The following is a 46,056-nucleotide window of genomic DNA, read 5'->3' on the forward strand; positions in this document are numbered from 1 at the left end:
TGTCACGGTTATGATACCGGTCACCCGTGTCGGCGCCCAGCAACCGAATCCGGTGGATGTGCGCCTGGTCGCCGCATCGAGCATTGATCTTGGCGAAGCGGTCAGTGCCGGCAAGTTCCACGACCGCTTGTACCACTACCTGCGTGAAGGCCAGCTGGAGCTGCCAGCGTTGCGCGAGCGGGTCGGCGATATCCTGCCGCTGGCCGAGTATTTCGTCGGTATCTACAGCCCGCGCCTGAACCTGCCGGTGCCGTTGATCAGCGAAACGGCGCAGCGGGTGCTCGAACTGCACAGTTGGCCGGGCAACACGCGCGAGCTTGAGAACGTCATCCACTTCGCCCTGCTGGTCAGCAGTGGTGACGAAATTCTCCCTCAGCACCTGAACCTGGCAACTCCGTTGAAGGCTCTGGCTGGCCAGCTGGAGCAGTTGTTGAGCCTTGGCGAACCGGGTGAGCGCAGGGCGTTGCAACAACTGCTGGAAAAGACCCTGTTGCGCCTGACGCAGCCGCCCGCCTGAGTCAATGCGCTGGGCGCATGGATTCGTCCGTTAAAAATGGCATAAGCAGCAAAATAAAAGATATTGTTCTGGTATAAAAAATCTAGGTATTGTCCGCTTCAAGCCAGCTAGCAACGTGCTGGCAACCCCCACCTTCGCCGTCGCCCGATGGCCGTGTATTCGAATAAGGACTGCGCATGAAAAAGGCTCTGTTGTTGACTGCTCTGGCGGCCGCTCTGTCGGTTGCAGGTTTGGCCCAGGCGGGCGAGAAGCTGGTCGTTGCCGCTACCCCGGTACCGCACGCGGAAATCCTCGAGCTGATCAAGCCAACCCTGGCCAAGCAAGGTGTGGACCTGGAGATCAAGGTATTCACCGACTACGTGCAGCCTAACGTGCAAGTCGACCAGAAGCGCCTGGACGCCAACTACTTCCAGACCCTGCCGTACCTGAAGAACTTCAACGAAGGCAAAGGCACTCACCTGGAAACCGTGATCGGCGTGCACGTTGAACCGTTTGGCGGCTATTCGAAGAAGGTCAAGAGCCTGAGCGAACTGAAGGAAGGCGCGACCGTTGCCATTCCTAACGAAGGCAGCAACAGCGGCCGTGCCCTGCTGCTGTTGCAGAAGGCTGGGCTGATCACCCTGAAGGACCCGAAGAACGCCCTGGCGACTCCGAAAGACATCGCCGAGAACCCGAAGAAGCTGAAATTCCGCGAGCTTGAATCGGCCATGCTGCCGCGTGTGCTGGATCAGGTCGACCTGGACATGATCAACACCAACTATGCCCTGGAAGCCGGCCTGAACCCGGCCAAGGACGCCCTGGTAATCGAAGGTGCCGACTCGCCGTACGTGAACTTCCTGGTGGCCCGTCCGGACAACAAGGACAGCGACGCCATCCAGAAGCTGGCCAAAGCCCTGACCAGCCCTGAGGTGAAGACCTTCATCGAGAAGAAGTACAGCGGCGCGGTACTGCCGGCGTTCTGATTCACCCAGCCTGTGTAGCACCCTGATAACGCCGACGCCGGCTATGCCGCGTCGGCGTTTTTGTGTGCCTCAGTTGCGGGTTTGCACCGCGCGCAACAGAGCACTGAGCAGTTTCAACAGGTCTTGGGGATCATGGTTTGCTTGGCTGTTCATTGTTGTTGTCTTCCTTGAAAGGGAGGGAAGTGACAGCGCTTGGATAGCATTTGCAGCGAAAAGGTCCCGCCACCGCCAAGGATTTCGCAGGTTAGCTGTTTGGGTGATATCAATATGCAATAAAGGTATTTAAATAAATATTTTTATACCTTTAGAGTCTACTCATTGTGCTCACCCGCACTGACAACCCCTGTGTAGAGCCGCCCGTTACCCTCGGGCCGGTCCGAGATCCTGTCCATGCCCCATCGTCATTGTCTAGCGAGGCTCACTCCATGAGCTTCGACTTCGCCTTTATCCTTAGCACATTGCCGGCCTTTCTCAAGGCGGTGGGCGTCACCTTGCAAGTGGGCCTGATCGCCATCGCTACTTCGTTGCTGGTGGCGCTGGTCAATGCCGCGATCCTGGTTTACCGCACGCCATACCTGCAGCGCCTGGTAAAGCTCTACGTGGAGCTGGCGCGCAATACACCGTTGCTGATCCAGCTGTTCTTCGTCTACTTCGCCTTGCCGGAGCTGGGCCTGAAGATTTCCGGCTTTGCTGCGGCGATCATCACCATGACTTTTCTGGGCGGTGCCTACCTGACCGAGGTGCTGCGCGCCGGTGTCGAGGCGGTGCCGGTGGCGCAACTGGAATCGGGGCGCTCGATCGGCCTGTCCGAAGGCCAGTTGCTGCGCCACGTGATCCTGCCCCAGGCCGGGATTCTCAGCCTGCCGGCGCTGTTCGCCAACTTTATCTTTCTGCTCAAGGAAACCACCGTGGTGTCGGCGGTAGCGGTGCCGGAGATCCTCTACACCACCAAGAGTTACATTGCCCTGTACTACAAGACCTATGAAATGCTGGCGGTGCTGACGCTGATCTGCGTGCTGCTGTTCCTGCCCTTGTCGCTGCTGCTCAGCCGCCTGGAACGGAGGCTGCAACATGGCCAGTTCGGGTCTTGAGTTGTTGTTGGTGTCCTTGCCGCAACTGAGCAAGGGCGCAGCGCAGACACTGGCGATTTCGGCGCTGAGTATCCTCTTCGCCACTCTGGGCGGCGTGCTCTATGGCGTGCTGGCGACCCTGCGTAAACGCAGTGTGAATGTGCTGTTGCGCATTTACCTGGAGTTGTTCCGGGCGATCCCGGTGCTGGTGTGGCTATACCTGCTGTTCTTCGGCCTGCCGATTTTCTTTGCCCTGAGTATTCCAAGCTTCTGGTGCGCGGTGCTGGTGCTGTCGTTGTGGGGCGCCAGCGAAGTGGGCGAGGTGGTGCGTGGCGCACTGCAGTCGTTGCCACGCGGGCAACGCGAAGCCGGGCTGTCGATCGGCCTGTCGAGTGCGCAGTTGTACGGCTACGTCCTGCTGCCCCAGGCGCTCAAGCGCATGACCCCGCCGACCATCAACATCTACACGCGCATCATCAAGACCAGCTCCCTGGCGGTACTGATCGGCGTGGTCGATGTGATCAAGGTCGGCCAGCAGATCATCGAGCGCACCTACGAATCGGTGCTGATCTACGGCGCACTGTTCCTGTTTTTCTTCTTCATCTGCTACCCGCTGTCAGCCGCCTCGCGCGCGCTGGAGCGCCGCTGGACACACGCATGAGCGCACTGATCGAGTTCAAGGGCTTCAACAAATTCTTCGGCGAGCAGCAGGTGCTCGACCACGTCGACCTGCAGGTAAGCAGCGGTGAAGTGGTGGTGATCCTCGGCCCCAGCGGCTGCGGCAAAAGCACCTTGCTGCGCTGCCTCAACGGCCTGGAAACCGCCCACAGCGGCAGCCTGCGCCTGGCCGGGCAGGAGCTGCTGGCCCCCGGCACCGACTGGCGCCAGGTGCGCCAGCAGGTCGGCATGGTGTTTCAGAGTTATCACCTGTTCGGCCACATGAGCGTGCTCGACAACCTGCTGCTCGGCCCGCTCAAGGTGCAAAAACGCGAGCGCCGCGAAGCCCAGGCCCAGGCCGAAGCCTTGCTGGCCCGGGTTGGCTTGCTGGACAAGCGCGACGTATTCCCGCGCCAGCTTTCCGGTGGCCAGCAGCAACGCATCGCCATCGTCCGTTCACTGTGCATGAACCCGCAAGTGATGCTGTTCGATGAAGTCACCGCAGCGCTCGACCCGGAAATGGTCAAGGAAGTGCTGCAAGTGATCCAGGGCCTGGCCGAAGGCGGCATGACCCTGCTCATCGTTACCCATGAAATGGCCTTCGCCCGCGCGGTGGCCGACCGCATCGTGTTCATGGAGGCCGGCAGGATCCTTGAACAGCGCGACCCCGAGAGCTTCTTTACGAACCCGCAGAGCGCACGCGCGCAGCAGTTTCTGGAGAAATTCAGCTTTGTCGAAAGCCTGCCTAAAACCCCCGCAAAGGAACTGTCATGAAAACTGCCAAGACTTCGAAACTGCTGTTGTCCTTCCTCGGCCTGGCCTTGCTGGCCGGCTGCAACAAGGCTGAAGAGCCGGGTAAGCCAGCTGCCGGTGGCTCTGCGCCGGCCACCAGTTACCTGGAAACCATCAAGGCTCGCGACAAGCTGATTGTCGGCGTGTTCACCGACAAGCCGCCGTTCGGCTTTGTCGACGAGGCCGGGCGCTATGTTGGTTTTGATACCGACATCGGCCGCCAGCTTGCCAAGGACCTGCTGGGTGATGAAAACAAGGTGGAGTTCGTCGCCGTGGAACCGGCCAGCCGTATCCCGTTCCTGCAGAGCGACAAGGTCGACCTGATCCTGGCCAACATGACCGTGACCCCGGAGCGCCAGGAAGCGGTGGAGTTCACCAACCCCAACCTGCGGGTTGCCGTGCAGGCCCTGGTGCCCGAAGGCAGCAGCGTGAAAAAGCTCGATGACCTGGCCGACAAGACCACCATCGTCACCACAGGTACCACCGCCGATATCTGGCTGACCAAGAACCACCCGGACTGGAAGCTGCTCAAGTTCGAGAAGAACACCGAGTCGCTGCAGGCCCTGGCCAGTGGTCGTGGTGATGCCTATGCCCAGGACAACCTGATCCTGTTCAGCTGGTCGAAGCAGAACCCGGGCTACCGCGTGCTGGAAGAAAAACTCGGCGAGGAAGCACCGATTGCACCGGCGGTGAAGAAGGGCAACATCGAGCTGCGCGATTGGGTTAACGCCGAGCTTGCGCGCCTGGGCGAGCAGAAGTACCTGCTCAAACTGTATGACCAGTATGTGCGCAAGGAACTGAGCGATGACACCAAGCCTGAGAGCGTGATTGTCGAAGGCGGTAAGTGGCAGGGTTGATAATCCGGGGCTGCTCGCGCAGCCCATCGCCGGCAAGGCCGGCTCCCACAATGGATCTGCATGCACCGTCCCCGTGGGAGCTGGCCTTGCCAGCGATGCAAGGCAAAGCCTTGCTAATCCCGAGGCACCAACTTCAAGGTGCTTTGCGCCGGAATCACCCCCATCTGCGCCTTGTGATAGCGGCCTTCGATATAGTCCTTGGCCTGATCAGCATAATGCTTGTCGAACAGCACCCCGCTTTGCCCGACCGGGTTGATGGTCAGCGCAAGGCCTGCATCGGCAAAGTCGATCAGGCGCCGGGTCGAAGGGCCGTAGGTCACCGGCCACGGCGCCGGGCCGATCTTCGCCGAGAGGTTGTTCGGCACTTCATGGGTGCCCGGTGCGGCAAAGGGGCCAACATTGAACAGCAGGTTCAGCGGCTTTTGCAGCCCCAGCGGATGGTTGTGGGTCAGGGTATGCGCCTTGCCCCATTGCCAGCCCGCCGGGTCGTTGCCGAAGGTCTCGCGCAGGTGGGCCAGGGTTTTACCCCAGGCCTGCTTCACTGCCGCCGTGCGGTCGCCTTGCTCGCTGCTGCCCTGCTTGCCCCACCAGGGAGAGTTGGCGTCGGCGGCCAGGCGTGGCAAGGCGGCGTCGATGGCGCGGGTGCTGATCAGGGTCTTGAACCAGGTATCGCCCAGCTCATCGTGCAGCGCCGCGTAGGCCAGCTCGTAGAGGAACTGGTTGAACAGCGTGGCACTGACCGAATCCACCGGATAGTCACCGTTCCACGCCGCCAGTTGCTCGACCAGTTCCTTCTGCTGATCGCCCTCGGCCACTTCGCGCAGTACCGACAGCAGTGGCGCCAGGGTGCGTGGGCCGTAGTCAGTGGTGGTGTCCAGTTGCAGGGCCTGGCTGTTCTGCTGGTCCCATTTGGTTTGCGGGTCGGCCAGGTGCTGGTTCAGGCGCTGGCCACGGTCGGCCAGGTTGTAGTAGCCCGGGATCGGCATGCTGGCTGGCGGCTGGAAGTTGGCTGAGACGATGTAGCCGCTGGCCGGGTTCTCTGCCTGCGGGTTGGCGCTGAAGGGGTAGAAACCCAGTTTGTCGGCCTGGGGCGTGCTGCCATCCAGAATGAACCCCGGGTTGACCCCTTCAGGGCGAATGGGCAACTGCGCCGCTGCCCACCAGCCGATATCGCCGCGGGCGTTGGCCCAGATCAGATTGAGCCCGGGCGCCTGAATCTTTGCCGCTGCGGCGCGCATCTTGTCCAGGGTATCGGCGCGGTTGACCTGGTAGAAGCCATCGAGCAGTGGGTTCTCGGTTTCCAGGAATGCCCACCACAGGGCAATGGGCGCAGCGCCTGCAGTTTCGCCCAGCGCTGTGTTGACGATCGGCCCGTGAGGTGAGCGGCGCAGGGTGATGGTCACCGGCGCTTCGTTCTTCACCGCAATCTGTTCCCGGGTCTGGGTCAGGGGCTGCCACTGGCCGTTGATCTTCACTTGTTCGGGGTTGTCCGGATTGAGCTGTTCGGCGATCAGGTCGACGTCGTCGTTCTGGAACATGGTCAGGCTCCAGCCGAAGTCACGGTTGTGCCCAAGGGATGCGAAGGGGTTCAGCGCCTGGTGATAGCCATAGAGGTTGAAGCCGGGCGCAGTCAGCTCGGCCTCGTACCATACCGAGGGCACGGCGAAACTGATGTGCGGATCGCCGGCCAGCAGCGGCTTGCCGCTACGGGTGCGGCTGCCGGAAATGGCCCAGGCGTTGCTGCCTTCGTACTGGGGAATGCCGGCATCGCTCAGGGCCTGCTGGCTGAGCTGCGCCAGTTGCTGCAGGCTTTGCCAGTCGCTGGCGGCCAGGGCTGGCTTGCTGGCCAGGGCGCCTTGGGGGTTCCAGTCGAGGTCGAAGATCGTCAGGTAATCGGCGCCCAACTGGTCGCGGATGTAGGTCAGCGCAGGCTCCGTGCGAAATGCAGCGGCAAAGCTGTAGGCCATGTAGCCGGCGATACTGATGGTGTCCTGCGCGGTGAAGGGCCTAGGCGTTATACCCAGCGCGTCGAATTCCATCGGCTTGGGATGGCTGTCCTGCCAGGCGTTCACGCCTTCGAGGTAAGCCTGCAGGGCAAGCCAGGCCGGCGAGGTTTTGTCCTGGCGTTCGACGTAAAGCTCGGCCTGCTCGCGAATACGCAGGCTGCGGAACAAGGTGTCGGTGGCCACCAGCTTGCTGCCGAGGATCTCGGCCAGCTCGCCGCGGGCCAGGCGGCGGATGATCTCCATCTGGAACAGGCGGTCCTGGGCATGTACATAGCCCAGGGCGCGGTACAGGTCGGCCTCGTTCTGCGCTTGGATATGCGGCACGCCGCGGGCATCGTAGCGCACGCTGACCGGCGCCTGCAGGCTGCTCAAGGTGACCTCGCCTTCGCGTTGCGGCAGCTTGCCGTGCACGTACCAGTAACCGCCGCCAGCGGCCGCGGCAATGACCACGGCGAGGAAGGTCAGGCTGCGCTTCATCGTGACTCCTTGTGCTTTTTTGCGGATCTTGTGGTCCGATCATCGAGGTAAAGTCGGACAGAGGATAGTCCCAAAGGAGGGAAGATGAATCTCAGTGAAAAGCAGAAGATGCTCGGCGGCCAGCTCTATCACGCCAGTTGCCCGCAGCTACAGGCCGAACAGATCGCCAACAAACACTGGATGGCGCGCTACAACAACAGTGCAGAGCTGCTTAACGAGCAACGCCATGGTTTGCTGGGCGAGCACTTTGGCAAGGTTGGTGACGGTGTGGTGATTCGCCCGCCGTTCTACTGCGACTACGGCTACAACATCAGTGTCGGCGCCAACGTGTTCATGAATTTCAACTGCGTGATCCTCGACGTCACCCTGGTGAGCATCGGCGCTGACTGCCAGATCGGCCCGGCGGTGCAGATCTACACCGCCGACCATCCGCTGGACCCGGAGCTACGCCGCAGCGGCCTGGAAAGCGGGCGGCCGGTGACGATCGGCAACAATGTCTGGATCGGCGGCGGGGCGATCATCTTGCCGGGGGTGACGGTGGGTGATAACGCAGTGATCGGCGCCGGCAGCGTGGTGACCCGCGATGTGCCGGCGGGGGCCACCGTGGTTGGCAACCCTGCGCAGGTGCGGTGAAAGCTGCCTGTGGGTACATGTCGGTCGTACCCACAGGCATACGGTTCAGGCAGGTTTGAAGCCAGGCTTGCCGTTGGCGGCGCGCCATTCCTTGACGCGTTTCAGGACGCCTTCGGGGCTGTCTTCTTCGCCTTCGGTGGGGTAGCAAATGACGTCGGATTTGCCGGGGTGTTCGGTGATGGTTACGAAATGGATCATTAACCTGTCAATGTACTGGCCATATTCCTTTCCGGTAAGCCCAGATCGATTCTCGAAGAACTCACGAACAAGCTCCAGGAATTCGGCGTCGGTGTAATCCTCAATGCGCTGCTTCAGTTCCATGATTATGGTCTCCTGTTATGAAGATCGATGTGCTGCCTTGGGGTCAATATGGTCAGATTGTCCAAATCGTACACCGCACCTCCATTGGCGATGTGGTGGATATGGTGCAATTGAAGCTTCATGCTGCCACCTACCTGCTCAGTTGAGGTGGCATAAGGAGCGTTACCCTCTTTCATGAATTCCAGGTTCGTGAGCGTAAAGTACTTGTTCAGTACGGGATCCGCTGCAACCGCCATCCAGAACGCCTCGCGCAGTTTACGGAAGGTTGCAAAAGTCCGCCCGCGCAGCTTTTCGGCAATTTGTGACGGAATGGGTGCACCGTCAGGTGTACTCACCGCATGGGCCCAACCCTCCCCGGGAACTTGCCCATACCCTGTCGCAACCCCTGCATACTCGCGCGCATCCTTGAGCATGATGTAGACCGGGGCGAGGCCCGAGTCGGCGGGGAAGACGATGATGTAGTCGTCGAAATGCGCATCGGCCAGCCCCGGCAGCGGCGACACGGTCGGGACAGTGGGGACATGGATCGTGCCCGGATAGTGCTTTTGCAAGTCCTCTTCTATGGGTTTTGGCGGAATGGCATTGCCGGTTTCCGGGTCGAAGGTCGGCAGGCTGCTGGGAGGTGTGATGGGGTGCCAGAGGATGGTGGTGGCGCCCACACCGTCAGACGTGAAGCTGTAGGCACCCTTGGCCGCATCCCAATGTGCGCGCCTGACCCTGACATCGCCTGGAATATCGTTGCCGTCGGTGGTGGCCATGTAGATCTGGGTGAATTCACCGACGGTATTCACCCCCAGGCGCAAGGGTAAGGCAGTGGTCTGGCCGATACGGTTGCCAGCCTCCTGCTCAAGGTCTGCACCGGGTGACAGGTGTGCTAACGGCACACTGATGCCCATGCGTTCGCCATTGCCCAGGCGTGTGGAGTAAGTCATCAGGGTGACAAATAGTCCTCGCCTGCCCAGGGCTGCTTCGAACCTGGCCTTGGCAGCGTTTTTCAAACCTGTTTCGAATGCTGACAGAACCGCTTCGAAGGTCGTCATAGCCCCCTGTGAGGCGGCGAGTACGAGTGGATGGCTGGTGCTGGCAGTCCAGGCGTTGAATACCGTTGGGGTTTGCGTCGCAGGTTGCCCGGCCAGTGCAGCCAGGCGTGTCTGCTCTTCGAATGCTGCATTGATGTTCTGGTGTGCGCTTGCCATGAGTTCGGCAACTGTGGCGGATTCGGCTGCCCAGCTTTGCTGGTGCTCATTGAGGTATTGGCCAATCTGGCTATGCAGTTGTTGAACTTGCTGGTGGAGGGGGCGGGGAGCCCTGCGCTGATCGAAATTGAGGTCGAAGGCCAGCGAGCTATGCCGTGAGGTCAAGTAGTGAAAGCGCAGGTTGGTGTTGAGTTGGCTCTTGTTCAGCGCGTTCCTTGCCTTGATTAGGTCGGAAGTCTCACGCTCCAGCTCAATGGCGTGCAGCGCAGCGGCCGCTGGATCAATATCTTCGAGATGGTGACGCTGGAAATTCTCCACGAGGGTTTGCAGAGCAGATTTTGCCTGGTCGTACTGGTGCCTGTCGGTGAGCATCCAGTTCAACCCCCGCTCGGCCGAGTGCAGGCTTCGGCTCAGGCTGTCATGCCTGCGCTGTTGCCAGAATGCTTCGTTGTGAGCGGACTTCAGGCTGTACATTCGCCTGGAGAGATGGGCAATGGCAGCATCCAGCACTTTCGCTTCAAATGCTGCCTTATAGGAAGCAAGCCACGCTTGTTTAGGATTCGGGTGGCCTGATGGGCGAGTGGCGACCGTCAAGAACTGCTGGAAGCTTTTGTGCTCAGGGTCCGATCCGAAAAAACTGTCAGCCTGTTGGCGCGCCGTGGCCAGTTCGGCCTGGCGCTGTTGAATCAACCGTTGGCTGGCATCAAGCTGGCGGCTGAGTGCTTCAACTGTGCTGAGCCCGTCCAGCGGGCCTGCTTGAGCCAGGATCTCCTGATCCAGCCGGTCAGCCAGTGTGGCTTGTTGCTGGGCGTGGTCCTGTTTGATGTTCTGCTTGTCGGCTTCGATCTCGAAGACGACATCGATGATCAGCCGCCCGGGGCGAACGGACGACACGTAGTGATAGCGCGGGATCGAGTTGTGACCCCATAACAGGGTGTTGGGGATGCGGTAGGGCGGCCGTTTGCCGGTGATGGTCGATGAGGGTAGGTGCACAGTTCCATTGCTAGACATACAGGTTCTCCTGTTCTGTATGTCGTCAGCCTAAAAAGCTCGGCCTCATTGCGTGCCATAACTAATTAGTGCGTGCAGCCTGTCTACCAGGGGCAATAGCACCCCACCGCCATGGTGTGGGTGGCGTTGACTGCCCGGCCTTGGCTCAAGGCAAGCAGGATCGGCTCGATGAAGCTGTTGCTCGAGTTGCAGGTAGCGCCTTCGCTGTAGGGGCCGAAGTAGGCCAGTTGGCCGTTGCGGTCCCAGATCGCCACGCCGGGGGTGGCCGGCAAGTGTTCGGCGCCAGGCAGCTCGCTCAGCGGTTTGAGTGCGCCCAAGGTGGCGGGCAACTGGCCGCGGGTTCCGGGCTTTTGCACCACATAGAACTCCACGCCCTGGGGGCCGAAGTGCTCGATCAGCTCGCCCAGGTGCTGCTGGTTGCCGACATTGCACGGGCAGGCCGGGTCCCAGAAGTGCACCAGGCGGATCGGGCCGGGGCCGGCAATGCTTGCCGGCAGTTGCAGGCGGTCGCCGGAGAACAGCGCGGTCTGGTTGTCGAAGGTGCGCAGGTAGCGGCTCTGGAAGCTATCGTAGGCCCACCACAGGCCGGCGCCGCAGAGGGCGGCGAGCAACAGGCCAAGCAGGGTGCGGATGGGCGAGCGGGGCATGTCGGCAATGTCCGAAAAAAGTCGCCTAGCTTGCCATGCTGGCGGCGACAGATGAATATCACAGGTCAATAACCCGCTTTTGCGTCTGGAAATCTTTTATGTCCGCGTCATTTCAGCCCGACTCCCTACGTGCCAGCCTGACTTCCCTGGCGGCGCGGCAGCCGCTGTCGACGCAGGCCCAGGCCTACCAACGCTTTTACGGGTTGGACCTGCCAGCCCGTGACCAGCCTGCCGAACGCTGGCTGGGACGTTTCGATGTCGCGGGGTTCGAGGTGGTCGGCCAGGTGTGGCTGCCACCTGCACCGGTGGCGACGCTGGTTCTGCTGCATGGCTTCTACGATCACATGGGCCTGTACCGGCATGTCATCGATTGGGCGCTGGACCAGCAGTATGCGGTGATCTCCTGCGACCTTCCCGGGCATGGGCTTTCCAGTGGCGAGCGGGCCAGCATCGATGACTTCAGTGTTTATCAACACGTGATGCAAGCGCTGTTCGAGCAGGCGCGCAGTGTGAACCTGCCGCAGCCCTGGCATCTGTTCGGGCAGAGTACCGGCGGGGCGATTATCGTCGATCATCTGTTACATGGCGGCGCCCAGAGCCCGGCCCAGGGTGAGGTGATCCTGCTTGCGCCGCTGGTGCGGCCCCGTGCGTGGCGTTGGTCGAAGTTCAGCTATTGGATGCTCCGGCCCTTCGTCAATGGCATCGAACGGCGTTTCAGCGAGAACAGCAACGACCCGACCTTCCTGCCGTTCCTGCTGGCCGACCCGTTACAGCCAAGGCGTTTGCCTACGGCCTGGGTCGGGGCGTTGCTCGATTGGGTCAAACGCATCGAGGCGGCGCCGCTCAGCCCGCGCCAGCCGCTGATCATCCAGGGCGAATGCGATATGACCGTCGACTGGCCGTACAACCTCAAGGTGCTTGGGGAGAAGTTCGCTGCGCCGCGGACCCTGATGATCCCCGAGGCGCGGCATCACCTGGCCAATGAACTGCCGGCGATTCGCGCCCGCTACTTCGACTTCATCGACCAGCGCCTGGGCTGATCACTTCAGTTGCGAGGCGTCCTGGCCAACCGCGAGGCCGGCACGAATCGCTGCCAGAGCTGCCTTGTAGTAGGTCTTGCCTTCGGCGGACTCGGCAAAGGTGGCGAACTCTTCAAGCTCGGCATCGGACAGGTCGCGATAGACGTACAACAGGGTGTTGTTCAGCTCGCTGCCGATCTGATCCATCAGGCGCTGGCGCTGGCCGTCGAGCAGGCCCTGGGCCTGGCCGCCGCCGAGCAGGCCGGGGATCATCTGGCTGAGGCTGTCGGCGGCGACCCCGGCAATCGCCAGGCTCACTTCGGCACCGGCTTCACGAGCCGGCAGCGCCTGGGCCAGGTGGCCGACGATCAGCAGGCGGTTGTCGCTGGCCTGGACCTTGGGCAGGCCTTTGGCATTCTTGGCCAACTGGTCGCGACGGGTGGCGAGCAATTCGGCGGCAACGATCTTGCGCCCCAACGGCGACTGGAAAAACGCCAAGGCCGGGGCCGGGTCGCTGAGGTTGGCGCGTAACTGGGTTTGGGCGCGTTTGTCCACGGCCTGCGCCTGGAAGCGCTGGTTGCTGTTGTTGACCAGCGCCTGGTAAACCGCAGGCGGCAAGCTGTTGCGATAGCGCTGCTGGGCGGCATCGAGGGCATCGGTAAAGTGGGCGCGCTGCTCAGGCCAGCCCGCCACCTTGTACAGTTGGTCGAGGCTGTCTGCCCAGACAGGCGTGGTGCAGATCATCATCAGCAGTAAAAACAAGCGGTGCATTCAGGGCTCCTGTCGGCAGGGCGCTATTGTCCTTGCCATGGCGGGGCTTTGTCGAGAAGCCATTGCATACTCTCGGCCAAGTGGCGCTGTCGGATTTCGCAGCAGATCGATACTATGCGCGACATGCACATATCCCCTGATGACCCCCTGCTGTCGCGCATCGTCGATGACCTGGCCACCCGTGGCTGGTCGCAGCAAGATACCTTTGTTCCAGAGTCTCTGACCCTGGCGCTGGCGGCCGAGTGCCGCAAACGCGCCGCCGAAGGCGAGCTGGAACCGGCAGCGGTAGGCCGGGGCGTCTCCCAGGAGGTCCGCGAGGGCATCCGCGGTGACCGTATCCAGTGGCTGGAGCCCGGCCAGGCCGAGCCTTGCGACCATTACCTGGCGCTCATGAACAGCCTGCGTGAAGCACTCAATCGCGGGCTGTTCCTTGGTCTTGAAGACTTCGAGTGCCACTTCGCCCTGTACCCGCCGGGTGCCTTCTACCGCAAACATGTCGACCGCTTTCGCGATGACGACCGGCGCACGGTGTCGGCGGTGATTTACCTCAACCAGGATTGGCAGCCCGCGCACGGCGGCCAGTTACGCATGACCCTCAGGGGGGATGTCGAGCACGACGTGCAACCGATCGGCGGTTGCCTGGTGGTGTTCCTTTCCGGCGAGTTCCCCCACGAGGTGCTGCCTGCTTATCGCGATCGACTGTCGCTGACCGGCTGGTTCCGCCGCCGTGGCAACGAGCCGTTCTGAAATGGACAAGGTTCTGGTCAGTGCCTGCCTGCTCGGTCAGCCGGTACGCTATGACGGACGCGCCAGTGGCCATCCGGACTTGCTCCAGCAGTGGCAGGCCGAGGGGCGGGTCGTGCCATTGTGCCCCGAAGTGGCGGGCGGCTTGCCAACGCCACGGCCGCCAGCGGAGATCCCGGGCGGGCAGGGTGCTGCGGTGCTTGAGGGGGATACCCAGGTGCTGACCGTCACGGGCGAGGATGTCAGTGCGCAATTCCTGGCCGGGGCGCAGTTGGCATTGGCGCTGGTGCGCCGCCACGGCATCCGAATTGCGGTGCTCAAGTCCGGCAGCCCGTCGTGCGGCAATGCGCTGACCTATGACGGCACCTTCAGTGGCACCAAGGTTGCCGGCGAGGGCGTGACCACCGCGTTGCTGCGCCGCGAAGGGGTAAAGGTGTTCAGTGAGCTGGAGCTTGAGGCGGCGCAGCGGGCTTTAAAGCAACTCTGAAGTTGCCAATCTGTGGGAGCTGGCCTTGCCGGCGATGGGCTGCAAAGCAGCCCCAAAAGCCCCAATTACTGCTTCGGCGGCTTGCTCGCATCCATCCCGAACCACTTCTGCGACAGCTCGCTCAGCCGGCCATCGGCCTTGATCCGCTGCAGGGCGTTGTCCACAGTATTTTTGAACGCCGGGTTGCCCTTCTGAAACGGAATGGCCAGGCTCAGGATCGGGCCCACTGTTGCACCTTTGCTGACCGGCTGCTGGCTGTCGCGAATGGCGTAGGGCACCAGCAGGCGATCGCTGATGGCGGCATCGATCTGGTCGCTGGCGACATCCTTGATTGGCTGGGTGGCATCCGGGTAGCTGCGCAGGTCCACACCCTCCACCGCTCGCGCTTGCTCGGCGAACTGGCTGCCCTGGACGACGCCCAGGCTATGGCCTTTGAGTGCTTCTAGCGTGCTTGGCGGGCGCTTTTCTTCCTTGCGCACAATCAGTTGGGCGCTGGAGTAGGCGTAGGGGTCGCTGAAGTCAAAACGCTCCTTGAGCTCCGGGGTCGTGGCGATGTGGTTGATGGCCACGTCGTACCGACCGCTTTCCACGCCTGGCAGCAAGTCTTTGGCTTCGACCACGACAAACTCGGCGCGTACATCCATTTCGCTGGCCAGCAAGCGCCCGAGCTCAACTTCGAAACCGTTCGGCTTGTCGTTTTCGTCCTTGAAATTGAACGACGGCATGTTGGCTTCGATGGCAATACGCAGTTCACCGCGTTCGTTGACGTCGTCGATCAGTTCGGCCTGTGCCCAAGGGCTGAGCAGCATGGCGAGGAGTACCCCGATGGCAAAACGCATTTAAGCCCCTTCAATGCTTGGCAGTAAAATCGTGGTCGCCGTGACTTTCTGTTGTTGTCAGGGTCGAACGCAACTTGAGACCGCGTCGGGTGGAGGATGTTTAACTGCCAGCGAAATATTTTCTCGCAGCGTGGTTAAACATGTTCTGTCGCATTTGGACTATGGTAATCCACCGTTGCCGTTCGTTCAGTGGCAAAGGGTTATTTGAAGTAAATCACAGGAGAAGTGAATGAAAAGCCTATTTTCGCGTGCAGCCGTCGCCGGCTTGCTGATGGGGGTCTCGGCGTTCGCCGCCGCTGAAGGCCTGAAAAGCCAGGAGCCGCCAAAAGACGCCAAGGTCTTCATCGTTTCCCCGGCCGATGGCGCCACGGTCGACAAGACCTTTACCGTCAAGTTCGGCATCGAGGGCATGGAGCTAAAACCTGCGGGTGATCAGACCCCGCACAGTGGTCACCACCACTTGCTGGTGGATGTCGATAAAGAGCCTGCGGCCGACCAGGTGCTGCCGACCAGCCTGCTGCCGGAAAACAAGGCGCCGCTGCCTGCCGGCCCGCAAGTGCTGCATTTTGGCAAGGCACAGACTGAAGTCGAGCTGACCCTGACCCCGGGCAAGCACACCCTGCAACTGGTGCTGGGTGACAAGTTCCACGTGCCGTTCAAGCCGAGCGTCGAGTCGAAGAAGATCACCGTTACTGTTAAGTAAGCGCTGAAAGCATCGCGGGGCAAGCCCGCTCCCACAGAGACTCTGTGGGAGCGGGCTTGCCCCGCGATGTGCCGCTAGAACTAACTTAGAACAGAACGCGGGAACGGATAGTGCCCTTGATGTGTTGCAGTTTTTCTTGGGCCAGGTCCGAGTACTCGGCATCAACGTCGATCACCACATAACCGACTTTCTCGTTGGTCTGCAGGAACTGACCGGAGATGTTGATTGCGTTTTCGGCGAACACTTTGTTGATTTCGCTGAGTACACCCGGAATGTTTTCGTGGATGTGCAGCAGGCGGTGCTTGCCCGGGTGCGCCGGCAGGGCCACTTCAGGGAAGTTGACCGACGACACGGAGGTACCGTTGTCGCTGTACTTGACCAGCTTCTCGGCCACTTCCAGACCGATGTTGGCCTGGGCTTCAGCGGTGGAACCGCCGATGTGCGGGGTCAGGATCACGTTGTCCAGGCCACGCAGCGGGCTTTCGAACTGCTCGTCGTTGGAGCGCGGCTCGACCGGGAACACGTCGATGGCGGCGCCGATCAGGTGCTTGTCCTTGATTGCCGCAGCCAGGTGATCCAGCTCGACCACGGTGCCGCGGGCGGCATTGATCAGGATCGAGCCCTTCTTCATCGCACGGATTTCTTTCTCACCGATCATCCACTGGGTGGATGGCAGCTCAGGCACGTGCAGCGAGACGATATCGGCCAGGCCCAGCAGCTCGTGCAGGCTGGTGACCTGGGTGGCGTTGCCCAATGGCAGCTTGGTCAGCGGGTCGTAGAAGAACACCTGCATGCCCAGGCCTTCGGCCAGGACCGACAGTTGGGTGCCGATCGAGCCGTAGCCGACGATACCCAGCTTCTTGCCGCGGATCTCGAAAGAGTTGGCCGCGCTCTTGATCCAGCCACCACGGTGGCAGGAAGCATTTTTCTCGGGGATGCCGCGCAGCAGCAGGATCGCTTCGGCCAGCACCAGCTCGGCCACCGAACGGGTGTTGGAGTAGGGCGCGTTGAACACGGCGATACCGCGCTCGCGAGCGGCGTTCAGGTCAACCTGGTTGGTACCGATGCAGAAACAGCCGACAGCGACCAGTTTCTTGGCGCAGTCGAAAACCTCTTCGGTCAGTTGGGTGCGCGAGCGGATGCCGATGAAGTGGGCGTCGGCGATCTTTTCTTTCAACTCAGCGTCGGGCAGAGAACCGGTGAGGTACTCGATGCTGGTATACCCGGCGGCCTTGAGGACGTCCACGGCGGATTGGTGGACGCCTTCGAGAAGAAGGAACTTGATCTTGCTCTTATCGAGAGAAGTCTTGCTCATCTGCGTAAACCTGTGTCCCGGAGAAAAATGGCAGGGAAGTGAAGCTCTCGCAGCATCGGCCTGAAGCACGATCAGCGGGGGGCGTATGCTAGCATGAGTACCCCCCGATACGCCCATCCCTGGGACGTGAAGAGTGCTCAGGGTGACTATGAATAGTTCGAGAGTTCTATCGATGACCAATCTTGCGCTGATTGATGAGCTGATGACCCTGGTAGAGCCCGGCAAGGTGCTGACCGACGCGGCTTCCCTTGACGCCTACGGCAAGGATTGGACCAAGCACTTCGCTCCCGCGCCCTCGGCCATCGTCTTCCCCAAGAGCATCGAACAGGTGCAGGCCATCGTCCGCTGGGCCAACCAGCACAAGGTCGCGCTGGTGCCGTCAGGCGGTCGCACCGGCTTGTCGGCAGCGGCGGTTGCGGCCAATGGCGAAGTGGTCGTGGCCTTCGACTACATGAACCAGATTCTCGACTTCAACGAGTTCGACCGCTCGGTGGTCTGTCAGCCGGGGGTGGTTACCCAGCAACTGCAGGATTTTGCCGAAGACAAGGGCCTGTATTATCCGGTGGACTTCGCTTCGGCAGGTTCCAGTCAGATTGGTGGCAATATCGCCACCAATGCCGGCGGGATCAAGGTGATTCGCTACGGCATGACCCGCAACTGGGTGGCCGGCCTCAAGGTTGTCACCGGCAAGGGCGACCTGCTCGAGCTGAACAAGGACCTGATCAAGAACGCCACAGGCTACGACCTGCGCCAGTTGTTCATCGGCGCCGAGGGCACCCTCGGTTTCGTGGTCGAGGCGACCATGCGCCTGGACCGGGCGCCGAACAACCTCACGGCCATGGTCCTCGGCACGCCGGACTTCGATTCGATCATGCCGGTGCTGCACGCCTTTCGCGCCAAGCTCGACCTGACAGCCTTCGAGTTCTTTTCCGACAAGGCGTTGGCTAAGATCATGGGCCGCGGCGACGTGCCTGCGCCATTCGAGACCGATTGCCCGTTCTATGTCTTGCTGGAGTTCGAAGCCAGCAACGAGGAGGTGGCCAACGATGCCCTGGCGACGTTCGAGCACTGTGTCGAGCAGGGCTGGGTGCTCGATGGCGTCATGAGCCAGAGCGAACAGCAACTGCAGAACCTGTGGAAGCTGCGTGAATACATCTCCGAAACCATCTCGCACTGGACCCCGTACAAGAACGATATTTCGGTCACCGTGTCGAAAGTACCGGCGTTTCTCAAGGACATTGACGCGATCGTCGCAGATAACTATCCAGACTTCGAAGTGGTCTGGTACGGCCATATCGGCGACGGCAACCTGCACCTGAACATCCTCAAGCCGGATAATCTGAGCAAGGACGAGTTCTTTGCCAAGTGCGCAACGGTGAACAAGTGGGTGTTCGAGACGGTCCAGAAGTACAACGGCTCGATTTCCGCCGAGCACGGTGTCGGCATGACCAAGCGCGATTACTTGACCTACAGCCGCTCGCCGGTCGAAATCCAGTACATGAAAGCAGTGAAGGCGGCGTTCGATCCCAACGGGATCATGAACCCGGGCAAGATTTTCGCTGTCGAATAAGCCACAGGCACAAGAGCATCCAATAGCGCCAGGAGTCGGTAATGAGCTATCAGCACCAGTATGTAGACGGCACGCGTATTCACTTTGCGTTGGGCAAGGTGGTGTGCATCGGGCGCAACTATGCAGAGCACGCAGCAGAGCTGGATAACCCGATCCCGACTGAACCCCTGTTGTTCATCAAGCCAGGCAGTTGCGTAGTGCCGCTCGACGGCGGCTTCAAGATCCCGACTGAACGCGGTTCGGTGCACTACGAAACGGAAATTGCCGTGTTGCTCGGCAAGTCGCTGTCCACCCGTCCGACCGAAGAAGAAGTGCTCGACGCCATCTCCGGCTTCGCTCCGGCCCTGGACCTGACCCTGCGCGACCTGCAGGCGCAATTGAAGGAAAAAGGTCTGCCGTGGGAGCGTTCCAAGTGCTTCGATGGTGCCTGCGTGTTGCCGCCGTTCGTGCCGGTCAGCGCTTTTGAAGACCTGAAAGACATCGGTATCCGCCTGACCCTCAATGGTGAAGTGCGCCAGGACGGCAACAGCGCGCTGATGCTCAACCCGATCGTGCCAATGATCCAGCACATGGCCACGCAGTTTTCGCTGCTGGCCGGTGATGTGATCCTCACCGGCACCCCGGTTGGCGTCGGCCCGCTCAATCCTGGCGATACGCTGGTGATAGAGCTGCCAGGTGCCAGCCGTTTCGAAGGCCAAGTGCTCTAACCCGGCGGCCTGGCAGCCAGGAACACTGGCTGCTAGGCTGTCCGTCGGCTTTTGCCATTTTTTTCACAATCTATCCGGATAATACTTGCGGACCTGGCTCAGCGAACGTGCCGGTAATGTGTTATCAACTGGCAAAAAGAGCACAAACCCATGGCCACTCCGCTTCCATCGAGCAACTCCCTGCCGCCTGCGCGCAAGCGTGGCCTGGCCTTGCGCTGGTCCACCTGGTTGGTCGCGGCGGCGATTATCGGCTACGGCGTGGCGATTGCCATGCATTGGGATGACCGTGGCCTGCTCTGGTTGCAGGAGCGTTTCGAAAGCAAGGTCGAGCAACAGGCCAGCATCTGGCTGCCGGACTACCAGGTCGATATCGATGCCAAGGTGCTGCCGGGCATGGAGGAGGATGAAGCTTCCGACCTGTCCTACAACCCGGTGAGCAAAACCCTGTTCGCGGTCATGGGCAAGAACCCGTTCCTGGTCGAATTGACCCTGGAAGGCGACGTGTTGCGCAAGATTCCCCTGGTAGGGTGGAGCAACCCTGAAGGCGTCGCGGTACTTGAGGGCGGGCGCCTGGCAATCGTCGATGAACGCGCGCACAAAATGACCATCGTCACTCTGGCTGCTGATACCCGTTCGCTGAACATCACCGACTTCCCGCAGTACGACCTCGGCCCTTCGCAGAACCAGAACAAGGCCTTCGAGGCGGTTGCCTGGGACCCTATGCAGCAACGCATCATCCTCGGCGAAGAGCGGCCACCGGCGTTGTTTACCTGGCGCAGCGACGGTCATAGTCCGCTGACCGGTGACAAGCAGGCACTGCCTAGCGAAGAACTGGACCTGCGCAACCTTTCCGCCCTTGGCGTTGACCCGCGCACCGGTCATCTGCTGGTGCTTTCGGCAGATTCCAACATGCTGCTGGAGCTGGACGAGAAGGGTGAGCAGGTCAGCTTCATGACCCTGCTCGGTGGTTTCAACGGGTTGCAAAAGCGTATCCCGCGGGCTGAAGGTGTGGCGATGGACGAGAAGGGCACGCTGTACATCGTCAGTGAGCCGAACCTGTTCTATCGTTTTAACAAGCCCTGATTTCAGGCTTTTCCTACGCCGTGATTAAGTTTCGCTTCAGTTGAGTGTGGGAAGATTCAGGCTGTCACTTAATGAGTCCACCTGAATGCGCCGTTACATACGTCTGCCGCTGATTTTCCTGGCGTTGAGCCTGCTTGCCTTGCTCCTGGTTGCCGTAGCAGGGCAGCAGTATCGCTTGTTCGAACGCGGCTGGTTCAATCTCAAGACCTGGTGGCAGCCTTTTGAGCAGAGCATCGGCCTGGACCAGTACCAGGTGGTGCTTGAGGCCAAGCCCATCGAGGGGCTGGATGAAGACATCTCGGCGCTGACCTTCGATCCTGATCGCAACAGCCTGTTCACCGTCACCAACAAAAGCCCCGAACTGATCGAGCTGTCGCTGGACGGGCGCATCCTGCGCCGCGTGCCGTTGACCGGTTTTGGTGATCCGGAGGCGGTGGAGTATGTCGGCGCCAATAGCTATGTCATCACCGATGAGCGCGAGCAGCGTTTGATTCGCGTGCGCCTCGACGACGATACTCCGTTTCTCGATGCCAAGGACGCCGAACAGCTGACCCTGGGCATCGGCCTCAATGGCAATAAAGGCTTTGAAGGCCTGGCCTATGACTCGGCGGGCAAGCGCCTGTTCGTGGCCAAGGAGCGTGACCCGATGCTGATCTACGAGGTCCACGGCTTCCCCCATGACAACCCCGAACAGCCGTACGCGGTGCATGTGGTGCAGGACCGCAAGCGCGATTCGCGGCTGTTCGTGCGTGACCTGTCGAGTTTGCAGTTCGATGAACGCAGCGGCCACTTGCTGGCGCTGTCGGATGAGTCGCAGCTGGTGCTGGAGCTGGATGTGCAGGGTAAACCGCTGAGTACCTTGTCGCTGCGCAAGGGCTTTCAGGGCTTGAGCAAGAGTGTGCCGCAGGCCGAAGGCATCGCCATGGATGATGCCGGGACCATCTACCTGGTCAGCGAACCGAACCTGTTTTACGTGTTCAAGAAACCGCTGTAGGAGCGGGCTTGCCCCGCGATTGCGGTTAGCCTGGCACACCGCTATCGCGGGGCAAGCCCGCTCCTACAAGTTAGGCATCAAGCCTTGAGGGTTTTCACGCCTTCTGCGGTGCCCAACAACAGCAAATCAGCCGGCCGCGCCGCGAACAGGCCATTGGTGACCACGCCAACGATGGCGTTGATCTGGCTTTCCAGTTCGACCGGGTTGGTGATCTGCAGGTTGTGCACATCCAGAATGATGTTGCCGTTGTCGGTCAGCACGCCTTCGCGGTACACCGGGTCACCACCGAGCTTGACCAGCTGGCGTGCCACATGGCTGCGGGCCATGGGGATCACTTCGACCGGCAACGGGAAGGCGCCTAGCACCGGGACCAGCTTGCTGGCATCGGCGATGCAGATGAAGGTCTTGGCCACCGCGGCAACGATTTTCTCGCGGGTCAGGGCCGCGCCACCGCCTTTGATCAGGTTCAGGTGCTCGTCGCTTTCGTCGGCGCCGTCGACGTAGAACTCCAGGTCGCTGACCGTGTTCAGCTCATACACAGGAATACCGTGACCCTTCAGGCGTGCGGCGGTCGCTTCGGAGCTGGCCACGGCGCCGTCGAAGGCGGTCTTGTGCTTGGCCAGGGCGTCGATGAAGCAGTTGGCAGTCGAGCCGGTGCCGACGCCGACGATGCTCTTGTCGTCGAGCTTGGGCAGAATGAAATCGACAGCGGCCTGGGCGACAGCCTGTTTGAGTTGGTCCTGGGTCATGCGGGCTCCGAAACGGGGAGGAGTATCTTAAAGGCGCCTAGTATAGCGGCTAATACCCCGGCCTTGCTGTGGTCGCCCGACAGGGCGCTGGGGTAGACTCGCAAACCTCGCCCAACCGCTCAGTGATGCTTTCGATGCTCGAACAGTACGTCAAGAAGATCCTCACCTCGCGCGTTTACGACGTCGCCGTCGAAACACCATTGCAGACCGCCGGCCAGCTGAGCAAGCGTCTGGGCAACAACATCCTGCTCAAGCGTGAAGACTTGCAGCCGGTGTTTTCTTTCAAGATCCGCGGTGCCTACAACAAGCTGGCCCAGCTCAGTGCCCAAGAGCTGGCCTGTGGCGTGGTCACCGCCTCGGCCGGCAACCATGCCCAGGGTGTGGCCCTGGCGGCCCGTGAGCTGGGGATCAAGGCCACCATCGTGATGCCCAAGACCACCCCCGAGATCAAGGTCGAAGGCGTGCGCTCGCGCGGTGGCAAGGTGGTGCTGCACGGTGATTCGTTCCCGGAGGCGCTGGCCTATTCGCTGAAGCTGGTGGACGAGAAGGGCTTTGTCTACATCCACCCCTATGACGATCCGCACACCATTGCCGGGCAGGGCACCGTGGCCATGGAAATCCTCCGTCAGCACCCTGGCGAGCTGGACGCGATCTTCGTGCCGGTCGGTGGCGGTGGCCTGATCGCCGGTATCGCGGCCTACGTGAAGTACCTGCGCCCGCAGATCAAGGTGATCGGCGTCGAGCCGGACGATTCCAACTGCCTGCAAGCCGCCATGGCTGCGGGTGAGCGTGTGGTGCTGCCCCAGGTCGGGCTGTTTGCTGATGGTGTGGCGGTGGCGCAGATCGGCCAGCATACCTTCGATATCTGCAAGGACCATGTCGACGAGGTGATCACCGTCAGTACTGACGAAATCTGCGCGGCCATCAAGGATATCTACGACGATACCCGCTCGATCACCGAACCTGCCGGCGCCCTGGGCGTCGCCGGGATCAAGAAGTACGTCGAACTCAATGGCGTGACCGGGCAGACCCTGGTAGCCATCGATTCCGGCGCCAATGTCAACTTCGATCGCCTGCGCCATGTGGCCGAGCGCGCCGAACTGGGCGAGGGCCGCGAAGCCATCATCGCCGTGACCATTCCCGAGCAGCCGGGCAGCTTCAAGGCCTTCTGCGAGGCGGTCGGCAAGCGCCAGATTACCGAATTCAACTACCGTTACCATGCCGACGGCGAAGCGCACATTTTCGTCGGCGTGCAGACCCACCCGGACACCGACCCGCGCAGTGCGTTGATCCAGAGCCTGACCGAGCAAGGCTTTCCGGTACTCGACCTGACCGACAACGAACTGGCCAAGCTGCACATCCGCCACATGGTCGGCGGCCACGCGGCGCGGGTCAGCGATGAGCTGGTGCTGCGCTTCGAATTCCCCGAGCGCCCGGGCGCGCTGTTCAACTTCCTCAACAAGCTGGGCGGGCGCTGGAATATCTCGATGTTCCACTACCGCAACCACGGCGCGGCCGATGGTCGCGTGGTCGCCGGCCTGCAGGTACCGGATGATGAGCGCCACTTGGTGCCGGCGGCACTGGCCAAGATTGGCTATCCGTACTGGGACGAAACCGATAATCCAGCGTACCGGCTGTTCCTGGGCTGAGCGTCTAGGCTTTTGGGTAACGCCTGAGGAAGATAAAAGAAATGGAACTGCTGACGACCCTGAAAACCGTCCATATCCTGGCCACCGTGTTGCTGCTGGGCAGCGCACTGGGGCTGGCGATCTGGACTTTTATGGCGCGCCGCAAAGGTGACGCCGGTGCCCCCGCACGGCTGATGGCCAGGCCGTTGGTGTTTGTCTGGTTGTTGATGGGCATTTGCCTTGTGAGCATGCCGTTCACCGGCTGGTGGCTGGTGCACCTGATCGGCTGGCCGCTGGGCCAGACCTGGGTGCTGGGTTCCAGCGTGATCTACACCTTCGGCGCCTTCAGCTGGTTCTGGCTGCTGGCGCGGGTCAACCGCCTGCGCACGGCGCCGACCGTGGGTAACCCGACCTTCACCCTGGCGCTGGCGGTGTTCAGTGGGGTCTGTTTCATTGCCATCGCCGGGCTGATGGGTGCCAAGCCGGTTTAAACGATAAGGATCGTCATGAAAGTTTTACTGGTGGGGGCCACAGGGTTTGTGGGTCGCCATCTTTTGCATGCGTTGCAGGCGGGCGGCCATCAGGTGGTTGCGACCAGCCGCCATCCGCAACCGGCGTTGTTGCCCGGAGTTACCTGGCAAACCCTCGACCTCGACCGGCTGGCGCTAGATCCCAAGGCTTATGCGTTGCCCGATGGTATCAACCTGCTGATCAATGCCGCTGGCGTGCTCAGCACTCGGGAGGGCGAACTGTCGCTGACCCAGGACATGGGTACCCGTGCACTGTTCGACCTGGCGGCGCAGCGCGGCGTTCGGGTTTTGCAGATTTCCGCACTAGGGGCCGGTGAACAGGCCGATGTACCGTTCCTGGCCAGCAAGGCGCGTGCAGACGACTACCTGCTGGGCTTGGGTGTTCCGGCAGTCGTCCTGCGCCCGTCACTGGTGCTCGGTGCAGGCGGGACCAGCAGCCAGTGGCTGGCACGCTTGTCGCCTTGGCCATTGATCCCGCTGTTGAGCGTCAAGGCGCAGTTGCAACCCCTGCATATCGACGACTTGAGTGCTGCAGTACTGGCGTTGTTGCGCCAGTGGCCAGCGCTCCCCTGTGTCGTGCCGTTGGTCGGCCCGCAGCAAATGACTTTGGCGCAGGTTCTGGATAACCTGCGCGCCGCACAGGGCTGGGCACCGGCCCGCTACGTGGCAGTGCCGTCACTGTTCGCCCGACCTGCGGCATGGCTTGGCGATCGCCTGGGCTGGCGGGCACTGAACAGTCAGAGCCTGAACATGGCCCAGTGCGATAACTGCGCCGACCCCGGCATCCTTGCCGAGCACAGCGGTTATCGCTGCGCACCGCTGGCCTCGCGGCTGGCAACCTGGCCGATCGCCGCCCAGAGCAGCCAATTGGCGTTGCGCCCGCTGATGCTGGCGGTGCTGGTATTGATCTGGTTGGGTACTGCCGTGGTCAGCCTTGGCCCTGGCCACGACTGGGGCCTGCGCATTCTTGCCGAAGCAGGCTTGCAGGGCTTGCCCGCCACCCTGGCAGTGATTGCCGGCTCGCTGTGTGATTTCGCCCTGGGCATCGGCCTGTTGCTGCGCCGCTGGCGGCGCCGGGCGCTGCAGGCGCAACTGCTGTTGATGCTCGGCTACACGCTGATCATCAGCCTGATCCTGCCGCACTACTGGTTCGACCCTTACGCTGCCGTCGCCAAGAACCTGGTGATGATGGTGGCAACCCTTTGGCTTCTATGGACTGAACCGCGTCGATGAGTGCTTACCTGCTGCTCAAAACCCTGCATATCCTGTCTTCCACCGTGCTGTTCGGCCTGGGTGCCGGTTCGGCCTACTACGCATTGCGTGCCTGGCGCACCGGCAAGGTCGAAGTGATCGCGGCCACCTTCAAACACCTGGTGTTCGCCGACTGGGCATTTACCGCGACCACCGCGGTGTTCCAGCCGTTGAGCGGCATCGGCCTGGTGCTGCTGGCCGGATGGCCACCGCACCAGAGCTGGTTGATGTGGAGTTTTGGCCTGTATGTGTTTGCCGGGATTTGCTGGTTGCCGGTGGTCTGGCTGCAAATCCGCGTGCACAAGATGGCCGAGCAGGCGCAACGGGATGAAACGCCAATGCCGATGAAGGCAGCCAGCTACATGCGCTGGTGGTTTGGCCTGGGCTGGCCGGCATTCCTGGCGTTCATGGTGATTTTCTACCTGATGGTCGCCAAGCCAAGCTGAAGCCGCTGCCGGGGAGACAGCGGCCGCTCAGGCATCAGTCGCGCAGGCTGAGCACCTGCCAGCCGCGCTTCTGGGCTTCAGCGCGCAGGTTCGGGTCGGGGTCGACCGCCACCGGGTGGGTGACCTGCTCCAGCAGCGGCAGGTCGTTCATCGAGTCGCTGTAAAAGTAGCTGTCGTCCAGGCTGTAGCCGTTTTCCAACAACCAGCGGTTCAGGCGCGTCACCTTGCCTTCACGAAAGCAGGGTATATCGGTACTGCGGCCGCTGAAACGGCCGTCGACCATTTCGCATTCGGTAGCCAGCAGGGTCTGCACGCCCAGGCGTTTGGCAATCGGGCCGGTAATGAACCGGTTGGTAGCGGTGATGATCACCAGTTTGTCGCCAGCGGCGCGGTGCTTTTCCAGCAGGGCCAGGGCCTTGGGCAGGATGATCGGCTCGACGCAATCGCGCATGAAGTCGCGATGCCATTCGTCGAGTTGGGCCATCTCTGTGCTCGCGAGGATTTCCAGGCTGAAGTTCAGGTAGGCATTGAGGTCGAGCTTGCCGGCCAGGTAATCCTGATAGAAGGCGTCGTTGCGGTTCTGGTACTCGACCGGGTCGAGAATGCCGCGTTCGCACAGGTAATCGCCCCAAGCGTGGTCGCTGTCGCCGCCAAGGAGAGTATTGTCCAGATCGAATAAAGCCAGGCGCATTGAAGTCACTCGCATAACATCTGAAAAGTCCCACAGAATACGGACTTTTCACATCGGTGCACATAAGGTAAACAGGCGCGTTGCTGGCTTCGTGACCTTTGTGGAACAATGCCGTGACATGCGTTTGCGAGGTTGCTGCCGTGATCGACCCCGATGGTTTTCGCCCCAATGTCGGGATCATTCTGACGAATGATCTTGGGCAGGTGCTATGGGCTCGACGGATCAACCAGGATGCCTGGCAGTTTCCCCAGGGAGGTATCAACCCCGAGGAAACGCCGGAAGATGCCCTGTACCGCGAGCTGAACGAAGAAGTGGGGCTGGAGCGAGACGATGTTGAAATTCTTGCCTGCACCCGCGGCTGGTTGCGTTATCGTTTACCCCAACGCCTGGTCCGTACCCACAGCCAACCGCTGTGCATCGGCCAGAAACAGAAATGGTTCCTGCTGCGCCTGGTCTCCAATGAGCAGCGGGTGCGGATGGATCTGACCGGTAAACCGGAGTTCGACGGCTGGCGCTGGGTCAGCTATTGGTATCCGCTGGGCCAGGTGGTGACATTCAAGCGCGAGGTTTACCGCCGCGCTCTCAAAGAGCTTGCCCCGCGCCTGCTGGCGCGCGACTGACGACGGAGTTCGACCCCGAGCCATGCTCAATACGCTGCGCAAGATCGTCCAGGAAGTTAACTCCGCCAAGGATCTCAAGACGGCGTTGGGGATCATTGTGTTGCGTGTCAAAGAGGCCATGGGCAGTCAGGTCTGCTCGGTGTACCTGCTCGACCCCGAGACCAACCGCTTCGTGCTGATGGCCACCGAAGGCCTGAACAAGCGCTCGATCGGCAAGGTCAGCATGGCGCCCAACGAGGGCCTGGTCGGCCTGGTGGGTACTCGCGAAGAGCCGCTGAACCTGGAAAACGCCGCCGACCACCCGCGCTATCGCTACTTTGCCGAAACCGGCGAAGAACGTTTTGCCTCCTTCCTCGGTGCGCCGATCATCCACCACCGCCGCGTGGTCGGGGTGCTGGTCATCCAGCAAAAGGAGCGGCGCCAGTTCGACGAGGGCGAAGAAGCCTTCCTGGTGACCATGAGCGCGCAGTTGGCTGGGGTTATCGCCCATGCCGAGGCCACCGGTTCGATCCGCGGCCTGGGCCGCCAGGGCAAGGGTATCCAGGAGGCCAAGTTCGTCGGCGTGCCCGGTTCACCCGGCGCTGCGGTGGGCAAGGCGGTGGTCATGCTGCCACCGGCCGACCTCGACGTGGTGCCGGACAAGAGCGTTGATGACATCGACGCCGAGCTGAAACTGTTCAACAACGCCCTGGAGGGGGTGCGCGAAGACATGCGCAACCTCTCCGCCAAGCTTGCCACCCAGTTGCGCCCGGAAGAGCGCGCGCTGTTCGACGTCTACCTGATGATGCTCGAAGACGCGGCCCTGGGCGGTGAAGTGGTGCAGGTGATCAAGACCGGCCAGTGGGCCCAGGGCGCGTTGCGCCAGGTGGTGGGCGAGCACGTCAATCGCTTCGAACTGATGGACGACGCCTACCTGCGCGAGAGGGCTTCGGACGTGAAGGATTTGGGCCGGCGACTGCTGGCCTACCTGCAGGAGGCCCGTCAGCTGTCGTTGGTCTATCCGGACAACACCATTCTCATCAGCGAAGAACTGACCCCAGCGATGCTCGGCGAAGTACCGGAAGGCAAGCTGGTCGGCCTGCTCTCGGTACTGGGCTCGGGCAACTCCCACGTCGCCATCCTGGCCCGGGCCATGGGCATCCCGACGGTCATGGGCCTGGTCGACCTGCCGTATTCCAAGGTCGACGGCATCGACATGATCGTCGATGGCTACAAGGGCGAGGTCTATACCAACCCCAGTGACGTACTGCGCAAGCAGTACGCCGAAGTGGTCGAAGAAGAGCGTCAGCTGGCCCAGGGCCTGGATGCTCTGCGTGAACTGCCGTGTATCACCCTCGATGGCCACCGAATGCCGCTGTGGGTCAACACCGGCCTGCTCGCCGATGTTGCTCGCGCCCAGCAACGTGGCGCCGAAGGCGTCGGCCTGTACCGCACCGAAGTGCCGTTCATGATCAACCAGCGCTTCCCCAGCGAAAAGGAGCAGCTGGCGATCTACCGCGAGCAACTGGCGGCCTTCCACCCGCTGCCGGTGACCATGCGCAGCCTGGATATCGGCGGCGACAAGGCGCTGTCGTACTTCCCGATCAAGGAAGACAACCCGTTCCTTGGCTGGCGCGGCATTCGCGTCACCCTCGACCACCCGGAAATCTTCCTGGTGCAGACCCGCGCCATGCTCAAGGCCAGTGAAGGCCTGAACAACCTGCGCATCCTGCTGCCGATGATTTCCGGCATCCACGAACTCGAAGAAGCCCTGCACCTGATTCACCGGGCCTGGGGCGAAGTGCGCGACGAAGGCACCGACGTACCGATGCCGCCGGTGGGGGTGATGATCGAAATCCCCGCTGCGGTGTACCAGACCCGCGAGCTGGCGCGCCAGGTGGACTTCCTCTCGGTCGGTTCCAACGACCTGACCCAGTACCTGCTGGCAGTTGACCGCAACAACCCGCGGGTCGCCGACCTCTATGACTACCTGCACCCGGCGGTACTCCAGGCCCTGCAGAACGTGGTGCGCGATGCCCACGCCGAAGGCAAGCCGGTGAGTATCTGCGGCGAGATGGCCGGTGATCCGGCGGCGGCGGTGCTGTTGATGGCCATGGGTTTCGACAGCCTGTCGATGAACGCCACCAACCTGCCCAAGGTGAAGTGGATGTTGCGCCAGGTCAGCCTGAGCAAGTCCAAGGAATTGCTGGCCCAGGCCATGGGTATCGACAACCCGCAAGTTATCCACAGCTCGCTGCAACTGGCCCTGAAGAACCTGGGTCTGGCGCGGATGATCGGGCCTGGAGTTGGCAAGGCCCTGTGACTTTTGGGCGGCTTTGCAGCCCATCGCTGGCAAGCCAGCTCCCACAATGGACCTGCATGCACCACCCTGTGGGAGCTGGCTTGCCAGCGATAGCGTCAAACCTGCAAGCACACCTCCCCCAGGTGCCCACCAAACGGCCCAAAACTGCGCTCCACCAGCTTGCGCCGCCCATCCGCCTCGACGATCAGCACAGTACTGGCCCGCGTCCCGTAGTTCTGGCTGGCAATAAACACGCTCGACAGCAAGCGCTCGGTCCCAAGCCCCACGCCGGTCTCCGGCAGCTCAGTGTCCGCCGCTTGCAGGTTATCCCCAAGCAGCTCCAGCAAGCGCTGCGGCTGTGGGTCGGCCAAATGCTGCTGTAGCCCCGCCCGCGCCTTGAGCAGTTTTGGCCAGGGTGTATCCAGGCCCGCATTGGATAAACCGTACACGCCCTCAGTCAGCAAGCGCGGAGTGGCTTGCCGGGCATTCAGATAGCCCAGTTGCCGGCTGTCACCCACCAGCAGATTGAACCCTGAATACTGCTGGCTGCGGCTGGCCACCTGATCCAGGTACGCCTCGACACTCAGCTCGCCGTGCAGGAATGCCGCCACCAGATCGCCCCTTGAGCGTGCGCCCAGGGCCTGCTGCGGGTCGCGAATGTTGGTCAGCGCGGCGAAACGGCCAGCCGGGCCTACGCCCAGCCAGGTGCCGCCAGCTTCAAGGTCACGTCCGGCATAGACGCCCGGCGCATCTTCCCATGGCGCCAGGGCCTGGGTTGGGCGTGCATAGAACTCGTCGCGGTTGGCCGCAACGATCAGGGGCCGGGCATGTCCGGGCCGCCAGGCGAAGACGATCAGGCACATAGGGGGTCCTTTGTGTTTCCCTCACTTTATCTTCACTAGAGCCACAGGCCTACCTTCCGTTACCATGCCGGACTGAATTTACGGGGGCGACAATGGAATTCGTGCTCTATCTGGCGCTAGGCGCCTGTGCAGGCGTACTGGCCGGGCTGTTCGGCGTCGGTGGCGGCATCATCATCGTGCCGGTGCTGGTGTTCAGTTTCACCCTGCAAGGCTTCGACGCCTCGGTGCTGACCCACCTGGCGGTGGGGACTTCGCTGGCGACCATTGTCTTCACCTCGGTCAATGCCATTCGCGAGCACCAGCGCAAAGGCGCGGTGCAGTGGCCGATTTTCGTCTGGATGACCTTGGGCATCCTGATCGGTGCCGGTATCGGTGCCAAGACCGCCTCGGCGATCCAGGGCCCGATGCTGCAAAAGATCATTGGTGTGTTTGCCCTGGTGATCGCTGCGCAGATGGCCCTGGACCTCAAGCCCAAGGCCAGCCGCGGTGTTCCCGGCAAGCCCGCGTTGACCGTCGCCGGTAGCGTGATCGGCTGGGCCTCGGCGATCTTCGGCATTGGTGGCGGCTCGCTGACCGTACCGTTCCTGACCTGGCGCAGCCTGCCCATGCAGCAGGCGGTGGCGACGTCGTCGGCCTGTGGTTTCCCGATTGCCGTGGCCAGCGCCCTGAGTTTCATCTGGCTGGGCTGGCACGACCCGCACCTGCCAGCGCATAGTCTGGGTTTTGTGTACCTGCCAGCGCTGCTGGGGATTGCCCTGACCAGCATGTTTTTCGCCCGCTTCGGCGCGCGCCTGGCGCATAAACTGTCGCCACGCTTGCTCAAACGGCTATTTGCCGCGCTGCTGTTCTGCGTCGGCCTGAGCTTTTTGCTTTAACGAGAGGAGTCACCATGCTGCCTTACCCGCAGATCGATCCAGTGGCCGTGGCCCTGGGTCCGCTGAAAATCCATTGGTACGGCCTGATGTATCTGGTCGGCATCGGCGGCGCCTGGCTGCTGGCCTCGCGTCGCCTCAATCGCTTCGATCCGAGCTGGAGCCGCGAGAAACTCTCCGACCTGGTGTTCTGGCTGTCGATGGGGGTAATTGTCGGTGGCCGCCTGGGCTACGTGCTGTTCTACGACCTGCACGCCTACCTGGCCAACCCCGCGCTGATCTTCGAAGTGTGGAAGGGCGGCATGTCGTTCCACGGCGGTTTCATCGGTGTGATGCTGGCGGCCTTGTGGTTCGGCAAGCGCAACAACAAGTCGTTCTTCGAGCTGATGGACTTCGTCGCACCGCTGGTGCCGATCGGCCTGGGCGCCGGGCGTATCGGCAACTTCATCAACGCCGAGCTGTGGGGCAAGGCCACCGACGTGCCGTGGGCCATGGTCTTTCCGCCGTTCAGCGATCCGGCGCAGTTGCCGCGTCACCCGTCGCAGCTGTACCAGTTCGCCCTGGAAGGTGTGGCATTATTCCTGATTCTCTGGCTGTACTCGCGCAAACCGCGCCCGACCATGGCGGTTTCCGGCATGTTCGCGCTGTTCTACGGGATCTTCCGCTTCATTGTGGAGTTCGTGCGGGTGCCCGACGCCCAGCTTGGCTACATCGCCTTTGGCTGGTTGACCATGGGTCAGTTGCTTTGCGTGCCGATGATCCTCGGTGGCATCGGCCTGATCTGGTGGGCCTACAACCGCAAACCTACGGCCAAGGCCGCCGTTTGAATTTCCACGGCAGGGTGATCCCCTGCCGTCCTAGCTACAGGTAAGCCATGAAACAGTATCTAGATCTGGTCCGCGACGTGATCGAAAACGGCACCCTGCAGGGTAACCGTACCGGCATCCGCACCATCAGCCTGCCAGGCGCCATGCTGCGCTTCGACCTGCAGAAGGGCTTCCCGGCCATCACCACCCGCAAGCTGGCGTTCAAGTCGGCGGTCGGCGAGATGGTCGGCTTCCTGCGCGGGGTGAGGAACGCGGGCGAGTTCCGCGAGCTGGGCTGCAAGGTCTGGGACCAGAACGCCAACGAAAACGCCCAGTGGCTGGCCAACCCGTTCCGCCAGGGCCATGACGACCTCGGCGAGATCTACGGCGTGCAATGGCGCCAGTGGCCGGCCTACAAGCGCATCCCACTGAGCAACCCGGCCGCCATCGAACTGGCCAAGAGCCAGGGCTTCCAGCAGATCGCCCAGGCCGAAGAAGATGGCGAAGCCTTCGTCGTGCTGTACAAGGCCATCGACCAGATCCGCCAGTGCATCGACACCATCCACAACGACCCGGGCAGCCGGCGCATCCTGTTCCACGGCTGGAACTGCGCCCAGCTCGACGAAATGGCCCTGCCGCCGTGCCACTTGCTGTACCAGTTCCACCCCAATGTCGAGACCAGGGAAATCTCCCTGACCCTCTACATCCGTTCCAATGACCTGGGCCTGGGCACACCGTTCAACCTCACCGAAGGCGCTGCCCTGCTGTCGCTGATGGGTCGCTTGACCGGATACACGCCGCGCTGGTTCACCTATTTCATCGGTGATGCGCACGTCTACGAGAACCACCTGGATATGCTCAATGAGCAGCTCAAGCGCGAGCCGCTGGCGGCGCCGAAGCTGGTGATCAATGAGCGTGTGCCGGAATTCGCCAAGACTGGCGTGTACGAGCCAGAGTGGCTGGAGAAGATCGAGCCGAGCGACTTCAGCCTCGAAGGCTACGAGCACCACGCGCCGATGACGGCGCCGATGGCGGTCTGACCCACTGTCAGGCTATGTGTCTGTAGGAGCGGGCTTGCCCCGCGATAGCGATCTGTCAGTCGTATCGCATCGCGGGGCAAGCCCGCTCCTACAGGTCCCTCAATCAGTGCCCGTGGCTTCTGCCCACATGTGAAGGCTCCGCCTCTGGCGCCGTCACCGCACCATTGACCTCAAGATGCTGCAGGATCGAGCACTGAACCTCCTGGGGATGGCAGTGCTGGCGCAGTTCCAGCAGTTGTGCCTGCAACGCCTGCAGCCCATCGATCCGCGCCTTGACGTGCTGGATGTGCTCGTCGATCAACGCATTGACGCTTTCGCACTGGTCTTCCGGGCTGTCGCGCAGGCGCAGCAGGCTGCGGATTTCTTCCAGGGTCATGTCCAGGGTGCGGCAGTTGCGGATGAAGGTCAGGCGCTCGACGTGAGCCTGGGTGTACATCCGGTAGTTGCCCTCGCTGCGCGCCGGCTCCGGCAGCAGGTTTTCCCGTTCGTAGTAACGGATGGTTTCCACTGCACAGTCGGTGGCTTTGGCCAGTTCTCCGATCTTCATCTGCAAATACCTCGACAAGTGGCTTGACCCTATAGTGGCTACAGGGTGTTCACTTGGCAACAGGACATTTAAGGATGAACCCATGAATCAGCCTGTCAGCCACACCCCCGGTAAAGACCCCCACGATCATGCCAAGCATGACCACGCCCACAGCTGCTGCTCCCACGACGCCGCGCCGGCCCTGGTGCAGCTAAGTGAAGCCAGCAGTGCCGGCGCGCGCTTGAGCCGTTTTCGCATCGAGGCCATGGATTGCCCGACCGAACAGACCCTGATCCAGAACAAGCTGGGCAAGCTGGCGGGAGTCGAGCAGCTGGAATTCAACCTGATCAACCGTGTTCTGGGCGTGCGTCATACCCATGCCGACACCGTCGCCATCGAGCAGGCGGTTGCCTCGCTGGGCATGCAGGCTGAGCCCCTGAGCGATTCTGCCGAAGAGCCTGCCGCTACCCCGGCACCCGCAAAAAAACACTGGTGGCCGCTGGCATTGGCCGGTGTGGCAGCGTTGGGCGCCGAAGCCATTCACTTCGCTGAGCTTGCGCCTTCGTGGGTGGTGGCGCTGGTCGCTTTGGTGTCGATCCTCAGTTGTGGCTTGGGCACCTACAAGAAGGGCTGGATTGCCCTGAAAAACGGCAACCTCAATATCAATGCGCTGATGAGTATCGCCGTGACCGGTGCGGTGCTGATCGGCCAATGGCCGGAAGCGGCCATGGTGATGTTCCTGTTTACCGTCGCCGAGCTGATCGAGGCGCGCTCGCTGGACCGCGCACGCAATGCCATCGGCGGGCTGATGCAGTTGAGCCCGGACCTTGCCACGGTGCAGCAGGTCGATGGCCAATGGCGCGAGCTGGACGTCAAGCAGGTCGCCCTGGGTGCCTTGGTGCGCGTGCGCCCCGGCGAGCGCATCGGCCTGGACGGCGAGGTGGTCAGCGGCCAGTCGAGCATCGACCAGGCGCCGATCACCGGCGAGAGCCTGCCGGTGGAGAAGGGGCCGGGCGACAAGGTGTTCGCCGGGACCATCAACCAGGCCGGTGCGCTGGAGTACCGGGTGAGCGCTGCGGCCGGGCAATCGACCCTGGCGCGGATCATCAAGGCAGTGGAAGAAGCCCAGGGCGCGCGGGCGCCGACCCAGCGCTTCGTCGACCAGTTCTCGCGCATCTACACCCCGGCCGTGTTCGCTTTCGCTCTGGCGGTAGCGGTGATTCCGCCGCTGTTCATGGCTGGCGCCTGGTTCGACTGGATCTACCGCGCCCTGGTGTTGCTGGTGGTGGCCTGCCCTTGTGCGCTGGTGATTTCTACACCGGTGACCATCGTCAGTGGCCTGGCTGCAGCAGCGCGCAAAGGCATCCTGGTCAAGGGCGGGGTGTACCTGGAAGGCGGGCGCAAGCTCGACTTCCTGGCCCTGGACAAGACCGGCACCATTACCCATGGCAAGCCGGTGCAAACCGACCATGAAGTGCTCGAACCGCTGTTCCAGGACCGTGCCCAGGCGTTGGCGGCTAGCCTCGCCGACCGTTCCGACCACCCGGTATCACGCGCCATTGCCGTGTTTGCCAATGAACAACAGCTGCCCCTGAGCGAGGTTGCAGCCTTCGAAGCACTGGCTGGCCGTGGCGTGCGCGGCGAGATTGACGGTGAGTTGTATCACCTGGGCAACCATCGCCTGGTCGAAGAACTGGGCCTGTGCTCGTCGCAGCTTGAAGCCCGGCTCGATGCACTGGAGCGCCAGGGCAAGACCGTCGTGCTGCTGCTCGACAAGTCCGGCCCGCTGGCGCTGTTCGCTGTCGCCGACACGGTCAAGGACAGCAGCCGCGAGGCGATTGCCGAACTGCATGAGCTGGGTATCAAGACTGTCATGCTGACCGGCGACAATCCGCACACGGCTCAGGCCATTGCCGCCCAGGTCGGCATCGATCAGGCCTATGGCAACCTGCTGCCGGCTGACAAGCTCAAGACCATCGAAGACCTGTACGCCCAGGGCCATCGGGTCGGCATGGTCGGTGACGGTATCAACGATGCGCCGGCGCTGGCCCGCGCCGAGATCGGCTTTGCCATGGCGGCGGCCGGTACCGACACCGCCATCGAGACTGCCGACGTGGCGCTGATGGATGATGACTTGCGCAAAATCCCGGCCTTCGTCAGGCTCTCGCGTCAGAGTGCGGCGATCCTGACCCAGAACATCGTCCTGGCCCTGGGGATCAAGGCAATCTTCCTGGCGGTTACCTTCGCCGGCATGGCAACCATGTGGATGGCGGTGTTCGCTGACATGGGCGTGAGTTTGCTGGTGGTCTTCAACGGCCTGCGATTGCTGCGTAAATAGAGGATGTATGCTGAGTTCCGAGTTGAAAGCCTTCTACATGGTTGCCCGCCTGGGCAGCATTACCCTGGCGGCGAAGAAACTCGGGCTCAGCCAACCGACGGTGACCACGCAGATCCGCAACCTGGAAAGCCAGTACGCGGTCGAGCTGTTCTACCGTGGCGGGCGCCGGCTGACCCTCAGTGATGACGGAACGCGGCTGCTGCCGATGGTCAAGGCCCTGCTGCAGCAGGAAGCCGATATCGAGTTCTTCCTGCGTAACAGCGGCCAGGGCCAGGGCAGCCTGCGTATCGCCGCCACTGCGCCTTACTACATTCTTGACCTGGTAAAGATCTTCCGCGAGCGCCTGCCGCAGGTGGAGGTGTCGGTGGAGATCGGCAACTCCCAGCAGGTGCTGGAACTGCTTGAAGACTATCGGGTGGACCTGGCAGCCTCGTCGCAACTGGTCGAGGACACGCGCCTGGTGCGACGGGTACTGGGTACTGATCCACTGGTGGTGGCGGTGCACCGCAACCATGTGCTGGCCAGTCGCGAGTCGCTGCCGCTGTCGGCCCTGGCCGGGCATTGCTTGCTGGTGCGTGAGCAGGGCTCGACCACGCGCAAGTTGACCGAGCAGATGCTGGAAGCGGCGGGGGTGAAGGTCGGCTCGGTGCTGGAGATCGGCAGCCGCGAGTCGATTCGCGAGGCGGTGTTGCGCAACATCGGCATCAGCATCATTGCCCGCCATGAAGTGCCGCATAACCCGGAGTTGCGGGTGCTGAGCCTTGAGGGGGCGCCACTGATGCATGAGTACCTGTATTGCCTCAAGGAGCGGCGCCAGGCGCGGTTGCCGGCGGCTTTTCTGGGCCTGGCCCAGGAAGTGGCGGCATTGTAGGAGCGGGCTTGCCCCGCGATAGCGATGTCACTGATAAATCGCTATCGCGGGGCAAGCCCGCTCCCACAGACACCCAAATCTGCCTATACCACTATCGGCAACTTTTGCTCCCCCGCCACACAACCTTCGCATTGCCTCCCTAGCATGGCCTGCATTCGTTCGATGAGGTCCTGCCATGAACACTCCGGTCGCAAACCCAGGCGCACACATGAAAGTGCGCGGCATTCACAAGCGCTTCGGCGCCTTTACCGCCCTGCAGGATGTCTCTCTGGACATCGCCGCCGGCGAACTGGTGTGCCTGCTGGGCCCGTCCGGCTGCGGCAAGACCACACTGCTGCGCTGTATCGCCGGCCTCGAGCGCCAGGACCGTGGCACCTTGTACATCGGCGAGCGCGACATCTCCGAGCTGCCGCCCCAAGCCCGGGACTACGGCATCCTGTTCCAGTCCTATGCACTGTTCCCCAACCTCACCGTTGAAGCCAACATCGCCTACGGCCTGGCCGGCAGCGGTCGTGACGAAGTGCGTCAGCGGGTTGCGCAGATGCTTGAACTGGTGGGCCTTCGCGGCAGCGAGAAGAAGTACCCCGGCCAACTGTCCGGCGGCCAGCAGCAACGTGTGGCCCTGGCTCGCGCCCTGGCACCGGCACCGTCACTACTACTGCTCGACGAGCCAATGTCGGCCCTCGACGCCCGGGTTCGCGAGCACCTGTGCAGCGAGCTGCGCCAGCTGCAACGCCAGCTCGGCATCACCACCCTGATGGTCACCCACAACCAGGACGAAGCCATGCTGATGGCCGACCGCATTGCGGTGATGAACAACGGCCAGGTCGAGCAATACGCCACCCCGCAGGACATCTACGACAAGCCGGCCATGCCATTCGTTGCCGAGTTCGTCGGCCAGGGAAACTGGCTGCCGTTCCAGCGCCACAGCGACAGCCACGCCCAGGTCGGTGCGCTGAATATGCGCCTGGCCGACGGTGCTGGCCAGGCCCGTAGCGGCCGGCTGTTCTGCCGCCCGGAAGCGATCAGCGTCAACCCGCCGGTGCACGAAGAGAACCTGTTCCCGGCGCGGGTGCGCGAGATCACCTTTCTCGGCAATCGCTGCCGCATGAGTTTCGAGTTCAACGAACTGCCCGGCCACGCCCTGCTGGCCGAAGTCGCCCCCGAGTCGATGCCGCGCCTGGGTTCCCAGGACATCTGGGTGGCCTTGCCACCGCGTAGCCTGCAGGTGTTTGCCTGAGATGGCCGCGCCACTCGCCATGCCGATCGCCCACGCGAAGGCGGCCCAGCGCTCTGGTGTTTCACTGGGTGATCGACTGTTCGTGGTCGGCGGCAAAGGGTTGCTGCTGCTTTTCCTCACCGTGGCGGTGTTGATACCGCTGCTGGCGATTTTCTGGCGCGGTTTCAGCAGTGATGCCGGCCAGGGTGGCGGCCTGGCGGCCGCCCGCGAACTGTTTGCCAGCGCCAACTTCCACTGGCTGCTGGGCAACAGCCTCAAGGTCTCGCTCAGCGTTGCAGCCATCGTCGTGCCGCTGGCCTACCTGTTCGCCTATGCCCTGCAGCGCACGCTGATCCCCGGCAAGCGAATCTGGCGTGGTGTTTCACTGCTGCCGCTGCTGGCGCCGTCGATGCTGCCAGCCATCGCCCTGGTCTATCTGTTCGGCAACCAGGGCCTGCTGCGCGGGCTGCTCAGCGACAACATCTATGGCTTCTGGGGCATTGTCCTTGGCGAAGCCATCTACACCTTCCCCCATGCGCTGATGATCCTGCTTTCGGCCCTGTCGCTGGCCGATGCGCGTCTGTTCGACGCCGCCTCGAGCATGGGCGCCGGGCCTTGGCGGGCGTTTCACAGCATCACCTGGCCTGCGACCCGGCAGGCGGTGTTCGCCGCCTTCTGCCTGGTGTTCACCCTGACCATCACCGACTTCGGCGTGCCGGTGGTCGTCGGTGGCGACTATCAGGTGCTGGCGCTGGAGGCCTACAAGGCCGTGGTCGGCCAGCAGCAGTTTGGCCGCGGTGCCTTGATCGGCATGGTCTTGCTGGTGCCGGCGTTGCTCAGCTTTGCCGTCGATGCCTGGCTGCGCCGGCGTCAGGGCGACTCGATGAGCGGCCGTGCCCAGGTGTTCCAGCCACAGCCGTCGCGCACTCGTGATGCCTGCTTCATGGCCGTGGTGATACTGATTTGCGCGGCATTGTTGCTGGTGGTGGGCATGGCGGTGTACTCATCGCTGGTCAAGTTTTGGCCCTACAACCTGTCGTTGTCGCTCAAGCACTACCAGTTCGAGGAAACTGCCGGTGGCGGCTGGCTGGCCTATCGCAACAGCCTGACCATGGCCCTGGGCACGGCGCTGATCGGCAGTGCGGTGATCTTCACCGGCGCCTACCTGATGGAAAAAACCAAGGGCCAACGCAGCCTGAACCTGCTGCTGCGCCTGCTCAGCTTCGTACCGATGGCGGTGCCGGGCTTGGTACTGGGGCTTGGCTACGTGTTCTTCTTCAACCTCGCCAGCAACCCGCTGCATGTGTTCTACGGCAGCATGGCGTTGCTGGTGGTGTGCACCATCGCCCACTACCTGACCACCGCGCAGATGACCGCGACCACCGCCCTGCGCCAGCTCGATGGCGAGTTCGAAGCCGCCGCGCTGTCGCTCAAGGCGCCGCTGTACCGGCACTTTCTGCGGGTCACCGTGCCGATCTGCCTGCCGGCGCTGCTCGACATCATCCGCTACCTGTTCGTCTCGGCCATGACCACGGTGTCGGCGGCGATCTTCCTCTACAGCCCAGACACCATCCTCGCCGCCGTCGCCGTGCTGAACATGGACGATGCCGGCAACGTCGGCGGCGCTGCGGCGATGTCGACCCTGATCCTGCTCACCAGCGCCACCGTTTCGCTGCTCCTGGCCTGGGCCTCGCGCGGCCTGTTGCAACGCTCCCAAGCCTGGCGCCAGCGTGCGCCGGGTCACTGATTGTCTCTACCAACCTGCACCGTTCAAAGGAGTCGCATCATGTTCAAGCCACTTGCTCTTGCCGCTGCCGTCCTCACTGCATTCAGCGTGCAGGCCACTGCCGCCAACACCCAACTGACGGTCTATACCGCGCTCGAAGCCGAACAGCTCAAGAGCTACAAGCAGGCTTTCGAGAAGGCCAACCCGGACATTGAAATCAAGTGGGTGCGTGATTCCACCGGCATCATCACCGCCAAGCTGCTGGCCGAAAAAGATCGCCCGCAAGCCGATGCGGTCTGGGGCCTGGCCGCGTCGAGCCTGGCGATCCTCGACCAGCAGGGCATGCTGCAGAGCTATGCCCCGAAAGACCTTGGCAAGATCGGCGGCAACTACCGCGATGCCGCCAACCCGCCTGCATGGGTGGGCATGGACGTCTGGGCGGCGACCATTTGTTTCAACACCATCGAAGCCGAGAAGCAGGGCCTGAGCAAGCCGGTGAGCTGGCAGGATCTGACCAAGCCTGAGTACAAGGGCAAGATCGTCATGCCTAACCCGGCGTCTTCGGGCACCGGCTTCCTGGACGTCAGCGCCTGGCTGCAGACCTTTGGTGAGAAGCAGGGCTGGGCGTACATGGACGGCCTGCACCAGAACATCGGCCAGTACGTTCACTCCGGCTCCAAGCCGTGCAAGCTGGCGGCGGCCGGTGAATTCCCGATTGGTATCTCCTTCGAATACCCGGCCGTGCAGCTCAAGCGCCAGGGCGCGCCGCTGGACATTGTCTTGCCGAAGGAAGGCCTGGGCTGGGAGATTGAAGCCACAGCGGTGATCAAGGGCACCCAGCATGAAGCGGCGGCCAAGCGCCTGGCCGACTTCTCGGCAAGCCCGGCGGCCATGGAACTGTACAAGGAAAATTTCGCCGTGCTGGCCCAGCCGGGCATCGCCAAACCGCAGACCGAACTGCCGGCCGACTACGAGCAGCGCCTGATCAAGAACGACTTTACCTGGGCCTCGAAAAACCGCGACAGCATCCTGGCCGAGTGGCGCAAGCGCTATGACGGCAAGTCGGAGAAGGTGGCGCAGCAGTAACACTGCGTTGACTTCATCGCTGGCAAGCCAGCTCCCACAGGGTCAGTGTGTGCAGTACCTGTGGGAGCTGGCTTGCCAGCGATGGGGGCGATGAAATTTTCAAGGAACCTCAGATGACCGATCTACTCATCGTCGGCGCCGGCATCCTCGGCCTGTCCCATGCCTACGCCGCCGCCCGGCGCGGGCTCAAGGTGCGGGTCTTCGAGCGCAGCGCGACACCCTTGGGCGCTTCGGTGCGCAACTTCGGCCAGGCGCTGGTTACGGGTCAACCGCCCGGTCAGATGCTTGAACTGGCCAAGGCCAGCAGTGGCATCTGGAAGCACTGGGCGCATCAGGCCGGCTTCGAGCTCAAGGCCAACGGCTCGCTGCTGTTTGCTCGCAGCGCGCTGGAGCTGGAACTGCTCGAAGCCTTCTGCGCCGAGCGTGCGCAAGCACATGACTACAAGGTCGAGCTGCTCAGCGGCGCCGCCCTGAACGACCTCTACGGCGGCCAGTTCCGTCACCATCGCGCCGCCTTGCGCGGGCTGCAAGATCAGCAGTTGTATTCGCGCGAGGCGTTGCCGAGCCTGATCCGCTTCCTGCAGCAGGCGCTGGGTGTACAGTTTCATTTCTCCACCCTGGTGCGTGGTATCGAACCCGGTCGTGTCTCGACCACGGCAGGGGAGTTCAGCGCCAAGCAGGTCGTGGTCTGCTCCGGTCACGACTATCAGACCCTGCTTGCTGAACCTATCGGCGCCTTGCAACCCCAGGTCTGTCGCTTGCAGATGCTGCGCGCCCGGCCACGGTTCAAGCTCGACCTGCAACACGCACTGCTCACCGGCTTGAGCTGCGTGCACTACGGCGCCTTCGCCGATTTGCCCCAGGCCCAGGCACTCAAAGCGCAACTGCAGGCCAACAGCCCGCACCTGCTGGAGCACGGCATTCATCTGCTGATCAGCCCTACACCTCACGGCGAGCTGATCATCGGCGACTCCCATGCCTATGGCAGTGATGCATCACCCTTCAACGCCGAGCAGGTCGACAACTGGTTGATCGAACTGGCCGAGCAGACCTTGGGCGGGCGCATCGAAGTGCTCGAGCGCTGGCAGGGCGTCTATGGTTCTGGCGGGCCGGGGCCGTTTTCCCTACTGCAGGTTGCGCCGGGAATCAGCGCCGCACTGATGCACAGCGGCGTCGGCATGAGCGTCGGCCCGGCCCTGGCCGAGCACCATATCGCCCGTTTGCTGGAGGAGATCGACTAACCATGGCTACAGCCGAACAGATTGTCAGCGAAGTCTTCGCCTTGTATCAGCAGCATGGTGATGAAGACTACATCGGCGAACCGGTTTCGCAGCTCGAGCATATGTCCCAGGCGGCGCAGCTGGCATTGGCTGAGGGCTATGACGATGAAGTGGTGCTGGCGGCGTTCTTCCATGACATCGGCCATCTCTGTGGCGGCGCCGAAGGCAACATGGGCGGTTATGGTGCGGTCAGCCACGAACGGGTCGGCGCCAACTACTTGCGTCGCTGTGGCTTTAGCGAGCGCTTGGCCAAGCTTGTGGAATACCACGTCGAGGCCAAGCGTTACCTGACCTTACGCCAGCCGGGCTACTACCAGCACTTGAGCGAGGCCAGCCGGCGCACCCTGGCGTACCAGGGCGGGGTGATGAGCGAGGCCGAGGCCGATGCCTTCGAGCAGGACCCGCTGTGTGGAGTGAGCCTGCGCATGCGCCAGTGGGATGAGCTGGCCAAGCAGAGGGAGGTGCCGGTGATCGATCTGCAGGTGCTCAAGGGCAAGGCCCTAAAGCTCTTGCACTAGCGCATCAATCTGTTCCTGGCGCTCCGCCTGATTCACCCTCGCCCCCGGATTGAGCGATGACCACTGCGGATGTGCTCGGGCCTTGCTCAGCGCCTCCGGCAGCTTGCCTTCACGCCAGGTCTGCTCCTGTGGCGTCGCCAGTTTGATCCGTTCCATGGCCGCATGCCCGCGGGCATCCAGCGCGTGAATCAGCTGATGCTGACGCAACGCCAACAGGCGCAACACGCTGTCATCCACCGTCAACTCGCGCTGGCCCTTGAGCTTGCCGAGCAGGCGCGCGCCATAGCTGCGGGCGGTCTGCAGAGCGCCACCGGCAATGGCCCCGGCCAGCGCCGCAGCACCGAGGGTCAGGCCGCCAACCAGCAGGTCGACGCCCGCCCCGGCCGCTGCTCCCGCCGCCACGCCACTGCCCAGGCGCACGCCGAGCAACTTGAGGGTTTCCGGGTTGAACAGGTCATCGCCCCAGCGTCCATCGAGCAAGGGCAGGTCGCTGCTGGCGGCGTCTTCCTTGCGAAAGGCATAGAGCTTAAGCAGCGCTTCGACACAGCGTTGTTCGCGCTGGCGCACCTCGCGACGCAAAGTTTCTATGGCTACGGCTTCAGCGCCAGGTTCGGCGACCACGCTGCGCCGGCAGGCGGCGCAGTCGAGCAGCAAGTCGGCGACCAGGCGCTTGGCGCTTTCACGCCGGGCCTGGCGCTGAGCCTGTTGATCGTCGATCAGGCGTTGCAGTGCGCTACGGGAGTTTTCCAGCATCAAGGCCAGGCTTTCGTACAGGCGGCGTTCGCCGTCTTGCGGCGGCGCGACGCTGTCGAAACGCACCAGTGCGTGCAATCCCAGGCGCGCCAGCGCTTCACGCCAATCGGCTTCGCGATGGTCGCTGCTGGCGACGAAGTTGAGCACCGGCAACAGCGGCTTGCCACAGCCGGCCAGCACTTCCAGCTCGTCGCGGTACTTGGCCAATACCGGCTCGCGGGCATCGATCACATATAGGCCGGCATCACTGGCGAGCAACTGGCGCAGTACCTTGGCCTCTTGCTCGAAACGCTGGCGTGCCTCGCTACCTTGCAGAAAACGTTCAAGCCGCGCCGGGCCATCGAGGCGCTCGCCCGGACGCTCCAGACGCTCAAGGTAGTCGAGCAGGGCGATTGCATCTTCCAGCCCTGGCGTGTCGTAGAGTTCCAGCAGTGGCTCACCGTCCACCGACAGGCGTGCGCCCTCGACATGACGGGTGGTGCTCGGCCGGTGGGACACTTCACCGAAACCGACATCACGGGTCAGGGTGCGCAGTAGCGAGGTCTTGCCGACATTGGTGTGGCCGACCACGGCCAGTTTCAACGGCTTAGTCATGGCCATGCTCCAACCAGTTCAGCGGGGCGCTGTCGGCATAGTTCAAGCCGAGCTGCTCCAGGGCCTGATGCCAGTCATTGAGACGGTCTGCGTCCAGCACCTGGCCGGGCATCGCCTGCAACAGCCAGATACGCGTGGCGCCGGCATTGCGCGCAAGCTCGGCGAGCAGCGCCAGGCTACCGCGATCGGGCGAGCGGCGCGGGTCGCAGGCAATCGCCAGGCGCGCCGGGGGAAAGCGGCCGAGCTGTTCGAGCAGTTTGTTACGCGACTCGCGGCTGTCGAGGATGCCGGCGTTGCTCACCGTTGCCGGCAAGGCGGGTGGCCATGGGCGCTTGTCGTCCAGTTCAAGGCCTACCAACAGGGCGCCATCGCTGTGGGCTTCGCCGACCCCGCGGATAATCTGCGGCAGCGCATCAGGCGCGGCGTCGTTGATGCCCAGGCGTTCGCTGCTGGGCATCAGCGCATCGCGCAGCGGGCTGTAGCCGGGCAGGTTGAGGTCCAGTTGCAAGCGCGCCTGGCCACTGCGCCAGCGCCACAAACACATGGCGCCAAGCAGCAGGCGCGGGAGGATGCCATACACCAGCAGCACCCCCAGCAACCACCCCGCCCAGGCTTGGCGGGCCAGTTCCAGCGCCGGCTGGCTGTCGCCGCTGGCGCGGATCATGGCGACATCCGGCACGCTGAAACCGAGCAGCGCCGGCAGGGCACCGAGGGCCTGGGTCAGGGCCACGAAGGTATCGGCGCCAAGAATGGTGGTTTCCCAGACAAAGCCGTAGCGGCGGGTGGCGAGCAGGATCAGCAGCATCACCAGTGCCGAGCCCAGGGCCACCAGCCACAGGCTGTGCACCAATAGGCCGAGCAGCCAGCGGTTGAGCTTTTGCCGTTGCAGCATCACCAGCAGGGCGGGAGCCAGGTGCGCGGCCTGGGCATCGCGGGCGAACTTTTCGCTGAGCCACAACCACAGGCGGCCAAGGGTTGCGCCCTGTTCAGCGGCGAAGAAAAAGCCCAGTAGCCAACCCAGCAATAGCAGCAGGTTGAGTCCTAGCAGGCTGCCCAAGGCCCAGAACACGTTCACTGGCCGTTGACTGTCGCCCAGGGCGGCCAGTGCCAGGCCGGCGCCGCTGAGCACGGCGAGTACCACGAGGGCCGCCAGCGCCAGTCGTGCGCCTTGTTTCCAGTGTTGCAGGGCGCTGCGCATGCCGTCGCGTTCGGCCAGCCACAGGGCGCGGTTTTCGATGCGCGCTTGCAGGTCGCCACCCGTTTGGCGGGCGCGGCGGTTGGCTTCCTGGTCTTCCAAGGGGCCTGCGTGTTCTTCGCGCAGGCGCACGGCTTCGGTGAGCCAGCGTTTGTCCAGGTCAGTCAGTGCAGTCACACGCGCTTCCATTGATCAAGTCAGCCCAAAGCATAACCCAGGCATCGAAGATCGGGCTTTGCTATCCTCGCCGGCATGAAAACATCACTTCCCCTCAGCCTGATCGCGGCCCTCGCCGAGAACCGTGTGATCGGCATCGATAACAGCATGCCCTGGCACCTGCCGGGGGATTTCAAGTACTTCAAGGCCACCACCCTGGGCAAGCCGATCATCATGGGCCGCAAGACCTGGGATTCACTGGGCCGGCCGCTGCCGGGGCGCTTGAACCTGGTGGTCAGCCGCCAGCCGGGCCTGCAGCTTGAAGGCGCCGAGGTATTCGCCTCGCTTGATGAAGCGATGCTACGTGCCGAGCAATGGGCGCTTGAGCAGGGCGTCGATGAGCTGATGCTGATTGGCGGTGCGCAGCTGTACACCCAGGCAATCGAGCGTGGCCTGGCGGATCGGCTGTACCTGACGCGGGTGGAGCTGAGCCCGGAAGGGGATGCGTGGTTTCCGCAGTTTGATCAGGCGCAGTGGCAGCGGGTGTCGAGCCAGGCCAATGCAGCTGAAGGCGACAAGCCGGCTTATCACTTCGAGGTTTGGCAGAAGGCCTGAAAAGCGTCGCGGGGCAAGCCCGCT

General features: G+C 62.5%; 45 protein-coding genes. 32 read left to right on the forward strand and 13 right to left on the reverse strand.

All coding sequences use genetic code 11. From position 1 onward, the window contains the following. The 6 genes from M5G17_RS21655 to M5G17_RS21680 all read left to right on the forward strand — a co-directional run. Positions 1 to 517, forward strand: a 517-nt coding sequence (locus tag M5G17_RS21655) for an AAA-type ATPase lid domain-containing protein (RefSeq protein ID WP_273894922.1), incomplete at its 5' end; no start/stop codon positions are given. Positions 518 to 693: 176 nt separating this feature from the next. Continuing rightward, the gene (locus M5G17_RS21660; RefSeq protein WP_273894923.1) at positions 694 to 1,479 is read left to right on the forward strand and encodes a MetQ/NlpA family ABC transporter substrate-binding protein; all 786 of its coding nucleotides are present in this window, start codon (positions 694 to 696) and stop codon (positions 1,477 to 1,479) included. 425 nt (positions 1,480 to 1,904) lie between these two features. Then, a complete protein-coding gene (locus tag M5G17_RS21665; RefSeq protein WP_130262305.1) occupies positions 1,905 to 2,570 on the forward strand; it encodes an amino acid ABC transporter permease in 666 nt (221 codons plus the stop codon). Next, entirely contained in the window at positions 2,551 to 3,210 is a 660-nt protein-coding gene (locus M5G17_RS21670) for an amino acid ABC transporter permease (RefSeq protein ID WP_273894924.1), read from the forward strand. Before M5G17_RS21665 ends, M5G17_RS21670 begins: the two co-directional genes overlap by 20 nt. Then, positions 3,207 to 3,980: an amino acid ABC transporter ATP-binding protein gene (locus M5G17_RS21675; protein ID WP_273894925.1), complete on the forward strand. Its 774-nt coding sequence runs from the start codon at positions 3,207 to 3,209 to the stop codon at positions 3,978 to 3,980. The genes M5G17_RS21670 and M5G17_RS21675 overlap by 4 nt, the downstream gene beginning before the upstream one ends. Continuing rightward, entirely contained in the window at positions 3,977 to 4,855 is an 879-nt protein-coding gene (locus M5G17_RS21680; RefSeq protein WP_273894926.1) for a transporter substrate-binding domain-containing protein, read from the forward strand. The genes M5G17_RS21675 and M5G17_RS21680 overlap by 4 nt, the downstream gene beginning before the upstream one ends. Before the next feature lie 113 nt (positions 4,856 to 4,968). On the opposite strand, the gene M5G17_RS21685 is transcribed toward M5G17_RS21680, so the two are convergent. Then, positions 4,969 to 7,338, reverse strand: a complete 2,370-nt coding sequence (locus tag M5G17_RS21685; protein ID WP_273894927.1) for a penicillin acylase family protein — start codon at positions 7,336 to 7,338, stop codon at positions 4,969 to 4,971. A gap of 84 nt (positions 7,339 to 7,422) precedes the next feature. On the opposite strand from M5G17_RS21685, the gene M5G17_RS21690 reads away from it, so the two are divergent. Beyond that, positions 7,423 to 7,971 (forward strand): sugar O-acetyltransferase, encoded by a 549-nt coding sequence (locus M5G17_RS21690; protein WP_273894928.1) that lies wholly within the window; start codon positions 7,423 to 7,425, stop codon positions 7,969 to 7,971. 45 nt (positions 7,972 to 8,016) lie between these two features. Here M5G17_RS21690 and M5G17_RS21695 read toward each other — a convergent pair whose 3' ends face one another. From M5G17_RS21695 to M5G17_RS21705, 3 genes are all read right to left on the reverse strand, one after another. Beyond that, entirely contained in the window at positions 8,017 to 8,292 is a 276-nt protein-coding gene (locus tag M5G17_RS21695) for a bacteriocin immunity protein (protein ID WP_273894929.1), read from the reverse strand. A 2-nt stretch (positions 8,293 to 8,294) separates the two neighbouring features. Beyond that, positions 8,295 to 10,499 (reverse strand): S-type pyocin domain-containing protein, encoded by a 2,205-nt coding sequence (locus tag M5G17_RS21700; RefSeq protein WP_273894930.1) that lies wholly within the window; start codon positions 10,497 to 10,499, stop codon positions 8,295 to 8,297. A gap of 83 nt (positions 10,500 to 10,582) precedes the next feature. After that, positions 10,583 to 11,146, reverse strand: coding sequence for a DUF6436 domain-containing protein (locus M5G17_RS21705; protein ID WP_273894931.1), 564 nt, complete (start codon positions 11,144 to 11,146; stop codon positions 10,583 to 10,585). A 98-nt stretch (positions 11,147 to 11,244) separates the two neighbouring features. On the opposite strand from M5G17_RS21705, the gene bipL reads away from it, so the two are divergent. After that, positions 11,245 to 12,186, forward strand: a complete 942-nt coding sequence (bipL, locus tag M5G17_RS21710) for a phospholipase BipL (protein ID WP_273894932.1) — start codon at positions 11,245 to 11,247, stop codon at positions 12,184 to 12,186. On the opposite strand, the gene M5G17_RS21715 is transcribed toward bipL, so the two are convergent. Beyond that, entirely contained in the window at positions 12,187 to 12,936 is a 750-nt protein-coding gene (locus M5G17_RS21715) for a DUF2059 domain-containing protein (protein WP_273894933.1), read from the reverse strand. A 114-nt stretch (positions 12,937 to 13,050) separates the two neighbouring features. On the opposite strand from M5G17_RS21715, the gene M5G17_RS21720 reads away from it, so the two are divergent. Both M5G17_RS21720 and M5G17_RS21725 read left to right on the forward strand, forming a co-directional pair. After that, a complete protein-coding gene (locus M5G17_RS21720; protein WP_273894934.1) occupies positions 13,051 to 13,683 on the forward strand; it encodes a 2OG-Fe(II) oxygenase in 633 nt (210 codons plus the stop codon). Position 13,684: 1 nt separating this feature from the next. Then, positions 13,685 to 14,167, forward strand: coding sequence for a 2-thiouracil desulfurase family protein (locus M5G17_RS21725; protein WP_273894935.1), 483 nt, complete (start codon positions 13,685 to 13,687; stop codon positions 14,165 to 14,167). Between the two features lie 65 nt (positions 14,168 to 14,232). Here M5G17_RS21725 and M5G17_RS21730 read toward each other — a convergent pair whose 3' ends face one another. Further along, complete coding sequence (locus M5G17_RS21730) at positions 14,233 to 15,006, reverse strand: transporter substrate-binding domain-containing protein (protein WP_273894936.1); 774 nt, start codon at positions 15,004 to 15,006, stop codon at positions 14,233 to 14,235. A 229-nt stretch (positions 15,007 to 15,235) separates the two neighbouring features. Between M5G17_RS21730 and M5G17_RS21735 the strand changes: the two genes are divergently transcribed. After that, complete coding sequence (locus tag M5G17_RS21735) at positions 15,236 to 15,709, forward strand: DUF4399 domain-containing protein (protein WP_130262334.1); 474 nt, start codon at positions 15,236 to 15,238, stop codon at positions 15,707 to 15,709. Positions 15,710 to 15,794: 85 nt separating this feature from the next. On the opposite strand, the gene serA is transcribed toward M5G17_RS21735, so the two are convergent. Continuing rightward, positions 15,795 to 17,024, reverse strand: a complete 1,230-nt coding sequence (gene serA / locus M5G17_RS21740) for a phosphoglycerate dehydrogenase (RefSeq protein ID WP_130262336.1) — start codon at positions 17,022 to 17,024, stop codon at positions 15,795 to 15,797. A 172-nt stretch (positions 17,025 to 17,196) separates the two neighbouring features. Between serA and M5G17_RS21745 the strand changes: the two genes are divergently transcribed. From M5G17_RS21745 to M5G17_RS21760, 4 genes are all read left to right on the forward strand, one after another. After that, positions 17,197 to 18,594, forward strand: coding sequence for an FAD-binding oxidoreductase (locus tag M5G17_RS21745; RefSeq protein ID WP_273894937.1), 1,398 nt, complete (start codon positions 17,197 to 17,199; stop codon positions 18,592 to 18,594). 41 nt (positions 18,595 to 18,635) lie between these two features. Further along, complete coding sequence (locus M5G17_RS21750; protein ID WP_273894938.1) at positions 18,636 to 19,301, forward strand: fumarylacetoacetate hydrolase family protein; 666 nt, start codon at positions 18,636 to 18,638, stop codon at positions 19,299 to 19,301. A gap of 150 nt (positions 19,302 to 19,451) precedes the next feature. Beyond that, a complete protein-coding gene (locus M5G17_RS21755) occupies positions 19,452 to 20,384 on the forward strand; it encodes an SdiA-regulated domain-containing protein (protein ID WP_273894939.1) in 933 nt (310 codons plus the stop codon). Positions 20,385 to 20,469: 85 nt separating this feature from the next. Next, positions 20,470 to 21,378 (forward strand): SdiA-regulated domain-containing protein, encoded by a 909-nt coding sequence (locus M5G17_RS21760; RefSeq protein ID WP_273894940.1) that lies wholly within the window; start codon positions 20,470 to 20,472, stop codon positions 21,376 to 21,378. Between the two features lie 77 nt (positions 21,379 to 21,455). Here the strand turns inward: M5G17_RS21760 and rpiA are convergent, their stop codons facing one another. Then, positions 21,456 to 22,127 carry a ribose-5-phosphate isomerase RpiA gene (rpiA, locus tag M5G17_RS21765; protein ID WP_273894941.1) on the reverse strand — a complete coding sequence of 224 codons (672 nt, stop codon included), beginning with the start codon at positions 22,125 to 22,127 and terminating at the stop codon, positions 21,456 to 21,458. Between the two features lie 134 nt (positions 22,128 to 22,261). Here rpiA and ilvA point away from each other — a divergent pair, with 134 nt between their 5' ends. From ilvA to M5G17_RS21785, 4 genes are read left to right on the forward strand one after another with little or no spacing between them, the layout of a single operon-like run. Further along, a complete protein-coding gene (gene ilvA, locus M5G17_RS21770; protein WP_273894942.1) occupies positions 22,262 to 23,776 on the forward strand; it encodes a threonine ammonia-lyase, biosynthetic in 1,515 nt (504 codons plus the stop codon). A 41-nt stretch (positions 23,777 to 23,817) separates the two neighbouring features. Beyond that, positions 23,818 to 24,246 carry a DUF2269 domain-containing protein gene (locus M5G17_RS21775; protein WP_273894943.1) on the forward strand — a complete coding sequence of 143 codons (429 nt, stop codon included), beginning with the start codon at positions 23,818 to 23,820 and terminating at the stop codon, positions 24,244 to 24,246. A gap of 15 nt (positions 24,247 to 24,261) precedes the next feature. Next, positions 24,262 to 25,518, forward strand: coding sequence for an SDR family oxidoreductase (locus tag M5G17_RS21780; protein WP_273894944.1), 1,257 nt, complete (start codon positions 24,262 to 24,264; stop codon positions 25,516 to 25,518). Continuing rightward, on the forward strand, positions 25,515 to 25,982 hold the full coding sequence (locus M5G17_RS21785; protein ID WP_273894945.1) for a DUF2269 family protein: 468 nt from the start codon (positions 25,515 to 25,517) through the stop codon (positions 25,980 to 25,982). Before M5G17_RS21780 ends, M5G17_RS21785 begins: the two co-directional genes overlap by 4 nt. Before the next feature lie 34 nt (positions 25,983 to 26,016). Here the strand turns inward: M5G17_RS21785 and M5G17_RS21790 are convergent, their stop codons facing one another. Further along, the gene (locus M5G17_RS21790) at positions 26,017 to 26,673 is read right to left on the reverse strand and encodes a histidinol-phosphatase (protein ID WP_130262355.1); all 657 of its coding nucleotides are present in this window, start codon (positions 26,671 to 26,673) and stop codon (positions 26,017 to 26,019) included. 140 nt (positions 26,674 to 26,813) lie between these two features. On the opposite strand from M5G17_RS21790, the gene M5G17_RS21795 reads away from it, so the two are divergent. Next, positions 26,814 to 27,293 carry an RNA pyrophosphohydrolase gene (locus M5G17_RS21795; protein WP_010222140.1) on the forward strand — a complete coding sequence of 160 codons (480 nt, stop codon included), beginning with the start codon at positions 26,814 to 26,816 and terminating at the stop codon, positions 27,291 to 27,293. Between the two features lie 22 nt (positions 27,294 to 27,315). Continuing rightward, the gene (gene ptsP / locus M5G17_RS21800; protein WP_273894946.1) at positions 27,316 to 29,595 is read left to right on the forward strand and encodes a phosphoenolpyruvate--protein phosphotransferase; all 2,280 of its coding nucleotides are present in this window, start codon (positions 27,316 to 27,318) and stop codon (positions 29,593 to 29,595) included. Between the two features lie 95 nt (positions 29,596 to 29,690). Here the strand turns inward: ptsP and M5G17_RS21805 are convergent, their stop codons facing one another. Next, positions 29,691 to 30,437 carry an NRDE family protein gene (locus M5G17_RS21805; protein WP_273894947.1) on the reverse strand — a complete coding sequence of 249 codons (747 nt, stop codon included), beginning with the start codon at positions 30,435 to 30,437 and terminating at the stop codon, positions 29,691 to 29,693. 92 nt (positions 30,438 to 30,529) lie between these two features. On the opposite strand from M5G17_RS21805, the gene M5G17_RS21810 reads away from it, so the two are divergent. From M5G17_RS21810 to M5G17_RS21820, 3 genes are read left to right on the forward strand one after another with little or no spacing between them, the layout of a single operon-like run. Next, positions 30,530 to 31,312 (forward strand): sulfite exporter TauE/SafE family protein, encoded by a 783-nt coding sequence (locus M5G17_RS21810; RefSeq protein WP_273894948.1) that lies wholly within the window; start codon positions 30,530 to 30,532, stop codon positions 31,310 to 31,312. Between the two features lie 14 nt (positions 31,313 to 31,326). Beyond that, entirely contained in the window at positions 31,327 to 32,136 is an 810-nt protein-coding gene (gene lgt / locus M5G17_RS21815; RefSeq protein ID WP_273894949.1) for a prolipoprotein diacylglyceryl transferase, read from the forward strand. A 47-nt stretch (positions 32,137 to 32,183) separates the two neighbouring features. Further along, on the forward strand, positions 32,184 to 33,155 hold the full coding sequence (locus M5G17_RS21820) for a thymidylate synthase (protein WP_273894950.1): 972 nt from the start codon (positions 32,184 to 32,186) through the stop codon (positions 33,153 to 33,155). Between the two features lie 103 nt (positions 33,156 to 33,258). On the opposite strand, the gene cadR is transcribed toward M5G17_RS21820, so the two are convergent. Further along, positions 33,259 to 33,702 carry a Cd(II)/Pb(II)-responsive transcriptional regulator gene (gene cadR, locus M5G17_RS21825; protein WP_273894951.1) on the reverse strand — a complete coding sequence of 148 codons (444 nt, stop codon included), beginning with the start codon at positions 33,700 to 33,702 and terminating at the stop codon, positions 33,259 to 33,261. A gap of 82 nt (positions 33,703 to 33,784) precedes the next feature. On the opposite strand from cadR, the gene M5G17_RS21830 reads away from it, so the two are divergent. The 7 genes from M5G17_RS21830 (at position 33,785) to M5G17_RS21860 (ending at position 42,719) form a co-directional block, all read left to right on the forward strand. Next, entirely contained in the window at positions 33,785 to 36,019 is a 2,235-nt protein-coding gene (locus M5G17_RS21830; RefSeq protein ID WP_273894952.1) for a heavy metal translocating P-type ATPase, read from the forward strand. Between the two features lie 7 nt (positions 36,020 to 36,026). Then, on the forward strand, positions 36,027 to 36,890 hold the full coding sequence (locus M5G17_RS21835) for a LysR family transcriptional regulator (RefSeq protein WP_273894953.1): 864 nt from the start codon (positions 36,027 to 36,029) through the stop codon (positions 36,888 to 36,890). A gap of 175 nt (positions 36,891 to 37,065) precedes the next feature. Continuing rightward, the gene (locus M5G17_RS21840; RefSeq protein ID WP_273894954.1) at positions 37,066 to 38,130 is read left to right on the forward strand and encodes a putative 2-aminoethylphosphonate ABC transporter ATP-binding protein; all 1,065 of its coding nucleotides are present in this window, start codon (positions 37,066 to 37,068) and stop codon (positions 38,128 to 38,130) included. A gap of 1 nt (position 38,131) precedes the next feature. After that, positions 38,132 to 39,856, forward strand: coding sequence for a putative 2-aminoethylphosphonate ABC transporter permease subunit (locus M5G17_RS21845; protein WP_273894955.1), 1,725 nt, complete (start codon positions 38,132 to 38,134; stop codon positions 39,854 to 39,856). Between the two features lie 39 nt (positions 39,857 to 39,895). After that, positions 39,896 to 40,921, forward strand: a complete 1,026-nt coding sequence (locus M5G17_RS21850) for a putative 2-aminoethylphosphonate ABC transporter substrate-binding protein (RefSeq protein ID WP_273894956.1) — start codon at positions 39,896 to 39,898, stop codon at positions 40,919 to 40,921. A gap of 113 nt (positions 40,922 to 41,034) precedes the next feature. Continuing rightward, a complete protein-coding gene (locus M5G17_RS21855) occupies positions 41,035 to 42,162 on the forward strand; it encodes a TIGR03364 family FAD-dependent oxidoreductase (RefSeq protein ID WP_273894957.1) in 1,128 nt (375 codons plus the stop codon). A gap of 2 nt (positions 42,163 to 42,164) precedes the next feature. Continuing rightward, entirely contained in the window at positions 42,165 to 42,719 is a 555-nt protein-coding gene (locus tag M5G17_RS21860) for a phosphonate degradation HD-domain oxygenase (protein ID WP_273894958.1), read from the forward strand. Here the strand turns inward: M5G17_RS21860 and M5G17_RS21865 are convergent. Both M5G17_RS21865 and M5G17_RS21870 read right to left on the reverse strand, forming a co-directional pair. Further along, a complete protein-coding gene (locus tag M5G17_RS21865) occupies positions 42,702 to 44,066 on the reverse strand; it encodes a DUF3482 domain-containing protein (RefSeq protein WP_273894959.1) in 1,365 nt (454 codons plus the stop codon). The two genes, M5G17_RS21860 and M5G17_RS21865, sit on opposite strands and share 18 nt — an antisense overlap. Next, positions 44,059 to 45,450, reverse strand: coding sequence for a DUF2868 domain-containing protein (locus M5G17_RS21870; protein WP_273894960.1), 1,392 nt, complete (start codon positions 45,448 to 45,450; stop codon positions 44,059 to 44,061). Before M5G17_RS21870 ends, M5G17_RS21865 begins: the two co-directional genes overlap by 8 nt. Before the next feature lie 63 nt (positions 45,451 to 45,513). Between M5G17_RS21870 and M5G17_RS21875 the strand changes: the two genes are divergently transcribed. Then, positions 45,514 to 46,032: a dihydrofolate reductase gene (locus M5G17_RS21875; protein WP_273894961.1), complete on the forward strand. Its 519-nt coding sequence runs from the start codon at positions 45,514 to 45,516 to the stop codon at positions 46,030 to 46,032. Positions 46,033 to 46,056: the final 24 nt, after the last annotated feature.

Source organism: Pseudomonas rubra, assembly GCF_028656935.1.
Taxonomy (GTDB): Bacteria; Pseudomonadota; Gammaproteobacteria; order Pseudomonadales; family Pseudomonadaceae; genus Aquipseudomonas; species Aquipseudomonas rubra.

Bases quoted from the DNA above. Each gene is read 5' to 3' on its own strand.
- M5G17_RS21660 (WP_273894923.1), top strand. From the start codon at position 694: ATGAAAAAGGCTCTGTTGTTGACTGCTCTGGCGGCCGCTCTGTCGGTT.
- M5G17_RS21665 (WP_130262305.1), top strand. From the start codon at position 1,905: ATGAGCTTCGACTTCGCCTTTATCCTTAGCACATTGCCGGCCTTTCTC.
- M5G17_RS21670 (WP_273894924.1), top strand. From the start codon at position 2,551: ATGGCCAGTTCGGGTCTTGAGTTGTTGTTGGTGTCCTTGCCGCAACTG.
- M5G17_RS21675 (WP_273894925.1), top strand. From the start codon at position 3,207: ATGAGCGCACTGATCGAGTTCAAGGGCTTCAACAAATTCTTCGGCGAG.
- M5G17_RS21680 (WP_273894926.1), top strand. From the start codon at position 3,977: ATGAAAACTGCCAAGACTTCGAAACTGCTGTTGTCCTTCCTCGGCCTG.
- M5G17_RS21685 (WP_273894927.1), bottom strand. From the start codon at position 7,338: ATGAAGCGCAGCCTGACCTTCCTCGCCGTGGTCATTGCCGCGGCCGCT.
- M5G17_RS21690 (WP_273894928.1), top strand. From the start codon at position 7,423: ATGAATCTCAGTGAAAAGCAGAAGATGCTCGGCGGCCAGCTCTATCAC.
- M5G17_RS21695 (WP_273894929.1), bottom strand. From the start codon at position 8,292: ATGGAACTGAAGCAGCGCATTGAGGATTACACCGACGCCGAATTCCTG.
- M5G17_RS21700 (WP_273894930.1), bottom strand. From the start codon at position 10,499: ATGTCTAGCAATGGAACTGTGCACCTACCCTCATCGACCATCACCGGC.
- M5G17_RS21705 (WP_273894931.1), bottom strand. From the start codon at position 11,146: ATGCCCCGCTCGCCCATCCGCACCCTGCTTGGCCTGTTGCTCGCCGCC.
- bipL (WP_273894932.1), top strand. From the start codon at position 11,245: ATGTCCGCGTCATTTCAGCCCGACTCCCTACGTGCCAGCCTGACTTCC.
- M5G17_RS21715 (WP_273894933.1), bottom strand. From the start codon at position 12,936: ATGCACCGCTTGTTTTTACTGCTGATGATGATCTGCACCACGCCTGTC.
- M5G17_RS21720 (WP_273894934.1), top strand. From the start codon at position 13,051: ATGCGCGACATGCACATATCCCCTGATGACCCCCTGCTGTCGCGCATC.
- M5G17_RS21725 (WP_273894935.1), top strand. From the start codon at position 13,685: ATGGACAAGGTTCTGGTCAGTGCCTGCCTGCTCGGTCAGCCGGTACGC.
- M5G17_RS21730 (WP_273894936.1), bottom strand. From the start codon at position 15,006: ATGCGTTTTGCCATCGGGGTACTCCTCGCCATGCTGCTCAGCCCTTGG.
- M5G17_RS21735 (WP_130262334.1), top strand. From the start codon at position 15,236: ATGAAAAGCCTATTTTCGCGTGCAGCCGTCGCCGGCTTGCTGATGGGG.
- serA (WP_130262336.1), bottom strand. From the start codon at position 17,024: ATGAGCAAGACTTCTCTCGATAAGAGCAAGATCAAGTTCCTTCTTCTC.
- M5G17_RS21745 (WP_273894937.1), top strand. From the start codon at position 17,197: ATGACCAATCTTGCGCTGATTGATGAGCTGATGACCCTGGTAGAGCCC.
- M5G17_RS21750 (WP_273894938.1), top strand. From the start codon at position 18,636: ATGAGCTATCAGCACCAGTATGTAGACGGCACGCGTATTCACTTTGCG.
- M5G17_RS21755 (WP_273894939.1), top strand. From the start codon at position 19,452: ATGGCCACTCCGCTTCCATCGAGCAACTCCCTGCCGCCTGCGCGCAAG.
- M5G17_RS21760 (WP_273894940.1), top strand. From the start codon at position 20,470: ATGCGCCGTTACATACGTCTGCCGCTGATTTTCCTGGCGTTGAGCCTG.
- rpiA (WP_273894941.1), bottom strand. From the start codon at position 22,127: ATGACCCAGGACCAACTCAAACAGGCTGTCGCCCAGGCCGCTGTCGAT.
- ilvA (WP_273894942.1), top strand. From the start codon at position 22,262: ATGCTCGAACAGTACGTCAAGAAGATCCTCACCTCGCGCGTTTACGAC.
- M5G17_RS21775 (WP_273894943.1), top strand. From the start codon at position 23,818: ATGGAACTGCTGACGACCCTGAAAACCGTCCATATCCTGGCCACCGTG.
- M5G17_RS21780 (WP_273894944.1), top strand. From the start codon at position 24,262: ATGAAAGTTTTACTGGTGGGGGCCACAGGGTTTGTGGGTCGCCATCTT.
- M5G17_RS21785 (WP_273894945.1), top strand. From the start codon at position 25,515: ATGAGTGCTTACCTGCTGCTCAAAACCCTGCATATCCTGTCTTCCACC.
- M5G17_RS21790 (WP_130262355.1), bottom strand. From the start codon at position 26,673: ATGCGCCTGGCTTTATTCGATCTGGACAATACTCTCCTTGGCGGCGAC.
- ptsP (WP_273894946.1), top strand. From the start codon at position 27,316: ATGCTCAATACGCTGCGCAAGATCGTCCAGGAAGTTAACTCCGCCAAG.
- M5G17_RS21805 (WP_273894947.1), bottom strand. From the start codon at position 30,437: ATGTGCCTGATCGTCTTCGCCTGGCGGCCCGGACATGCCCGGCCCCTG.
- M5G17_RS21810 (WP_273894948.1), top strand. From the start codon at position 30,530: ATGGAATTCGTGCTCTATCTGGCGCTAGGCGCCTGTGCAGGCGTACTG.
- lgt (WP_273894949.1), top strand. From the start codon at position 31,327: ATGCTGCCTTACCCGCAGATCGATCCAGTGGCCGTGGCCCTGGGTCCG.
- M5G17_RS21820 (WP_273894950.1), top strand. From the start codon at position 32,184: ATGAAACAGTATCTAGATCTGGTCCGCGACGTGATCGAAAACGGCACC.
- cadR (WP_273894951.1), bottom strand. From the start codon at position 33,702: ATGAAGATCGGAGAACTGGCCAAAGCCACCGACTGTGCAGTGGAAACC.
- M5G17_RS21830 (WP_273894952.1), top strand. From the start codon at position 33,785: ATGAATCAGCCTGTCAGCCACACCCCCGGTAAAGACCCCCACGATCAT.
- M5G17_RS21835 (WP_273894953.1), top strand. From the start codon at position 36,027: ATGCTGAGTTCCGAGTTGAAAGCCTTCTACATGGTTGCCCGCCTGGGC.
- M5G17_RS21840 (WP_273894954.1), top strand. From the start codon at position 37,066: ATGAACACTCCGGTCGCAAACCCAGGCGCACACATGAAAGTGCGCGGC.
- M5G17_RS21845 (WP_273894955.1), top strand. From the start codon at position 38,132: ATGGCCGCGCCACTCGCCATGCCGATCGCCCACGCGAAGGCGGCCCAG.
- M5G17_RS21850 (WP_273894956.1), top strand. From the start codon at position 39,896: ATGTTCAAGCCACTTGCTCTTGCCGCTGCCGTCCTCACTGCATTCAGC.
- M5G17_RS21855 (WP_273894957.1), top strand. From the start codon at position 41,035: ATGACCGATCTACTCATCGTCGGCGCCGGCATCCTCGGCCTGTCCCAT.
- M5G17_RS21860 (WP_273894958.1), top strand. From the start codon at position 42,165: ATGGCTACAGCCGAACAGATTGTCAGCGAAGTCTTCGCCTTGTATCAG.
- M5G17_RS21865 (WP_273894959.1), bottom strand. From the start codon at position 44,066: ATGACTAAGCCGTTGAAACTGGCCGTGGTCGGCCACACCAATGTCGGC.
- M5G17_RS21870 (WP_273894960.1), bottom strand. From the start codon at position 45,450: ATGGAAGCGCGTGTGACTGCACTGACTGACCTGGACAAACGCTGGCTC.
- M5G17_RS21875 (WP_273894961.1), top strand. From the start codon at position 45,514: ATGAAAACATCACTTCCCCTCAGCCTGATCGCGGCCCTCGCCGAGAAC.